Origin of the sequence: Streptomyces amakusaensis, from assembly GCF_039532665.1 — a bacterium.
GTDB lineage: Bacteria > Actinomycetota > Actinomycetes > Streptomycetales > Streptomycetaceae > Streptomyces > Streptomyces amakusaensis.
Genome location: NZ_BAAASB010000003.1, coordinates 57,672 through 111,713, shown reverse-complemented (window position 1 = coordinate 111,713; position 54,042 = coordinate 57,672). Strand labels below are relative to the sequence as shown.

At 71.2% G+C, this 54,042-nt stretch carries 63 protein-coding genes and 1 pseudogene (2 of these 64 running past the window's edge); 39 read left to right on the top strand and 25 right to left on the bottom strand.

The window, feature by feature from the left end; all coding sequences use genetic code 11:
• Nucleotides 1–604, bottom strand: partial view of a DUF3097 domain-containing protein gene (locus tag ABD371_RS05680; RefSeq protein WP_344473415.1) — the 5' portion only. 200 nt of this gene lie to the left of the window's left edge; only the first 604 of its 804 coding nucleotides appear in the window; it begins with the start codon at nt 602–604; its stop codon lies off the left edge, out of view.
• A 9-nt stretch (nt 605–613) separates the two neighbouring features.
• The gene (locus ABD371_RS05675) at nt 614–1,393 is read right to left on the bottom strand and encodes an MBL fold metallo-hydrolase (protein WP_344473414.1); all 780 of its coding nucleotides are present in this window, start codon (nt 1,391–1,393) and stop codon (nt 614–616) included.
• 174 nt (nt 1,394–1,567) lie between these two features.
• Between ABD371_RS05675 and hrcA the strand changes: the two genes are divergently transcribed.
• The 4 genes from hrcA to ABD371_RS05655 all read left to right on the top strand — a co-directional run bounded on the left by hrcA (nt 1,568) and on the right by ABD371_RS05655 (nt 5,803).
• Nucleotides 1,568–2,593 (top strand): heat-inducible transcriptional repressor HrcA, encoded by a 1,026-nt coding sequence (hrcA, locus tag ABD371_RS05670; protein WP_190122861.1) that lies wholly within the window; start codon nt 1,568–1,570, stop codon nt 2,591–2,593.
• Entirely contained in the window at nt 2,594–3,730 is a 1,137-nt protein-coding gene (gene dnaJ, locus ABD371_RS05665; RefSeq protein WP_344473413.1) for a molecular chaperone DnaJ, read from the top strand.
• A 256-nt stretch (nt 3,731–3,986) separates the two neighbouring features.
• Nucleotides 3,987–5,060, top strand: a complete 1,074-nt coding sequence (locus ABD371_RS05660) for a nitronate monooxygenase (RefSeq protein WP_344473411.1) — start codon at nt 3,987–3,989, stop codon at nt 5,058–5,060.
• Entirely contained in the window at nt 5,060–5,803 is a 744-nt protein-coding gene (locus ABD371_RS05655) for a 16S rRNA (uracil(1498)-N(3))-methyltransferase (RefSeq protein WP_344473409.1), read from the top strand. Before ABD371_RS05660 ends, ABD371_RS05655 begins: the two co-directional genes overlap by 1 nt.
• 29 nt (nt 5,804–5,832) lie before the next feature.
• Here ABD371_RS05655 and ABD371_RS05650 read toward each other — a convergent pair whose 3' ends face one another.
• Entirely contained in the window at nt 5,833–6,222 is a 390-nt protein-coding gene (locus ABD371_RS05650; protein WP_344473407.1) for a hypothetical protein, read from the bottom strand.
• A 75-nt stretch (nt 6,223–6,297) separates the two neighbouring features.
• Between ABD371_RS05650 and ABD371_RS05645 the strand changes: the two genes are divergently transcribed.
• The 5 genes from ABD371_RS05645 to ABD371_RS05625 all read left to right on the top strand — a co-directional run bounded on the left by ABD371_RS05645 (nt 6,298) and on the right by ABD371_RS05625 (nt 12,707).
• Nucleotides 6,298–6,951 (top strand): hypothetical protein, encoded by a 654-nt coding sequence (locus ABD371_RS05645; protein WP_344473405.1) that lies wholly within the window; start codon nt 6,298–6,300, stop codon nt 6,949–6,951.
• 48 nt (nt 6,952–6,999) lie between these two features.
• Nucleotides 7,000–10,257: a S41 family peptidase gene (locus ABD371_RS05640; RefSeq protein ID WP_344473403.1), complete on the top strand. Its 3,258-nt coding sequence runs from the start codon at nt 7,000–7,002 to the stop codon at nt 10,255–10,257.
• A gap of 110 nt (nt 10,258–10,367) precedes the next feature.
• On the top strand, nt 10,368–10,727 hold the full coding sequence (locus ABD371_RS05635) for a histidine triad nucleotide-binding protein (protein WP_190122721.1): 360 nt from the start codon (nt 10,368–10,370) through the stop codon (nt 10,725–10,727).
• A gap of 40 nt (nt 10,728–10,767) precedes the next feature.
• On the top strand, nt 10,768–11,685 hold the full coding sequence (locus ABD371_RS05630) for a ribonuclease Z (RefSeq protein WP_344473400.1): 918 nt from the start codon (nt 10,768–10,770) through the stop codon (nt 11,683–11,685).
• A 14-nt stretch (nt 11,686–11,699) separates the two neighbouring features.
• On the top strand, nt 11,700–12,707 hold the full coding sequence (locus ABD371_RS05625) for an adenosine deaminase (RefSeq protein ID WP_344473398.1): 1,008 nt from the start codon (nt 11,700–11,702) through the stop codon (nt 12,705–12,707).
• Between the two features lie 45 nt (nt 12,708–12,752).
• Here ABD371_RS05625 and ABD371_RS05620 read toward each other — a convergent pair whose 3' ends face one another.
• On the bottom strand, nt 12,753–13,253 hold the full coding sequence (locus ABD371_RS05620) for a hypothetical protein (protein WP_344473396.1): 501 nt from the start codon (nt 13,251–13,253) through the stop codon (nt 12,753–12,755).
• Between the two features lie 82 nt (nt 13,254–13,335).
• On the opposite strand from ABD371_RS05620, the gene ABD371_RS05615 reads away from it, so the two are divergent.
• The 13 genes from ABD371_RS05615 to era all read left to right on the top strand — a co-directional run bounded on the left by ABD371_RS05615 (nt 13,336) and on the right by era (nt 24,696).
• Nucleotides 13,336–13,686 (top strand): PadR family transcriptional regulator, encoded by a 351-nt coding sequence (locus ABD371_RS05615; protein WP_344473393.1) that lies wholly within the window; start codon nt 13,336–13,338, stop codon nt 13,684–13,686.
• Nucleotides 13,683–14,354, top strand: coding sequence for a permease prefix domain 1-containing protein (locus tag ABD371_RS05610; RefSeq protein WP_344473391.1), 672 nt, complete (start codon nt 13,683–13,685; stop codon nt 14,352–14,354). Before ABD371_RS05615 ends, ABD371_RS05610 begins: the two co-directional genes overlap by 4 nt.
• 163 nt (nt 14,355–14,517) lie before the next feature.
• On the top strand, nt 14,518–15,645 hold the full coding sequence (locus ABD371_RS05605) for a PfkB family carbohydrate kinase (RefSeq protein ID WP_344473390.1): 1,128 nt from the start codon (nt 14,518–14,520) through the stop codon (nt 15,643–15,645).
• Nucleotides 15,646–15,804: 159 nt separating this feature from the next.
• The gene (locus ABD371_RS05600) at nt 15,805–16,923 is read left to right on the top strand and encodes a PhoH family protein (RefSeq protein ID WP_190122726.1); all 1,119 of its coding nucleotides are present in this window, start codon (nt 15,805–15,807) and stop codon (nt 16,921–16,923) included.
• Nucleotides 16,924–16,936: 13 nt separating this feature from the next.
• Nucleotides 16,937–17,434, top strand: a complete 498-nt coding sequence (ybeY, locus tag ABD371_RS05595; RefSeq protein ID WP_190122727.1) for an rRNA maturation RNase YbeY — start codon at nt 16,937–16,939, stop codon at nt 17,432–17,434.
• A complete protein-coding gene (locus tag ABD371_RS05590) occupies nt 17,431–18,729 on the top strand; it encodes a hemolysin family protein (RefSeq protein WP_344473388.1) in 1,299 nt (432 codons plus the stop codon). Before ybeY ends, ABD371_RS05590 begins: the two co-directional genes overlap by 4 nt.
• The gene (locus tag ABD371_RS05585) at nt 18,726–19,079 is read left to right on the top strand and encodes an MmcQ/YjbR family DNA-binding protein (protein ID WP_344473386.1); all 354 of its coding nucleotides are present in this window, start codon (nt 18,726–18,728) and stop codon (nt 19,077–19,079) included. The genes ABD371_RS05590 and ABD371_RS05585 overlap by 4 nt, the downstream gene beginning before the upstream one ends.
• 167 nt (nt 19,080–19,246) lie before the next feature.
• Nucleotides 19,247–19,951 (top strand): hypothetical protein, encoded by a 705-nt coding sequence (locus ABD371_RS05580; protein ID WP_344473384.1) that lies wholly within the window; start codon nt 19,247–19,249, stop codon nt 19,949–19,951.
• Between the two features lie 56 nt (nt 19,952–20,007).
• A complete protein-coding gene (locus ABD371_RS05575) occupies nt 20,008–20,370 on the top strand; it encodes a cytidine deaminase (RefSeq protein WP_344473382.1) in 363 nt (120 codons plus the stop codon).
• Nucleotides 20,371–20,592: 222 nt separating this feature from the next.
• A complete protein-coding gene (locus ABD371_RS05570) occupies nt 20,593–21,072 on the top strand; it encodes a hypothetical protein (RefSeq protein ID WP_344473380.1) in 480 nt (159 codons plus the stop codon).
• A 182-nt stretch (nt 21,073–21,254) separates the two neighbouring features.
• Nucleotides 21,255–22,622 carry a beta-xylosidase gene (locus ABD371_RS05565; RefSeq protein ID WP_381733187.1) on the top strand — a complete coding sequence of 456 codons (1,368 nt, stop codon included), beginning with the start codon at nt 21,255–21,257 and terminating at the stop codon, nt 22,620–22,622.
• A 59-nt stretch (nt 22,623–22,681) separates the two neighbouring features.
• Nucleotides 22,682–23,713, top strand: coding sequence for a WxL protein peptidoglycan domain-containing protein (locus ABD371_RS05560; RefSeq protein WP_344473377.1), 1,032 nt, complete (start codon nt 22,682–22,684; stop codon nt 23,711–23,713).
• A 29-nt stretch (nt 23,714–23,742) separates the two neighbouring features.
• Complete coding sequence (era, locus tag ABD371_RS05555) at nt 23,743–24,696, top strand: GTPase Era (protein WP_381733184.1); 954 nt, start codon at nt 23,743–23,745, stop codon at nt 24,694–24,696.
• 33 nt (nt 24,697–24,729) lie between these two features.
• Here era and ABD371_RS05550 read toward each other — a convergent pair whose 3' ends face one another.
• Nucleotides 24,730–24,996 carry a protealysin inhibitor emfourin gene (locus ABD371_RS05550; protein WP_344473373.1) on the bottom strand — a complete coding sequence of 89 codons (267 nt, stop codon included), beginning with the start codon at nt 24,994–24,996 and terminating at the stop codon, nt 24,730–24,732.
• Between the two features lie 76 nt (nt 24,997–25,072).
• Nucleotides 25,073–26,152, bottom strand: coding sequence for a M4 family metallopeptidase (locus ABD371_RS05545; protein WP_344473371.1), 1,080 nt, complete (start codon nt 26,150–26,152; stop codon nt 25,073–25,075).
• A 295-nt stretch (nt 26,153–26,447) separates the two neighbouring features.
• On the opposite strand from ABD371_RS05545, the gene leuA reads away from it, so the two are divergent.
• Both leuA and ABD371_RS05535 read left to right on the top strand, forming a co-directional pair.
• The gene (leuA, locus tag ABD371_RS05540; RefSeq protein WP_344473369.1) at nt 26,448–28,217 is read left to right on the top strand and encodes a 2-isopropylmalate synthase; all 1,770 of its coding nucleotides are present in this window, start codon (nt 26,448–26,450) and stop codon (nt 28,215–28,217) included.
• 256 nt (nt 28,218–28,473) lie between these two features.
• Complete coding sequence (locus ABD371_RS05535) at nt 28,474–29,169, top strand: TerB family tellurite resistance protein (protein ID WP_344473367.1); 696 nt, start codon at nt 28,474–28,476, stop codon at nt 29,167–29,169.
• 18 nt (nt 29,170–29,187) lie between these two features.
• On the opposite strand, the gene ABD371_RS05530 is transcribed toward ABD371_RS05535, so the two are convergent.
• Together ABD371_RS05530 and ABD371_RS05525 are read right to left on the bottom strand one after the other, a co-directional pair.
• Nucleotides 29,188–29,811 carry a TetR/AcrR family transcriptional regulator gene (locus ABD371_RS05530; protein WP_344473365.1) on the bottom strand — a complete coding sequence of 208 codons (624 nt, stop codon included), beginning with the start codon at nt 29,809–29,811 and terminating at the stop codon, nt 29,188–29,190.
• A gap of 61 nt (nt 29,812–29,872) precedes the next feature.
• Nucleotides 29,873–31,339, bottom strand: a complete 1,467-nt coding sequence (locus ABD371_RS05525) for a M14 family zinc carboxypeptidase (RefSeq protein ID WP_344473363.1) — start codon at nt 31,337–31,339, stop codon at nt 29,873–29,875.
• Between the two features lie 161 nt (nt 31,340–31,500).
• On the opposite strand from ABD371_RS05525, the gene ABD371_RS05520 reads away from it, so the two are divergent.
• Nucleotides 31,501–33,714, top strand: coding sequence for a hypothetical protein (locus ABD371_RS05520; protein ID WP_344473361.1), 2,214 nt, complete (start codon nt 31,501–31,503; stop codon nt 33,712–33,714).
• A gap of 19 nt (nt 33,715–33,733) precedes the next feature.
• On the opposite strand, the gene ABD371_RS05515 is transcribed toward ABD371_RS05520, so the two are convergent.
• Nucleotides 33,734–34,126, bottom strand: a complete 393-nt coding sequence (locus ABD371_RS05515; protein WP_344473359.1) for a RidA family protein — start codon at nt 34,124–34,126, stop codon at nt 33,734–33,736.
• 96 nt (nt 34,127–34,222) lie between these two features.
• Here ABD371_RS05515 and ABD371_RS05510 point away from each other — a divergent pair, with 96 nt between their 5' ends.
• Nucleotides 34,223–34,762 carry a DUF6584 family protein gene (locus ABD371_RS05510; protein WP_344473357.1) on the top strand — a complete coding sequence of 180 codons (540 nt, stop codon included), beginning with the start codon at nt 34,223–34,225 and terminating at the stop codon, nt 34,760–34,762.
• A gap of 15 nt (nt 34,763–34,777) precedes the next feature.
• On the opposite strand, the gene ABD371_RS05505 is transcribed toward ABD371_RS05510, so the two are convergent.
• Together ABD371_RS05505 and ABD371_RS05500 are read right to left on the bottom strand one after the other, a co-directional pair.
• Nucleotides 34,778–35,041 (bottom strand): hypothetical protein, encoded by a 264-nt coding sequence (locus tag ABD371_RS05505; protein WP_344473355.1) that lies wholly within the window; start codon nt 35,039–35,041, stop codon nt 34,778–34,780.
• A 182-nt stretch (nt 35,042–35,223) separates the two neighbouring features.
• On the bottom strand, nt 35,224–35,382 hold the full coding sequence (locus tag ABD371_RS05500) for a hypothetical protein (protein WP_344473353.1): 159 nt from the start codon (nt 35,380–35,382) through the stop codon (nt 35,224–35,226).
• Here ABD371_RS05500 and ABD371_RS05495 point away from each other — a divergent pair.
• On the top strand, nt 35,381–36,409 hold the full coding sequence (locus ABD371_RS05495) for a hypothetical protein (RefSeq protein WP_344473351.1): 1,029 nt from the start codon (nt 35,381–35,383) through the stop codon (nt 36,407–36,409). The genes ABD371_RS05500 and ABD371_RS05495 overlap by 2 nt on opposite strands.
• Here ABD371_RS05495 and ABD371_RS05490 read toward each other — a convergent pair.
• The 5 genes from ABD371_RS05490 to ABD371_RS05470 all read right to left on the bottom strand — a co-directional run bounded on the left by ABD371_RS05490 (nt 36,391) and on the right by ABD371_RS05470 (nt 40,739).
• Complete coding sequence (locus ABD371_RS05490; RefSeq protein ID WP_344473349.1) at nt 36,391–37,815, bottom strand: S28 family serine protease; 1,425 nt, start codon at nt 37,813–37,815, stop codon at nt 36,391–36,393. The two genes, ABD371_RS05495 and ABD371_RS05490, sit on opposite strands and share 19 nt — an antisense overlap.
• 170 nt (nt 37,816–37,985) lie before the next feature.
• The gene (locus ABD371_RS05485) at nt 37,986–39,437 is read right to left on the bottom strand and encodes a S28 family serine protease (RefSeq protein WP_344473347.1); all 1,452 of its coding nucleotides are present in this window, start codon (nt 39,435–39,437) and stop codon (nt 37,986–37,988) included.
• An 88-nt stretch (nt 39,438–39,525) separates the two neighbouring features.
• Nucleotides 39,526–39,939 carry a hypothetical protein gene (locus tag ABD371_RS05480; protein ID WP_344473345.1) on the bottom strand — a complete coding sequence of 138 codons (414 nt, stop codon included), beginning with the start codon at nt 39,937–39,939 and terminating at the stop codon, nt 39,526–39,528.
• Nucleotides 39,921–40,058 (bottom strand): hypothetical protein, encoded by a 138-nt coding sequence (locus ABD371_RS05475; protein ID WP_344473343.1) that lies wholly within the window; start codon nt 40,056–40,058, stop codon nt 39,921–39,923. The genes ABD371_RS05480 and ABD371_RS05475 overlap by 19 nt, the downstream gene beginning before the upstream one ends.
• 39 nt (nt 40,059–40,097) lie before the next feature.
• The gene (locus tag ABD371_RS05470; RefSeq protein ID WP_344473341.1) at nt 40,098–40,739 is read right to left on the bottom strand and encodes a DUF1326 domain-containing protein; all 642 of its coding nucleotides are present in this window, start codon (nt 40,737–40,739) and stop codon (nt 40,098–40,100) included.
• Nucleotides 40,740–41,191: 452 nt separating this feature from the next.
• Between ABD371_RS05470 and ABD371_RS05465 the strand changes: the two genes are divergently transcribed.
• Nucleotides 41,192–42,160: a hypothetical protein gene (locus ABD371_RS05465; RefSeq protein WP_344473339.1), complete on the top strand. Its 969-nt coding sequence runs from the start codon at nt 41,192–41,194 to the stop codon at nt 42,158–42,160.
• Nucleotides 42,161–42,162: 2 nt separating this feature from the next.
• Here ABD371_RS05465 and ABD371_RS05460 read toward each other — a convergent pair whose 3' ends face one another.
• Nucleotides 42,163–42,504: a hypothetical protein gene (locus ABD371_RS05460; protein WP_344473337.1), complete on the bottom strand. Its 342-nt coding sequence runs from the start codon at nt 42,502–42,504 to the stop codon at nt 42,163–42,165.
• A gap of 243 nt (nt 42,505–42,747) precedes the next feature.
• Between ABD371_RS05460 and ABD371_RS05455 the strand changes: the two genes are divergently transcribed.
• Nucleotides 42,748–43,143 (top strand): SgcJ/EcaC family oxidoreductase, encoded by a 396-nt coding sequence (locus ABD371_RS05455; RefSeq protein ID WP_344473335.1) that lies wholly within the window; start codon nt 42,748–42,750, stop codon nt 43,141–43,143.
• 38 nt (nt 43,144–43,181) lie between these two features.
• Here ABD371_RS05455 and ABD371_RS05450 read toward each other — a convergent pair.
• From ABD371_RS05450 to ABD371_RS05440, 3 genes and pseudogenes are all read right to left on the bottom strand, one after another.
• Nucleotides 43,182–43,583 (bottom strand): annotated as a pseudogene (locus ABD371_RS05450) (ADP-ribosylglycohydrolase family protein); the annotation flags it as partial.
• A 58-nt stretch (nt 43,584–43,641) separates the two neighbouring features.
• On the bottom strand, nt 43,642–43,911 hold the full coding sequence (locus ABD371_RS05445) for a DUF397 domain-containing protein (protein WP_344473333.1): 270 nt from the start codon (nt 43,909–43,911) through the stop codon (nt 43,642–43,644).
• Nucleotides 43,893–44,726: a helix-turn-helix domain-containing protein gene (locus ABD371_RS05440; protein ID WP_344473331.1), complete on the bottom strand. Its 834-nt coding sequence runs from the start codon at nt 44,724–44,726 to the stop codon at nt 43,893–43,895. Before ABD371_RS05440 ends, ABD371_RS05445 begins: the two co-directional genes overlap by 19 nt.
• 120 nt (nt 44,727–44,846) lie before the next feature.
• Between ABD371_RS05440 and ABD371_RS05435 the strand changes: the two genes are divergently transcribed.
• From ABD371_RS05435 to pip, 6 genes are all read left to right on the top strand, one after another.
• Complete coding sequence (locus ABD371_RS05435; protein WP_344473329.1) at nt 44,847–45,086, top strand: hypothetical protein; 240 nt, start codon at nt 44,847–44,849, stop codon at nt 45,084–45,086.
• Complete coding sequence (locus ABD371_RS05430; RefSeq protein WP_344474135.1) at nt 45,083–45,301, top strand: hypothetical protein; 219 nt, start codon at nt 45,083–45,085, stop codon at nt 45,299–45,301. Before ABD371_RS05435 ends, ABD371_RS05430 begins: the two co-directional genes overlap by 4 nt.
• Before the next feature lie 144 nt (nt 45,302–45,445).
• Nucleotides 45,446–45,877: a VOC family protein gene (locus ABD371_RS05425; protein WP_344473327.1), complete on the top strand. Its 432-nt coding sequence runs from the start codon at nt 45,446–45,448 to the stop codon at nt 45,875–45,877.
• Between the two features lie 36 nt (nt 45,878–45,913).
• A complete protein-coding gene (locus ABD371_RS05420) occupies nt 45,914–46,348 on the top strand; it encodes a VOC family protein (protein ID WP_344473325.1) in 435 nt (144 codons plus the stop codon).
• A 359-nt stretch (nt 46,349–46,707) separates the two neighbouring features.
• Nucleotides 46,708–47,091, top strand: coding sequence for a hypothetical protein (locus ABD371_RS05415; RefSeq protein WP_344473323.1), 384 nt, complete (start codon nt 46,708–46,710; stop codon nt 47,089–47,091).
• 78 nt (nt 47,092–47,169) lie between these two features.
• Nucleotides 47,170–48,147, top strand: coding sequence for a prolyl aminopeptidase (gene pip, locus ABD371_RS05410; protein WP_344473321.1), 978 nt, complete (start codon nt 47,170–47,172; stop codon nt 48,145–48,147).
• 18 nt (nt 48,148–48,165) lie between these two features.
• On the opposite strand, the gene ABD371_RS05405 is transcribed toward pip, so the two are convergent.
• Nucleotides 48,166–48,801 carry an NADPH-dependent F420 reductase gene (locus ABD371_RS05405; RefSeq protein WP_344473319.1) on the bottom strand — a complete coding sequence of 212 codons (636 nt, stop codon included), beginning with the start codon at nt 48,799–48,801 and terminating at the stop codon, nt 48,166–48,168.
• A gap of 78 nt (nt 48,802–48,879) precedes the next feature.
• On the opposite strand from ABD371_RS05405, the gene ABD371_RS05400 reads away from it, so the two are divergent.
• The 4 genes from ABD371_RS05400 (at nt 48,880) to ABD371_RS05385 (ending at nt 51,530) form a co-directional block, all read left to right on the top strand.
• Nucleotides 48,880–49,320: a winged helix-turn-helix transcriptional regulator gene (locus tag ABD371_RS05400; RefSeq protein WP_344473317.1), complete on the top strand. Its 441-nt coding sequence runs from the start codon at nt 48,880–48,882 to the stop codon at nt 49,318–49,320.
• Between the two features lie 4 nt (nt 49,321–49,324).
• Nucleotides 49,325–50,071 carry a DNA repair protein RecO gene (gene recO, locus ABD371_RS05395; RefSeq protein WP_190122757.1) on the top strand — a complete coding sequence of 249 codons (747 nt, stop codon included), beginning with the start codon at nt 49,325–49,327 and terminating at the stop codon, nt 50,069–50,071.
• Between the two features lie 66 nt (nt 50,072–50,137).
• Nucleotides 50,138–50,962 carry an isoprenyl transferase gene (locus ABD371_RS05390; RefSeq protein WP_344473314.1) on the top strand — a complete coding sequence of 275 codons (825 nt, stop codon included), beginning with the start codon at nt 50,138–50,140 and terminating at the stop codon, nt 50,960–50,962.
• 25 nt (nt 50,963–50,987) lie between these two features.
• The gene (locus tag ABD371_RS05385; RefSeq protein WP_344473312.1) at nt 50,988–51,530 is read left to right on the top strand and encodes a YcxB family protein; all 543 of its coding nucleotides are present in this window, start codon (nt 50,988–50,990) and stop codon (nt 51,528–51,530) included.
• 37 nt (nt 51,531–51,567) lie between these two features.
• Here the strand turns inward: ABD371_RS05385 and ABD371_RS05380 are convergent, their stop codons facing one another.
• The 4 genes from ABD371_RS05380 to ABD371_RS05365 form a co-directional block, all read right to left on the bottom strand.
• Entirely contained in the window at nt 51,568–52,008 is a 441-nt protein-coding gene (locus tag ABD371_RS05380; protein ID WP_190122759.1) for a Fur family transcriptional regulator, read from the bottom strand.
• A gap of 58 nt (nt 52,009–52,066) precedes the next feature.
• On the bottom strand, nt 52,067–53,008 hold the full coding sequence (locus ABD371_RS05375) for a metal ABC transporter permease (RefSeq protein ID WP_425575803.1): 942 nt from the start codon (nt 53,006–53,008) through the stop codon (nt 52,067–52,069).
• Complete coding sequence (locus tag ABD371_RS05370) at nt 53,005–53,745, bottom strand: metal ABC transporter ATP-binding protein (protein WP_344474071.1); 741 nt, start codon at nt 53,743–53,745, stop codon at nt 53,005–53,007. The genes ABD371_RS05375 and ABD371_RS05370 overlap by 4 nt, the downstream gene beginning before the upstream one ends.
• An 80-nt stretch (nt 53,746–53,825) precedes the next feature.
• Nucleotides 53,826–54,042 carry the final stretch of a metal ABC transporter substrate-binding protein gene (locus tag ABD371_RS05365; protein ID WP_344473307.1) on the bottom strand. Its footprint extends 797 nt past the window's final position, so only the last 217 of its 1,014 coding nucleotides appear in the window; its start codon lies off the right edge, out of view — the gene reads right to left on this strand; the stop codon is at nt 53,826–53,828.

Below are 54,042 nucleotides of genomic sequence, written 5' to 3'. Positions count from 1 at the left end.
ACGGCTTCACGGCCTCCCAGACGTCGATGTACGGATGGCCCACCACCAGCACATCGGATCCAGTGACCCGCGCGGCGATCCGGGACTCCTTGGAGCCGGGGACCAGATGATCCACCAGCACCCCCAGCCGGGCGTCCGGGCCGGGGCCGAACTCCGCGACGACGGCCGGGAGATCGTCGATGCCCTCCAGATACTCGACCACCACCCCCTCGATCCGCAGATCGTCGCCCCAGACCCGCTCCACCAGCTCCGCGTCGTGCCGCCCCTCGACATAGATCCGCCCCGCCCGCGCCACCCGGGCCCGCGCGCCCGGCACCGCGACCGACCCCGAAGCCGTACGGGCCGCGGGGGAGGCCGCCCGCGCCGCCGGGCGGACCAGTGTCACCACCGCGCCCTCCAGCAGAAAGCCCCGGGCGGCCAGCGGGAAGACCCGGCGCTTGCCGAAGCGGTCCTCCAGCGTCACCGTCCCGGCCTCGCAGCCGGTCACCGCGCCGCAGAAGCCCGTGGTCACCTCCTCCACCACCAGATCGGGGTCGGCGGGCACCTCGGGGGCCGGGGCCGACTTCTTCCAGGGCGGGGTCAGATCGGGGTGGTAGCTGCGCATTCGGCGACGCTACGACACGGCGAACCGCTCCGCCAGCGCGTCCCGCTGGGCGCGCACGAAGGCCGCGCCGACCACCGCGCCGTGCCCCGGCACATAGAGCGCGTCCTCGCCGCCGAGCGCCAGCAGCCGGTCCAGCGCGGCGGGCCAGCGCGCACCCGTCGCGTCCGGGCCCGCCTGCGGTTCGCCGGACTCCTCCACCAGATCGCCGCAGAACACGATGCCGGGAACACCGGGAACACCGGGAACACCGGGAGCGCCGGGGCTCCCGGCGGCCTCCGGCCGGCCCGGCACGAAGGCCGCCAGATCGTGCCCGGTGTGCCCCGGGCCCACGTTCGCCAGCAGCACCCGGCAGCCGCCCCCCAGGTCCAGGGTCAGCTCCCCGGAGACCAGGTGCTCCGGCGCGACCAGCACATCGGCCGCCTCCGCCGCCTCGTCCGGCGCGACCCCGTGGCGTACCGCGTCGAGGCGGAGCGTGTCCCGCTCCCGCCGCAGCAGCGCGTCCACGCCCGCCGCGCCGTACACCCGGGCCCCCGCGAAGGCCGCGGTCCCCATCACATGGTCGAAATGGGGATGGCCCAGTGCGATATGCGTCACCCGCCGGCCCCGCAGCAGCGCCTCGGCCTGGGCGCGCAGCTCCGCGCCCTCCCGCAGGGTGGAGCCCGTGTCGTACAGCAGCGCGCCCCCGGAACCCACGATCAGTCCGCAGGTCGCGTCCCAGCCGGGGAGTCTGCGCCGGCCCACCGTGTCGGCCAGCCGTTCCCAGCCGTGGTCTTCCCAACTCACGTTCATACCGCGACGCTACTGGCAGTGCCCGAAGCGGGCGCGCGGTACCGTGACCGGTCGCCCTTGCCCAGGGCGTACCCCACGGCCGTACACTGGCACGGAGAAATTTTGGCACTCGAACCGGGTGAGTGCCAGGCAGTGACCGAAGAACCACCGAGGGACAAGCTGGAGGTGTGCGCGATGCTCAGCGAACGCAGACTCGAAGTGCTGCGCGCCATCGTCCAGGACTATGTGGGCACCGAGGAGCCCGTCGGCTCGAAGGCGCTCACCGAGCGGCACCGGCTCGGCGTCTCCCCGGCGACGGTCCGCAATGACATGGCGGTGCTGGAGGAGGAGGGCTTCATCGCCCAGCCCCACACCAGCGCCGGCCGCATCCCCACGGACAAGGGGTACCGACTCTTCGTGGACCGGCTGGCCGGGGTCAAGCCCCTGTCGTCCGCCGAGCGCCGCGCGATCCAGAGTTTCCTGGACGGCGCGGTCGACCTCGACGACGTCGTCAGCCGTACGGTGCGGCTGCTCGCGCAGCTGACCCGTCAGGTGGCCGTGGTCCAGTACCCCTCGCTCACCCGCTCCACCGTCCGTCATGTGGAGCTGCTCTCGCTCGCGCCCGCGCGGCTGATGCTCGTACTGATCACCGACACCGGCCGGGTCGAGCAGCGCATGATCGACTGTCCCGCGCCCTTCGGGGAGGTCCCGCTCGCGGATCTGCGGGCCCGGCTCAACAGCCGGGTCGTCGGCCGCCGCTTCGCGGATGTGCCGCAGCTGGTCCAGGACCTTCCGGAATCCTTCGATCCGGAGGACCGGGGCGGTGTCTCCACCGTGCTCTCCACGCTGCTGGAGACCCTGGTGGAGGAGACCGAGGAGCGACTGGTGATCGGCGGGACCGCCAATCTCACCCGCTTCGGGCACGACTTCCCGCTCACCATCCGGCCCGTGCTGGAGGCGCTTGAGGAGCATGTGGTGCTTCTCAAGCTGCTGGGTGAGGCGAAGGAGTCGGGCGGTATGGGGATGACCGTCCGCATTGGTCACGAGAACGCCCATGAAGGACTCAACTCTACGTCCGTGGTCGCCGTCGGCTACGGTTCGGGCGACGAGGCAGTCGCCAAACTCGGCGTGGTCGGACCGACCCGCATGGACTACCCCGGAACGATGGGAGCGGTACGCGCAGTGGCACGTTACGTCGGACAGATCCTGGCGGAGTCGTAAGTGGCCACGGACTACTACGCCGTACTCGGCGTGCGCCGCGACGCATCTCAGGACGAGATCAAGAAGGCTTTCCGGCGGCTCGCACGCGAGCTGCATCCGGACGTCAACCCGGATCCGAAGACCCAGGAGCGGTTCAAGGAGATCAACGCCGCTTACGAGGTGCTCTCCGATCCGCAGAAGAAGCAGGTCTACGACCTCGGCGGCGATCCGCTGTCGCAGGCCGGCGGCGCGGGCGCGGGCGGCTTCGGAGCCGGTGGCTTCGGGAACTTCTCGGACATCATGGACGCCTTCTTCGGGACGGCGTCCCAGCGCGGGCCGAGGTCGCGGACGCGGCGCGGCCAGGACGCGATGATCCGGCTGGAGATCGAGCTGGGTGAGGCCGCCTTCGGCACCACCAAGGAGATCCAGGTCGACACCGCCGTGGTCTGCACCACTTGCAGCGGTGAGGGCGCGGCTCCGGGCACCTCGGCCCAGACCTGTGACATGTGCCGCGGCCGTGGTGAGGTCTCGCAGGTCACGCGGTCCTTCCTGGGTCAGGTCATGACCTCGCGGCCGTGCCCCCAGTGCCAGGGCTTCGGGACCGTCGTCCCGACCCCCTGCCCGGAGTGCGCGGGCGACGGCCGGGTGCGCTCCCGGCGGACCCTGACCGTGAAGATCCCCGCCGGTGTCGACAACGGCACCCGCATCCAGCTCGCGGGCGAGGGCGAGGTCGGCCCCGGCGGCGGCCCCGCCGGCGATCTGTACGTCGAGATCCACGAGCTGCCCCACCCGGTCTTCCAGCGGCGCGGCGACGATCTCCATGTCACCGTGACCGTCCCGATGACGGCGGGCGCGCTCGGCACCAAGGTGCCGCTGGAGACGCTCGACGGGGTGGAGGAGGTCGACATCCGGCCCGGCACCCAGTCGGGGCAGTCGATTCCGCTGCACGGGCGCGGTGTCACGCATCTGCGCGGCGGCGGGCGCGGCGACCTCATCGTGCACGTCGAGGTGACGACCCCGCAGAAGCTCGACGCCGAGCAGGAGAGGCTGCTGCGCGAGCTGGCGAAGCTGCGCGGCGAGGAGCGCCCGCTGGGGCAGTTCCAGCCCGGCCAGCAGGGCCTGTTCTCCCGGCTGAAGGACGCCTTCAACGGTCGTTAGCCGTCGGCGCGGACAGTCGAAGGGGGTACAGGTCCGTCCCGTGCCCCCTTCTCCGTGCCCGCCCGCGCCGCCGCCTCCCCGCCTGCCTCCCCGCCCCTTCGCGCGGGCTCCCGGTAAGGGGCGCGGCATGGGAGCGGGCCCAACTCGCCGCTGCCGTGAGGATCTTGGCGAACGGCCCGTCCGGCCCCCGAAACCCCTCTGCGGACTGGGCAGCGCTCGATTCGGCGGCCCGGGAGCGGCATGGCACGATGCAAGCATGTCCTCCGCACTGACCGATCTCTGCCGGTATCCCATCGTGCAGGCCCCCATGGCGGGCGGCGCGTCGTGTCCGCAGTTGGCCGCTGCCGTGTCCGAGGCCGGCGGGCTCGGCTTCCTGGCCGCCGGATACAAGACCGCGGGCGGCATGTACCAGGAGATCAAACAGATCCGGGGACTCACCGCGCGGCCCTTCGGGGTCAACCTCTTCATGCCGCAGCGGGCCGCGGCCGACCCCGCCGCCATCGAGGTCTACCGCCATCAGCTCGCGGGCGAGGCCGCCTGGTACGAGACCCCTCTCGGCGACCCCGAGTCCGGCGGGGACGACGGCTACGAGGCCAAGCTCGCCATCCTCCGCGACGACCCGGTGCCCGTCGTCTCCTTCACCTTCGGCTGTCCGGGCTCCGACGTACTGGAGTCCTTCGCCAAGGCCGGCACCCTCACCGTCGTCACCGTCACCACCCCCGAAGAGGCCAGGGCCGCCCAGCTCGCGGGCGCGGACGCGCTCTGCGTCCAGGGCGTGGAGGCCGGCGGACACCAGGGGGCCCACCGGGACGACCCCGCCGCCGACGGCGCCGGGATCGGGCTGCTCACCCTGGTCGCGCTGATCCGCGAGGAGGGCGTCGAACTGCCGGTCATCGCCACCGGCGGCCTGATGCGCGGCACCCAGATCGCCGCCGTGCTCGCCGCCGGGGCGAACGCCGCGCAGCTCGGCACCGCCTTCCTGGTCTGTCCCGAGTCCGGCGCGCACACCCTGCACAAACAGGCGATGACCAACCCCCTCTTCACCCGCACCGAACTCACCCGCGCCTTCTCCGGCCGCCCCGCGCGAGGGCTCGTCAACCGCTTCATGCGCGAGCACGGGCCCTACGCCCCCGCCGCCTACCCCCAGGTGCACCATCTGACGAGCGGTCTGCGCAAGGCCGCCGCCAAGGCGGGCGACGCCCAGGGGATGTCACTGTGGGCGGGGCAGGGCCACCGGATGGCCCGTGCCGTCCCCGCCGGTGAGCTGGTCGAGATGCTCGCCGCCGAAACATGTCATGCCCGCGCCGCACTCGCCCCGGAGAGCCCCTGATGACCGCGCCCGTCTTCCTCGTCGACTCCCTGGAGGGGGCCGTGCCCGGCTCCCCGCTCACCCTCGAAGGGTCCGAGGGCCGCCACGCCGTCTCCGTACGCCGCCTTGAGCCCGGCGAGGAGATCGTGCTGACGGACGGCCTGGGCCGGGGCGCGGCCGGGGTCGTGCTGCGGACCGAGGGCAGGGACCGGCTGATCGTCGAGGCCCGGGAGTTCCCGGTGGAGCCCGAGCCCCGGCCGCGGATCACCGTCGTCCAGGCGCTCCCCAAGGGCGACCGGGGCGAACTCGCCGTCGAGACCATGACCGAGACCGGTGTGGACGCGGTCGTGCCGTGGTCGGCGGCCCGCTGCATCACCCAGTGGAAGGGCGAGCGCGGGGCCAAGTCCCTCGCCAAGTGGCGTGCCACCGCGCGCGAGGCCGGCAAGCAGTCCCGCCGTCTGCGCTTCCCCGAGGTGGCCGAAGCCGCCACCTCCAAGCAGGTCGCCGCCCTGCTCGCGGCGGCCGACTTCGCCGCGGTCCTCCACGAGGAGGGATCGGAGCCGCTCGCCACCGCGGAGCTTCCGGCACAGGGCTCGATCGTGCTGGTCGTCGGCCCCGAGGGCGGTGTCTCGCCGCAGGAACTGGCCCTCTTCGCCGAGGCCGGGGCCAGGCCCTACCGGCTCGGCCGCACCGTGCTGCGCACCTCGACGGCGGGCACGGCGGGCGTCGCCCTGCTGCTCGGCCGCACCGGCCGCTGGTCGTAGCTCCTCGCCTCGGCCTCTCGCCCGGAGTCTCAGCCTCCGCCCACCCGTGAGCCGGTGATCGCGACGAAGAGCGGCCAGCCGTCGATCTCGACCGTCCCCGGCCGCGAGGGCATCAGCCCGCGCGCCGTCACCTGGTCGACGAAACGCCGAATGACTCCCGGTTCATGCAGATTCAGCCAATTCCGTTCGCTGTCACCCACACTGCCGGATTCGTCATACCCGTCCGCGATGATCCAGCCGTCCCCGGGCCGGAAAACGATGTTCAGCCGGGGTGTGGTGCCCTCGCGGCGTAAAGAGAGGACCGTACGACAGTCACGCCAACGGCCCTGTTCCCCCTCGTGTTTGTGGCGAACCGTCCACATATGGACCGTATCGGGGTCGGTGATGAGTCTGCGGGGCCGGAGCGGCTTCCTGGTCATCCCCGTGACCGTACGGGGGATGTGTGTCCGCAACCACTCTTTTGCTGACCGCCGCTCGGTGCCACGCTGCCGTCCATGAACGGCACCACCGGTAACGGCATGACCACGAACGGCGCGCGACGCGACCGCCGTTCACTCCCGGCCGCGAGCGGCACCGCGCTCGCCGCCCTCGTCGTCCTCGTGACGGTCCTCGCGCTGGCCGGCTGCGAACCGGCCCCCGGCGGCGGGCTCAACGCCGGTTCCGTGGCCCACACCACGGACCGCACGGCCACCAGCACCTTCGAACGCCTCGGCGTCGGAGTGCGCTGGCTCAGCTGCCGGGCGGCGCTCGGCGAGGGCGGCGAGGGCGGGGGAGGAGGAGGGACCGCGACCCCGGCCGCCCGGACCGGCCCCGCCACCGTCGACTGCGAGGGCGAGACCGCCTCCCGCAAGGAGATCACGCTCAAGGGCACCGTCACCGACGAGCGTTCCGGCACCTGTGTACGCGGCGACCTCAGGGCCAGGATCGACGGCAGGACCGCCTTCGACGCGACCTTCCTCGGCTCCTGCGACGACCCCGCCCCCACCGCCACCCGCCCCACCACGCCGGACCAGCGCTCCAGGCCCGTACCCGCCGTGACGGTGACACGGACCGTCACCGCGACGGTGACACAGACGGCGACGCGGACGGCGACGCGGACCGTGACGCGGACCGTGACCGGGGCGGCGGCCGTCACAGCCGAACCCTGATCCGTCAAACCCCTGCCCTCCCGGCCCCGGGCTGCCTAGGGTGACAGGGTGACGCAGCCTGCCTACCTTCGGTATCCGCACACCCACGGCGAGTTGATCGCCTTCACCGCTGAGGACGACGTCTGGGTCGCTCCTCTCGACGGCGGCCGCGCCTGGCGCGTCAGCGCCGACGACGTACCGGTCGACCATCCCCGGATCTCGCCCGACGGCTCGCACATCGCCTGGACATCGCGCCGGGACGGCGCGCCCGAGGTGCATCTCGCGCCCGTCGACGGCGGTCCGACCCGCCGGCTCACCCACTGGGGCAGCCACAAGACCGCCGTCCGGGGCTGGACCCCGGACGGCGAGATCCTCGCCCTCACCACCCACGGCCGGCACTCCCTGCGCCGCACCTGGGCCCGCGCCCTCCCGCTGGACGGGGGGCCCGGCACCGAGCTGCCCCACGGCCCGGTCGGCGGCCTCGCCCACGGTGGACCCGGGGTGCTGCTGCTCTCCGCCACCATGGGCCGTGAGGCCGCCGCCTGGAAGCGCTACCGGGGCGGCACGGCCGGAAAGCTCTGGATCGACCGCGACGGCACGGGCGACTTCACCCGGCTGCACACCGGGCTCGACGGCAAGGGCAATATCGAGTATCCGCTGTGGGTCGGCGGCAGAATCGCCTTCCTCTCCGACCACGAGGGCGTCGGCGCGCTCTACTCCTCCCTGCCCGACGGCTCCGAACTGCGGCGGCACACCCCCGTCGACGGTTTCTACGCCCGGCAGGCCGCCACCGACGGCACCCGTGTCGTCTACTCCTCCGCCGGCGAGCTGTGGATCCTCGACGACCTCGAAGGGGCCGGGCCCCGCAGGCTCGACATCCGCCTCGGCGGTCAGCGCACCGATCTGCGCCCCCGCCACATCCACGCCGACCACCACGTCGGCGCCGCCTCGCCCGACCACACCGGACGCGGCAGCGCCGTGGAGATCCGCGGCGGCATCCACTGGATCACCCACCGCGACGGCCCCGCGCGGGCGCTCGCCGTGGAGCCGGGCGTACGGTCCCGACTGCCCCGCACCTTCCGCGCCGGGGGCGAACAGCAGGTCGTGTGGGTGACGGACGCCGAGGGCGAGGACGCCCTGGAGTTCGCGCCGGCGGCCGGCGCCGTGCTCGGCGCGGCCCCGATCAGGGTCGGTGCCGGACTCCTCGGCCGGGTGCACGGCCTCGCCGTCTCGCCCGACGGGAGCAAGGTCGCCATCGCCTCCCACGACGGCCGGGTCCTGCTGGTGGAGCGCGAGTCCGGCGCGGTGCGCGAGGTCGACCGCAATGAGGACGGCGACGCCACCGGGCTCACCTTCTCCCCGGACTCCCGCTGGCTCGCCTGGTCGCACGCGGGCCCGCTCCCGCTCCGGCAGCTGAAGCTCGCCGACACCGCCGACCCCGCGAACCCGGTGGTCTCCGAGGCGACCCCGCTGCGCTTCCGCGACTACGGGCCGGCCTTCACCCTCGACGGCAGGCATCTGGCGTTCCTCTCCGAGCGCTCCTTCGACCCGGTGTACGACACCCATGTCTTCGACCTCGCCTTCGTCGGCGGCTGCCGCCCGCATCTGATCACCCTGGCCGCGACGACCCCCTCGCCGTTCGGCCCGCAGCGCCACGGCCGGGCCTTCGAACCCGAGAAGCCCGAGAAGCCCGAGAAATCCGAGAAGGACAAGACCGACAAGGAGAACGGGCACCCGGACGGCGAGAACGGCGGTGCCCCCGTCACCCGTGTCGACCTCGAAGGACTCGCCGACCGGATAGTCCCCTTCCCCGTCGAGGCCGCCAGCTACTCCACCCTGCGCGCCGCCAAGGACGGAGTGCTGTGGCTGCGCCACCCGGTGCGCGGAGTCCTGGGCGCGACCCGGGCCACCTCCGACGACCTCGGCCCCCGCACCACCCTGGAGCGGTACGACCTGGTCCAGCTGCACAGCGAGGAGCTGGCCTCCGAGGCCCGGGGCTACTCCGTCAGCGGGGACGGCAAGCGGGTGCTGCTCGCCGTCGACGGAGGGCTGAAGGTGGTGCCGAGCGACCGCCGCGCCTCCCGTGACGAGGACAGCGACAGCAACATCACCGTGGACCTCTCACGGATCCGCCGGCTGCTGGACCCGGCCGCCGAGTGGCGTCAGATGTACGCCGAGGCCGGCCGGCTGATGCGGGACAACTTCTGGCGGGCCGACCTCGGCGGCACCGACTGGGACGCGGTGCTGGAGCGCTACCGCCCGGTCCTCGACCGGGTCGCCACCCATGACGACCTGGTGGACCTGCTCTGGGAGGTGCAGGGGGAGCTGGGCACCTCGCACGCCTATGTCACCCCCCGGGGCGGATACGGCAGCCGCGCCACCCGGCAGGGGCTGCTCGGGGCCGACATCTCCCGCGCGGCGGACGGTACCTGGCGGATCGACCGCGTACTCCCCTCGGAGACCTCCGACCCCGAGGCGCACTCCCCGCTGGCCGCCCCCGGCGTCGCGGTCCGCGCGGGCGACGCGATCCTCGCCGTCGACGGCCGCCCGGTCGACCCGGTCGCGGGCCCCGGCCCGCTGCTGGTGGGCACGGCGGGCAAACCGGTCGAGCTGACCGTCGCCCCCGCGGCCGGCGGCGAGCCGCGCCACCCGGTGGTGGTGCCCCTCTCCGACGAGGAGCCCCTGCGCTACCACGCCTGGGTCGCCGACCGCCGGGCCCATGTCCACGAGAAGTCCGGCGGCCGGCTCGGCTATCTCCATGTGCCCGACATGCAGGGGGCGGGCTGGGCCCAGATCCACCGCGATCTGCGCGTCGAGGTGGCCCGCGAGGGCCTGGTCGTGGACGTCCGGGAGAACCGGGGCGGCCACACCTCCGAGCTGATCATCGAGAAGCTCGCCCGCCGGATCGTGGGCTGGGACCTGCCGCGCGGCATGCGCCCCTCCAGCTATCCCCAGGACGCCCCGCGTGGCCCGGTGGTCGCGGTGGCCAACGAGTTCTCCGGCTCGGACGGCGACATCGTCAACGCGGCGATCAAGGCCCTGGGCATCGGACCCGTGGTCGGCACCCGCACCTGGGGCGGGGTGATCGGCATCGACAGCAGATACTCCCTGGTGGACGGGACCCTGGTGACCCAGCCCAAGTACGCCTTCTGGCTGGAGGGGTACGAGTGGGGGGTGGAGAACCACGGCGTCGACCCGGACGTGGAGGTGGTGATGACCCCTCAGGACCACGCCGCCGGCCGTGACCCCCAGCTCGACGAGGCCGTACGGATGGCTCTCGCGGCCCTGGCCGAGACCCCGGCCAAGACGCCTCCCGCGCTGCCCTGACCCCTGCCGCACCGGCCGGTACCCGCTCACGGGTCCCGGCCGGCGCGTCGGCGGCCCGCTCCGGTCGATAGCATGCTCGGGACATCGGCCCACCCGAGGAGGAAACCGGTATGGCGGGAGAACCCCAGGCTGACTGCCTGTTCTGCAAGATCGTCGCGGGCGATGTGCCGGCCACCGTGGTGCGCGAGACCGACTCCGTCGTCGCCTTCCGGGACATCAACCCCCAGGCCCCCAGCCATGTCCTGGTCATCCCCAAGGCCCACTACCCCGACGCCGCCTCCCTCGCCGCCGCCGAGCCCGCGCTCGCCGCCGAGGTGCTGCGCGAGGCCGGCGAGGTCGCCGCCCTGGAGCGGACCGTCGACCCCGGCTACCGGATCGTCTTCAACACCGGCTCCGGAGCCGGACAGACCGTCTTCCACGCCCACGCCCACATCCTCGGCGGACGCGGCCTCGCGTGGCCCCCCGGATAACCCGGACCACCCGAACAACCCGGAGAACGAGGCCTTCCGCATGTCCGTACGAGAGCTCGTGGTCCTCGGCACCGCCAGCCAGGTGCCCACCCGGCACCGGAACCACAACGGCTATCTGCTGCGCTGGGACGCCGAGGGCCTGCTCTTCGACCCGGGCGAGGGCACCCAGCGCCAGATGCTGCGCGCCGGGGTCGCCGCGCACGACCTCAACCGGATCTGCGTCACGCATTTCCATGGTGACCACTCCCTGGGGCTGGCCGGCGTCATCCAGCGGATCAATCTCGACCAGGTCCCGCACGAGATCACGGCCCACTACCCGGCGAGCGGGCAGCACTTCTTCGAACGGCTGCGGTACGCCACCGCCTACCGCGAGAGCGTGGCGCTGACCGAGGCCCCGGTCAGCGGCGGCACCGGTCCGATCACCCTCGCCAGGACCGGCGCGTACACCCTTGAGGCGCATCTCCTCTCGCACCCCGTCGAGTCCTACGGCTACCGGCTCACCGAGCACGACGGCCGCCGGATGATCCCCGAGCGGCTCGCCGCCCACGGCATCGCCGGGCCGGACGTCGGCCGCCTCCAGCGCGAGGGCGAACTCCGCGGGGTCACCCTGGACGAGGTCAGCGAGGAGCGCCGGGGGCAGCGCTTCGCCTTCGTCATGGACACCCGGCTCTGCGAAGGCGTCCACGCCCTCGCCGAGGGCTGCGACATGCTCGTCATCGAGTCCACCTTCCTGGACGAGGACGAGCGGCTCGCGCGGGACCACGGCCATCTGACCGCCGGCCAGGCCGCCCGCGCCGCCCGTGACGCGGGCGTGCGCCACCTCGTCCTCACCCACTTCTCCCAGCGCTACCCGGACCCCGGGGAGTTCGAGCGCCAGGCCCGCGCCGCCGGGTTCGACGCCGAACTGACCGTCGCCTCCGACCTTCTGCGCGTCCCCGTCCCCAAACGTCGACCATGAGCGAAGCTGGACCCGTGCCCCTCCCCAAAGCCGAACTGCACCTGCACATCGAAGGCACCCTGGAGCCCGAACTCGCGTTCGCGCTCGCCGCGCGCAACGCGGTGGAACTGCCCTTCGAGAACACCGAAGCGCTCCGCCGCGCCTATGACTTCGAGGATCTCCAGTCGTTCCTGGACCTCTACTACAGCCTGATGGCCGTGCTGCGCACCGAGGACGACTTCGCGGACCTCACCGACGCCTATCTGGCCCGCGCGGCGGCCCAGGGCGTACGCCACGCGGAGATCTTCTTCGACCCGCAGGCGCACATCTCCCGGGGCGTCCCCATGGGCACCGTCGTCGACGGACTGGCCCGCGCCCTGGACGCGAGCGAGCAGCGCCACGGCATCTCCACCCGTCTGATCATGTGCTTTCTGCGGGACCGGTCCGCCGAGTCCGCCATGGAGACGCTGGAGGCCGCCAAGCCGTATCTGCACCGGATCACCGCCGTGGGCCTGGACTCCGCGGAGGCCGACAATCCGCCGTCCAAGTTCCGCGAGGTGTACGAGGCAGCCGCCGCGCTCGGTCTGCGCAAGGTCGCGCACGCGGGCGAGGAGGGCCCGGCCTCGTACGTCAGGGAGGCCCTGGACGTCCTCGGGGTGGAGCGCGTCGACCACGGGCTGCGCTGCCTGGAGGACGCCGAGCTGGTCGCCCGGCTGGCCAGGGAGCGGATCCCGCTGACGCTCTGCCCGCTCTCCAACGTACGGCTGCGGGTCATCGACACACTGGAGGACCATCCGCTCGACCGGATGATGGACGCGGGCCTGATGTGCACCGTCAACTCCGACGACCCCGCCTACTTCGGCGGCTATGTCGGCGACACCTTCCACGCCGTGCGCGAGGCGCTCTCGCTCGACGAGGAGCGCCTGCGCGAGCTGGCGCGCAACTCCTTCCTCGCCTCCTTCCTGGAGGACGACGAGGAGCGGCGGGCCCGGCTGATCGCCGAGGTCGACGCGTACGACTTCACCGTGGAACTGGCCGAGTAGCCCCGCCCTCCCGGCAGACGGATCCTTCGCCCCGGCCGGCCCCGGTCATCCTCCGGTGGTCGCGCCGGGGCGGAAGATCATCAGCACGACGACGACCGTCCAGAGCAGATTGAAGATCCCGGTGAGCCCGCTGAGCCGGGCCGCCGCCGGGCGGGTGCGCTTCTCGTCCGCCCCCGCCCCCGCCGCCGTCAGTTCGAGCAGGGTCGCCTGGAGGGGCAGCAGCATCAGGACGAGCACCCCGGCGGCGATCGCGGTGAGCACCGTCGAGACCAGCAGCCAGGCGTCCGTCAGAATCCCCATCCTCGCCCCGGTGGCGACCCCGAAGACCGGCACGGCGAGCCCCGCGATGGCATAGCCCCGGCATATCCGGTGCAGCAGCCCGGCGATCGAGGCCGCCCGCTCGCCCCTCTCCTCGCCGTCGTCCGCGATCTCCCCGACGGCCCCCGCCGCGCGGGCGTAGCGGGGAAAGATCGAGGCGGCCACGGTGATCGGCCCGATCGTCAGGATCGCCGCGAGGACATGGATGGACAGCAGCATTTTTGACACGGGTGGTGGCCCCCAGACGCACTGATGTGTTGGCTGCCAATAGATAGCATGCCAAGACAGCCCTTGTGTAGGCTGCCTACTCATGAGGACAGACGCGGTGCGAGGGCACCTGGACGGACTGCTGCTGGCGGTGCTCGAACCGGGCCCGCTGCACGGGTACGCGATCATCTCGGCGGTGCAGCGGCGCAGCGGCGGTGTGCTGGAGCTGAAGACCGGCACCATCTACCCGGCGCTTCAGCGGCTGGAGCGCCTCGGACTGCTCGACAGCGGCTGGGAGTCGACCGGCGAGCGCCGCCGCCGCCGCTACGAGCTGACGGAGGCGGGCCGGGGGGCCCTGACGGCCGAGCGGTCCGCCTGGAGCGAGTTCACCGCCGCGATCGGCTCCGTACTGAACCCCGCCGTGCACCCCGTCGCTCCCCGGCCCGCCGGATGAGCGCCACCCCGGCCCCGGCTCCGGCCCCCGCGGACGCGGATCCCGTGGAGGCGTACGTCGCGGCCCTCGCCGCCGCCGTGCACGGCCCGGCCCGGGTCAAGGCCCGGATGATCGAGGAGATCCGCGACGGCCTCGTCGAGACGGCCGCCGCCCACGAGGAGGACGGCGTGCCCCCTTCGCGGGCCGCCCGCCGGGCGGTCCGCGAGTTCGGGACCGTCGAGGAGCTGGTGCCCGGCTGGCAGCGGGAGCTGACCGTGGCCCAGGCGCGGCACACCGCCCGGGCCGCCGCCATGGCCTTCCCGTTCCTGCTGGTCTGCGGGCTGCTGGTGCACACCGTGGGCGAGGGCTGGGGGCTGCGGCTGCTCGCCGTCCTCCTCGCGGCGGTCGCGGGCGTCGCCGGACTGCTCGCCGCCGCGACACCGGCCGTCACCGGGATCCTCGCCCGCAGGGTGGCGCTCCCGCCGGGGCTGCCGCTGGCCGTCGCCTGGACCGGCACCGCGACCGCGGTGGCCACCGCGCTCGCCGCCCTCGGCCTGGTCGTCGCCTCGGCGCTGGCGCGGGAGTGGCCGGTGACGGCGCTCGCCGGGGTGCTCGCCGCCGTCGCGCACGCGCTGGTCGCGGGTCCGGCCAGGGCCTGCCGCCGATACGCCCGGCTGACGGCCGCCTGAGCCCGCGGCCTCCACGTCGTACGCCTCAGAAGCACCAGGAGAGCACAGCTTTCGCGAATGCCCCCAAGGCCCCAGCAGTCACCATGATTCGCCGTGTCCGACCGTCCCGCCGACCCGGTTTGGCAGACTGGCCGGAAGCACCACGCACAGAAGCGGCGGCACAGTGAGCACTCGGCACGCGAACCACCACGGCCCACCGGTGACGGGCCACCACGCCCCCTGCCTCGATCCCCTCGCCCGGCTGCGGACCCCCGAGGACCCCGGCTGCGACGTCTATCTCACCGGCACGGTCTTCCTCGACATCATCTTCACCGGCCTCGACTCCGCCCCCGTGCGCGGCACCGAGTCCTGGGCCCGGGGCATGGGCTCCAGCCCGGGCGGGGTCGCCAACATGGCGACCGCCCTCGCCCGGCTCGGTCTGCACACCTCGCTCGCCGCCGCGTTCGGGGACGACCACTACGGCGACTACTGCTGGGACGCCCTCGAACAGGGCGAGGGCATCGACCTCTCCCGGTCGCGCACGGTGCCCGGCTGGCACTCTCCCGTCACCGTCTCCATGGCGTACGAGGGCGAGCGGACGATGATCTCCCACGGTCACGAGGCCCCGCCGCCGGAGTCCGCCCGCGACACCCCGCCGCCCTCCAGGGCCGCCGTGGCATCCCTGACCCCCGGCCGGCGCGACGAGTGGATCGCCCGCGCCGCCGCCGGGGGGACCAGGGTCTTCGCCGACGTCGGCTGGGACGAGACGGGCCGCTGGGACCCGGCCGACCTCGCCGATCTGGAGCACTGCGAGGCATTCCTCCCCAACGCGCAGGAGGCGATGCGCTACACCCGCGCCGCCACCCCGGTCGCCGCCGCCCACGCGCTCGCCGAGCGGGTGCCGGTGGCCGTCGTCACCCTGGGGGCCGAGGGGGCGTACGCGGTGGACGGCCGCACCGGCGAGAGCGCCCAGGTGCCGGCCATCGCGGTGGAGGCGCTCGACCCGACCGGGGCCGGCGATGTCTTCGTGGCCGGATTCGTCACCGGGACCCTCGCGGAATGGCCGCTCGCCGACCGGCTCGCCTTCGCCGGGCTGACCGCGGCCCTCTCGGTGCAGGAGTTCGGCGGCTCGCTCTCCGCACCCGGCTGGCTGGAGATCGCCGTCTGGTGGCAGCGGGTGCGGGAGGTCGCCGGACAGGACGCCGCCCCGCTGCGCCGGTACGCCTTCCTGGACGCGCTGCTGCCCTCGCCCCCGCTGGACTGGCCGCGCCGGCGAGCCGTGCCGACCATCGGCTTCCGCAGCCCGGTCTGACCCGCGCCGCCCCGGCCCCGGCGGGCCCCCGCCCACGGCGGAGGCCCGCCGGAAAACCCCTCGGCCCCTGTCAGTGCGGCGTCGTACGCTTGAGGTCCAGAGGTTGTCGAGCGGCGAGAACCCTCAGCGGGAGGTATGCGCAGGCCACAGAGCCGGCCCATGACTCAGACACCCACAGCCCATACCGTCCCCCCGCGCCCCGAGGGCGCTGCGGGACCCCTGGCCACGGGACAGGCGCGCGCCGCGTTCACCGTCCCCGCCCACCACCCGATGGTGTCGCTCCTCGGTTCGGGCGACGCCCTGTTGCGAGTGATCGAGAAGGCCTTCCCGGCGGCCGACATCCATGTCCGGGGCAATCAGGTCAGCGCGGTCGGGCCGGCGGCGGAAGTCGCCCTCGTTCAGCGCCTGTTCGACGAGATGATGCTCGTGCTCCGCACCGGGCAGCCGATGACGGAGGACGCAGTGGAACGCTCGATCGCCATGCTTCGCGCGAGCGCGGAGGGCGCCGCCGACGGCGCCGAGACCCCCGCCGAGGTGCTCACCCAGAACATCCTCTCCAGCCGCGGCCGGACCATCCGCCCCAAGACGCTCAATCAGAAGCACTATGTCGACGCCATCGACAAGCACACGATCGTCTTCGGCATCGGCCCCGCGGGCACCGGAAAGACCTATCTGGCCATGGCCAAGGCGGTTCAGGCGCTCCAGTCCAAGCAGGTCAACCGGATCATCCTGACCCGCCCCGCCGTCGAGGCGGGAGAGCGCCTCGGCTTCCTCCCCGGCACCCTCTACGAGAAGATCGACCCCTATCTCCGCCCGCTCTACGACGCGCTGCACGACATGCTCGACCCCGACTCCATCCCCCGGCTGATGGCCGCGGGCACCATCGAGGTCGCCCCCCTGGCGTACATGCGGGGCCGCACCCTCAATGACGCGTTCATCATTCTCGACGAGGCGCAGAACACCAGTGCCGAGCAGATGAAGATGTTCCTCACCCGGCTGGGCTTCGACTCGAAGATCGTCATCACCGGCGATGTCACCCAGGTCGACCTGCCCAGCGGCACCAAGAGCGGTCTGCGCCAGGTCCAGGAGATCCTGGAGGGCGTGGAAGACGTCCACTTCTCGCGGCTGACGTCCCAGGACGTCGTCCGGCACAAGCTCGTCGGCCGTATTGTCGACGCGTACGAGAAGTACGACGGCCGGGACGGCGGTCAGCACGGCGGCCCGAGCGGCGGCCGGAGCGCCGGACGCCACGGCCATGGGACCGGAAACGGGAAGTAGCGGTAAAAGCACCATGTCGATCGACGTCAACAACGAATCCGGGACCGAGGTCGACGAGCGGTCGATCCTCGATGTCGCCCGTTACGCCCTCGCCCGGATGCGCATCCACCCGCTCTCCGAGCTGTCGGTGATCGTCGTGGACGCCGAGGCCATGGAGCAGTTGCACCTCCAGTGGATGGATCTGCCGGGACCGACCGATGTCATGTCCTTCCCGATGGACGAGCTGCGTCCGCCGGTCAAGGACGACGAGGAGCCTCCGCAGGGTCTCCTCGGCGACATCGTGCTCTGCCCCGAGGTGGCGAAGCAGCAGGGCGAGCAGGCTCCGACGGGGCACTCCATGGACGAGGAGCTTCAGCTGCTCACCGTCCACGGAGTGCTGCACCTCCTGGGTTACGACCACGAGGAGCCCGACGAGAAGGCCGAGATGTTCGGCCTCCAGGCGGCGATCGTGGACGGCTGGCGGGCCGAGAAGGGCTTCACCGGCCCCTCCCCGGCGCCGACCGTCTCATGAGCGCCCCCCTGGTTCTCGGCGCGGTCGCGCTGGTCATCGTCGCCTGGCTGGCCGCCTGCGCCGAGGCGGGTATCGCCCGCGTCTCCAGCTTCCGCGCCGCCGAGGCGGTCCGCGCGGGCCGGCGCGGCGCGAGCCGGCTGGAGCAGGTCGCCGCCGACCCCACCCGCTATCTCAATGTCGCCCTGCTGGTGCGGGTCGCCTGCGAGATGGCGGCCGGGGTGCTCGTCACCTACGCCTGCCTCCAGGAGTTCCCCGAGACCTGGGAGGCGCTCGCCGTCGCCATCGGCGTGATGGTCCTCGTCTCCTATGTCGCCGTCGGTGTCTCCCCGCGCACCATCGGCCGCCAGCACCCGCTGAACACCGCCACCGCCGCCGCCTATGTGCTGCTGCCGCTGGCCAGGATCATGGGCCCGATCCCCCAGCTGCTGATCCTCATCGGCAACGCGCTCACCCCCGGGAAGGGCTTCCGCAAGGGCCCCTTCGCCAGTGAGGCCGAGCTGCGGGCGCTGGTCGACCTCGCCGAGCAGGAGTCCCTGATCGAGGACGACGAGCGCCGCATGGTGCACTCCGTCTTCGAGCTGGGCGACACCCTCGTGCGCGAGCTGATGGTGCCTCGGACGGATCTGATCAGCATCGAGCGGTACAAGACGGTCCGTCAGGCGCTCACCCTCGCGCTGCGCTCCGGCTTCTCCCGCATCCCCGTCACCGGGGAGAGCGACGACGACATCGTCGGCATCGTCTATCTCAAGGACCTCGCCCGCAAGACGCATGTCAACCGCGACTCGGAGTCCGATCTGCTCTCCACCGCGATGCGCCCCGCGGTCTTCGTCCCCGACACCAAGAACGCCGGGGACCTGCTGCGCGAGATGCAGCAGAAGCGCAATCACGTCGCCGTCGTCATCGACGAGTACGGCGGCACCGCCGGCATCGTCACCATCGAGGACATCCTTGAGGAGATCGTCGGCGAGATCACCGACGAGTACGACCGGGAGCTGCCGCCCGTCGAGAATCTCGGCGACGGCCGCTACCGGGTCACCGCCCGGCTCGACATCGGAGACCTCGGCGAGCTGTACGGCCTGGACGAGCTGGACGACGAGGATGTGGAGACGGTCGGCGGACTGCTCGCGAAGTCCCTGGGCCGGGTCCCGATCTCGGGCGCGAGCGCCGTGGTCGACCTGCCGGACGGACGCGCGCTGCGGCTGACCGCCGAATCCTCGGCCGGCCGCCGGAACAAGATCGTCACAGTGCTGGCGGAGCCCGTCGAGGCCCGCGCGGAGGGGGAGCACGCGGCATGAGAGCGCGACAGCTGAGGGCGTTCTGTCTGGACTTCAACGACGCGGTCGAGGAGTTCCCGTTCGGCCCGGAGACCTCGGTCTTCAAGGTCGCGGGCAAGATGTTCGCCCTCAGCGCGCTCGACGGCGAGCCGCTGACGGTCAATCTCAAGTGCGAGCCGGAGATCGCCGAGCGGCTCCGCGCCGACCATCCGGAGATCGTCCCCGGCTGGCACATGAACAAGCGCCACTGGAACACGGTGACCGTCGGCGGGCTCCCGGCCAAGATGGTCCGGGAGCTGATCGAGGACTCGTACGACCTGGTGGTGGCCGGCCTCCCCCGGGCGGAACGCCTCCGCCTCGACCGCCCCTGAGGCCGTCCCCGGGACCGCCCCGAGTGCGAGCGGCCCCGGTGGTATCACCGGGTGCTGCCGCCCTCGATGGCGGTGAGATCCCGTTTTGTGTGTACTCTCCTCCAGTCCAGCAGGGTGGGCGCAAGAGGCTCCCCGGCAGCAACATCCATCAGGGAGTCACCACTTTCATGCGTGCCCGTATGCGTCGCGGCGTCGCCGCCGTCCTCACCGTCTCCGCCCTCTCGCTGACGGCCGCCGCCTGCGGCGGGTCCGACTCCGGCTCCGGCTCCGACGGCGACAAGAAGGCGAAGGAGACGGCCGCCAAGCCGCTGACCGCGGCCCAGATGAAGGCCGGTCTCGTCGGCGTCAAGGACCTCCCCGCCGGTTACAAGGTCGGCGAGGAGACCGCCGACGACGAGAAGTACACGGCGGACAAGAAGGAGTGCCAGCCGCTGGCCGACTTCCTCAGCCAGAAGATCGCCGGGGGCACGGACGGCGGCTCCGCCGACTTCGAGAGCGCCGACCAGAGCAGCATGCTCGCCCAGAGCATCGTCACCTTCCCCGGCGCGGGCGCGACCGACTACACCAAGAAGCTCTCCACCGCGCTGGACGCGTGCAAGGGCTTCGGCGTCGGCGAGGGCGACCAGAAGATGGCCATGACCATCGAGAAGCTCTCCGCCACCCCGAAGGCCGGCGAGGAGTCCCACTCCTTCCGCATGAAGACCGAGATCAAGTCGCTCTCCCTGAAGTTCGAGACGAACTTCCAGGTCGTGCGTCAGGGCACCGGCATCTCCCGGGTGCTCCACGTCCCGGCCGACGCCTCCGGTCACAAGGACTTCGACGACCTCGCCAAGCGCGTGGGCGAGAAGTTCGTGAAGGCCGTCCAGAGCTGATCCACCCGGGCCGGGGCCCCCGCGTACGCGCCGGGGCCCCCGCCTATGCTCGGGGCATGACGCAGAGCACCGATTCCGGCGACCTCGGCCCCGAGGACCGCAAGATCATCACGCTGGCGCGCAGCGCCCGGGCCCGCAACGGTGTGCCCGAGGGCGCGGCCGTGCGCGACGAGACCGGCCGCACCTATGTGGCGGGCACCGTCGCCCTGGAATCCCTCGCGCTCAGCGCGCTCCAGACCGCCGTCGCCATGGCCGTGGCCAGCGGCGCGCGCTCCCTGGAGGCGGCGGCCGTCGTCTCCGAGGCCGAGACCGCGTCCGACGCGGACCGCGCGGCGGTGCGTGACCTGGGCGGGCCGGACACCCCGGTGCTGCTCGCCGGTCCCGACGGAGAGCTGAAGTCTGCGGTCACCGCCGGCTGACCCCCGCACCCGCCCCTTTCCGATTCCGGTACGGCGCAAGAATCAAGCTGCCTTGTCTTGCAATCGCCGCCCGGGTGCGCCTCAATGACGCAGCCGCCTCCGTGAGCGGTCGCCCCCGTCCGCCCGTGCTGCCCGGGTGCCCCTGACCCGGTTCGGGCCGCCGTCGTGCGAGCCCCGGCGGCGGCTGCCCATCCATCCCTGAACGGGAAAGGGGACTTCCCCATGCGAGGCAGCAGTCCACTGATCGGCACGGCACTGACGGCGGGAGCGCTCGCCGCCGTCTCCCTCGTCTTCGCCCCGGCCGCCGCCGCGGTCACCCCCGGCACGGCACAGGCCTCCTACGACTGTGGATCCTGGGGCGGCGGTACGGCGACGCTCACCGCCACCCAGAACGGCACGTCGGCCACGATCACCATCAACTCGGCGGTGACCACCCCGGTCGCCGTCGCCAGGGACACCATCAGCTCGACGCTCACCCTCGCGAAGCGCGGCGGCGGGACCGTCAAGTTCACCGGCAAGAAGAACCCCGCGCTCGCCGCCAACTCGGCGGTGACGATGGGGCCCCTGAGCGGCACGGTGGCCGCCGGGAACAGCCTGGACTCGTACTTCGCCGGGACCGCCCTGTCGATGACGATCTTCGGCTTCCCGGTCAGCTGCGACGCGCTCACCTCGCAGACCCCGGGCCCGTTCGTCTTCAACTGAGCCGCCCCGGATCAGAGCCGGCCCGCCGGGCGGCGGTGTGCGCGACGCCCGCCGCCGTCCGTCCTGCCGGACGACCCCGCCATTATCTGATGGCCCATCAGTCGACGGGCCCCGGCTCCCTTGACTTCTCGCCCGGCCCGCCCGTCAATGGCCCCCCGCGACTCTCCGAAGGGGGCACCCCGATGGCCTCAGCCGACCGAGCGACCGCCGCGCGCAAACCAGCCTCCCGCCGTGGCGGCACCCCCCGCCGGGCCGTCGCACTCGGCGCGCTCGCGCTCGTCATGGGGACGACGGCCCTCGCCGCGCCCGCACAGGCGCGGAGCGCCGCCGACGGCGCGGTGACCTTCGCGACCCGCTGTGTGCCCCCGCCCGTCGCGGGCATCCCGCCCATCCAGGGCACCACCACCGCCGAGATCACCGTCGACCGGGCGACTCCCCGGGTCGGCGACACCGTCACCGTCACCTACAAGGTCGCCAAGCCCGCCGCGAGCAACCCGGTCGACCTGGCGCTCCCCGCCGACATCATGACGCCGAGCGGCGAGGTGACCCTCGGCGGGGCGCAGAGCGGCAAGCTCACCGTCACCGGCCCCAAGAAGAATCCGCCCGTCCCCGGCAAGGGTGAATTCCCGCCGTTCTCGATGACCGGAACCTTCAAGGTCACCGCGCCCGGCTCGATCACCCTCTCGCCGGGCGACTACAACATCCACACCAGCTACATCATGGAACTCGACACCCCCTGCGCGGTCAGCTCCCCGCCCGCGCCCGTCTCCCGGACCATCGTCGCGAGCGGGCAGCCCGGGGCCAATGAGCGCGCCATCGCGCTCGCCACCGCCTCCGGCAAGCCCGGCGACCGGGTCACCGTCACCGGAACGAAGTTCACCCCGCTCACCGGGATCACCCTCGCCGGCCGGGCCGGCCAGGCCCAGACCGCCGACAGGCTGACCTTCACCTCCGACGCCGAGGGCGGCTTCACCGGCCGCCTCAAGGTCAACGACAGGGCGACCACCGGAATCGTCGCGTACGAGGGCTCCTCCTGGTCGGCCGAGAAGGGCGCGGGCCCGGCCGCGTACACCGTCACCGACGACACCCCGCTGCCCAGGGACAGTCAGAGGCTCACCGCGTCCGTCACCGCCGGTGAGCTGTCCATGTCCCAGGAGGGCGACACGGTCCGGCTCTCCTCCGTCGACTTCGGCACCGGCGGGGGAGCCGACGGCGATCTGCGCACCATCACCGTCAAGGACTTCCGGGGCGGCCCGGCCGGCTGGTCCCTCACCGGCAGGGTCACCGACTTCACCGGACCGTCCGGCAGCGAGATCGACGCGGGCCGGCTCCACTGGGTCCCCGCCTGCACCACCAAGCAGGGCAGCCCCAGCACCTGCGAGGCCGGCTCCGGGGGAGTCGTCGGCAGCGCGGGCGCGACCCTCGCCTCCGCCCCGGACGCCACGCTCACCGGCGGCGAGTTCACCGTGGACGCCTGGGTGTCGCTGAAGGTCCCGGCCTACACCGCCCCCGGGAGCTACTCCGGCGTGCTCACCCTCACGCTCACCTGACCGCCCGGCGGGCCGGGCGCGCGCCCGGCCCGCCCGCCCGCTCCCCGGGAGCCGCACCCATGCCCGTACCGCGCCGCCCCGCGCTCCCGGCCCCGCCCGGCCGCACACCCACCCTCGCGCTCGGCCTCGCCCTCGTCGCGACCCTCGGCACCGCGCTCGGCCCGCTGCCCGCCACCGCCGCGCGGGCCGCCGACAACGGCGAGTGGTCCGTCTTCCCCGCCGCCGCCTCCCGGCCGGACGGCGGCCGTCCCTACTTCCATCTCTCCGCCGACCCCGGGCGCTCCGTCACCGACCGGGTCACCGTCGCCAACAAGACCGCCGCCCCGCTGACCTTCCGGCTGTACGCGGCCGACGCCTACAACACCGCCCGCGACGGCGGCTTCGCCGTGCGCTCCCCGGACGAGCGCCAACGCGGCGTCGGGGCCTGGGCGAAGCCCGCGCGCCAGCGGATCACCGTCCCCGCGCGCTCCTCGGTCACCGTGCCCTACACCCTCACCGTCCCCGAGTCCGCCGAACCGGGCGACCACTCCGGCGCGCTCGTCGCCCTGGACGAGCGGGTCGCGCCGCCGTCCGGCGCGGTCGCCGTCGGGGTCCGCCGGGCGGTGGGCGCGCGCGTCCATCTCAAGGTGACCGGGCCCGCCGTCCCCGCCCTCACCGTCGAGGACGTACGGATCAGCCAGGACCGGCCGCTGGTGCCCGGCACCGGCGAGAGCAGTGCTCTCATCTCGTACACCCTCCACAATCGGGGCAATGTGACCCTCGGCCCCGAGGTCGCCCTCAAGGCCGAGGGCCTCTTCGGCCGCGATCTGCTCAGCCGGCGGCTGACGAGGGTCCCCTCCGAGCTGCTGCCCCGCCAGCGGATCCGTCTCACCGAGCGCTGGGCCGGCTCGCCCCAGCTGGAATGGGGAGAGATACGGCTGACCGCGAGCGCCGGACAGCTGCGGGAATCCGCGGGCGTCTCCTTCCTCGCGCTGCCCTGGACGGTGGCCGCCGCGCTCGCCCTCGCCCTGGCCCCCATCGCCTTCCGGATACGGAGACGGGTACGGAAACGCGCACGGGCACGGCGCGCCGGGACCCCGGCGAGAGCCTGACGACACGAGGGCGTCCGGCATCAGCGACAATGGGCGGCATGAGTGTTCGTACCCCGTCCTCCGAGCCCGCCGCCCACCGGGCCGGCTTCGCCTGCTTCGTCGGCCGCCCCAACGCGGGCAAGTCCACCCTCACGAACGCTCTCGTCGGTCAGAAGGTGGCGATCACCTCCAACCGGCCGCAGACGACCCGCCACACCGTGCGCGGCATCGTCCACCGCCCCGAGGCGCAGCTGATCCTGGTGGACACCCCCGGTCTCCACAAGCCGCGCACCCTTCTCGGCGAGCGCCTCAACGACGTCGTGCGCGCCACCTGGGCCGAGGTCGACGTGATCGGCTTCTGCCTGCCCGCCGACCAGAAGCTCGGCCCCGGCGACCGCTACATCGCCAAGGAACTGGCGGAGGTCAAGAAGACCCCCAAGGTCGCGATCGTCACCAAGACCGACCTGGTCGATTCCAAGGCCCTCGCCGAGCAGCTCATCGCGATCGACCAGCTCGGCCGTGAGCTGGGCATCGAGTGGGCGCAGATCATCCCGGTCTCCGTCGTCGGCGAGAAGCAGGTCCAGCTCGTCTCCGATCTGCTGGTCCCGCTGCTCCCGGAGGGCCCCGCGCTCTACCCGGAGGGCGACCTCACGGACGAGCCCGAGCAGGTCATGGTGGCCGAGCTGATCCGCGAGGCCGCGCTGGAGGGCGTCCGCGACGAGCTGCCGCACTCGATCGCGGTGGTGGTCGAGGAGATGATCCCCCGCGAGGACCGCCCGGCGGACCGGCCGCTGCTGGACATCCACGCCTATCTGTACATCGAGCGCCCCAGCCAGAAGGGCATCATCATCGGCCCCAAGGGCAAGCGCCTGAAGGACGTCGGCACCAAGTCCCGCAAGCACATCGAGGCGCTGCTCGGCACCCCGGTCTTCCTGGACCTGCACGTCAAGGTGGCGAAGGACTGGCAGCGGGACCCCAAGCAGCTCCGCAAGCTCGGCTTCTGAGATTCGGCGGTGGCGCGTGACCGTCGCGGACGGTCACGCGCCCTCCTTCAGCACCCGGGAGAACAGCTCCCGCTGCTCGTCGGTGAGCCGGGGATCCGAGCAGTACACCGTCCGCCCGTCCACCGTCAGCTCATAGCCGAACCCGTCCGGAACGCCCGCCGGGGGAGCCCCGGCCGCGTCCGCGAGGGCCTGCTCGGCCAGGACGCGCCATGTCTCCGCGTCGGCCCGGTCCAAGGTCTCCACCTCGGCGTATCGCTCGATCCCGGCGAAGCCGCCGGTACGTCGTACCTGGATGCGCATGGCTTCCGTTCTAGTACGGATCGGCCCGGTGCGGAAGCCGGATCCACCCCGGGCCACCCGGCCGTGGAGCAAGCTCTCAGTTCGTCGGCACCTTCACCGTCGACCACGCCTTCAGCACCGCCTGAAGCTCCTCGCCGTCGCCGTAGCGCGCCCGCGCGGACTCCACCGTCAGCCGGGCGAACTCGCGGAACCGCGCGTTCGGCGACAGCTCGCCGCCGGTGAGGGTGTCGAACCAGATCTGCCCGGCCCGCTCCCACGCCTTTCCGCCCAGCTCGGTGGCGAGCAGATAGAAGGCGTGGTTGGGGATGCCGGAGTTGATGTGCACCCCGCCGTTGTCCCGGCCGGTGCGCACATAGCCGTCCATGGTGGCCGGCTGCGGGTCCTTGCCGAGGACGTCGTCGTCGTACGCGGTGCCCGGGGCCTTCATGCTCCGCAGCGCCACGCCCGTGACCTCCGGGCCCAGCAGCCCCGCCCCGATCAGCCAGTCGGCCTCGGCGGCGGTCTGGCCGAGGGTGTACTGCTTCACCAGCGAGCCGAACACGTCGGACACCGATTCGTTCAGCGCGCCCGACTGGGTGAAGTACTCCAGGTTCGCCGTGTACTGGGTGAGGCCGTGCGCCAGCTCGTGCGCGATGACGTCGACCGGGATGGAGAAGTCGAGGAAGAGCACCCCGTCCCCGTCGCCGAACACCATCTGCTCGCCGTCCCAGAAGGCGTTCGCGTACTGCCGGTCGTAGTGGACGCTGGCGATCAGCGGCAGCCCCTCGCCGTCGAGGGAGCTTCGGCCGTACGACTTCAGCAGCAGCTCGAAGGTGGCCCCGAGCCCGGCGTACACCCGGTTGACGGTCGCGTCCTGCCCGGGCTCCGAGCCCTCCTCGCGGACCTTCTTCCCGGGCAGCAGGGTGCGGTTCTCGCAGTCGTAGATCGTCCGGTCCGGCTCCTCGGGACCGACCGCGGCGGCCGACGGGGCGGCGGCGCTCAGACCCCGTACGGTGGTGATCCGCCGCCTGGTCCGGTTGGCGGCGTCGAGTTCCAGGGTCCGCTGGGCGAGCGTGGCGATCGCGGTGTCCGCGCCCCGGGCGAGGGTGTCGAGGACATGCGGCGGGATGATCGTGCAGAAGACGGGATGCCGGGAGCCTGCGTGGGTGTTTGCCATGAGCGGCAATGTGGCACCGGGTCACTCTCCTGTCACTGGTTGCCACGATGATTAGTGAAATGGAGTGAAGTATCCCGGTTGGCCGAATACAATCGGCATCCCGCATAGTGATACGACACGGTGGACCGGGGGATTCCTCGGTTAGGCTGCCGCGCATCATGCGTTTCGGGCTGCTTCTTCTTAGCTGCCGCGGCGAGGGCCTGTAGTCGTAGGCCGACTCCCTCCCCGCGGGATCTGGTGCTGCTTCGAAATCGTCGGCCGTCCACACCTTTGGACCCCGAGGAGCCCTGCGCATATGTCTGAATCATCTGTCGGTCGCCCCACGCCCGTCACCAACGCGACCCACACCCAGAAGCCGTCCGGCATGCCGATCCACAAGTACGGCCGGTACGAGGCCGTCGACATCGCCGACCGCACCTGGCCGGACAACCGGATCACTGTCGCCCCCCGCTGGCTCTCCACCGATCTGCGCGACGGCAACCAGGCCCTGATCGACCCCATGTCCCCCGCCCGCAAGCGGGAGATGTTCGACCTGCTGGTACGCATGGGGTACAAGGAGATCGAGGTCGGCTTCCCCTCCTCCGGCGAGACCGACTTCGCCTTCGTCCGCTCCATCATCGAGGACGGCGCGATCCCCGAGGACGTGACGATCTCCGTACTGACCCAGGCGCGCGAGGAGCTGATCGAGCGCACCGTGGAGTCCCTGCGCGGAGCCCACCGCGCCACCGTCCATCTGTACAACGCGACCGCGCCCACCTTCCGCCGGGTCGTCTTCCGGGGCTCGCGCGAGCAGGTCAAGCAGATCGCCGTGGACGGCACCCGGCTGGTCGTCGAGTACGCCGAGAAGCTGCTGGGCCCGGAGACGGTCTTCGGCTACCAGTACAGCCCCGAGATCTTCACCGACACCGAGCTGGACTTCGCCCTGGAGGTCTGCGAGGGCGTCATGGACGTCTGGCAGCCGGAGGCGGGCCGTGAGATCATCCTGAATCTGCCGGCCACCGTGGAGCGCTCCACGCCCTCCACCCACGCCGACCGGTTCGAGTGGATGAGCCGCAACCTGTCCCGCCGTGAGTACGTCTGCCTCTCCGTGCACCCCCACAACGACCGGGGCACCGCCGTCGCCGCCGCCGAGCTGGCGATCATGGCCGGCGCGGACCGGATCGAGGGCTGCCTCTTCGGCCAGGGCGAGCGCACCGGCAACGTCGACCTGGTCACCCTGGGCATGAACCTGTTCTCCCAGGGCGTCGACCCGCAGATCGACTTCTCGCAGATCGACGAGATCCGCCGCACCAGCGAGTACTGCAACCAGATGGAGGTCCACCCGCGCCACCCCTACGCGGGCGACCTGGTCTACACCGCCTTCTCCGGCTCCCACCAGGACGCCATCAAGAAGGGCTTCGACGCCATGGAGACCGAGGCGCGGGCCGCCGGCAAGACCGTGGACGACCTGGTGTGGAACGTCCCGTACCTGCCCATCGACCCCAAGGACGTCGGCCGCTCCTACGAGGCGGTCATCCGGGTCAACTCGCAGTCGGGCAAGGGCGGTATCGCGTACGTCCTGAAGAACGACCACAAGCTGGACCTGCCCCGCCGGATGCAGATCGAGTTCTCGAAGATCATCCAGGTCAAGACCGACACCGAGGGCGGCGAGGTCACCCCCGCCGCGATCTGGTCGGTCTTCCAGGACGAGTACCTGCCCAACCCGGACAACACTGCGGCTCGATGGGGCCGGGTCCAGCTGCGCTCGGGCCAGTCGACCACCGACACGGACGGTATCGACACCCTGACCGTCGAAGCGGTCGTGGACGGCGTCGAAACCGTGCTGTCGGGCTCCGGCAACGGTCCGATCTCCGCCTTCTTCGCCGCACTGGGCGCGGTGGGCGTCGACGCCCGGCTGCTGGACTACACCGAGCACACCATGAGCGAGGGCGCGTCGGCCCAGGCCGCCTCGTACATCGAGTGCGCCATCGACGGAAAGGTGCTGTGGGGGATCGGTATCGATGCCAACACCACCAGGGCATCTCTGAAGGCGGTCGTCTCCGCCGTCAACCGCGCCAGCCGCTGAACCGGGTTCTCTTCGACGCCGTGCCCCTGGCACATCCAGCCGTGGATGTTCCAGGGGCACGGCCCGTGGCGCCGGGGGTTTCCCCTGCCGACAGCCGGAATCCGGGTGTGGTTCGCGGGGATTTCGCCGGTGGACCGGATGGCGGGTAATCGGCCATGTGCCGATGTCCTGTCGCCCGAGTGCTGACGGCACCCTCGTCATGTGGCTAACATCACGTCAACGCGGGAATGTTGCCGGAGCGTTACGGAGGTGCGCGGTGCGCGCAGGCCGGGGTTTGTTTGGCCGAAAGCTGCTGGTCTGCGGCATTCACACATCCTGGAACACGGTGGGGGACGGCGAGTTCTTCTGCCCGGACTGCGGCGGCGACCGCAACTACCGCCGCCGGACCGGCCGTCGCCGCTTCACCCTCCTCGGTGTTCCGCTGCTGCCGCGCGGCGCCGCCGGCCCGGTGGTCGAATGCGCCTCCTGCCACGGCCACTTCGGCATGGACGCCCTCGACCACCCCACCACCGCCCGCTTCTCCGCGATGCTCCGGGACGCCGTGCACACCGTGACCCTCGCGGTGCTCGCCTCCGGCGGCACCGCCTCCCGCCAGGTCAGGGAGACCGCCGTCGCCACCGTCCGCGCGGCCGGCCTCCACGACTGCACCGAGGACCAGCTCACCGGCCTCATCGAGGCACTCGCCGCCGACACCGGCCGCTTCGTCACCGACGCGGGCCCCTACGGCGCGGCCCTCGCCATCGAGCTGCACGAGGCACTGGAGCCCCTCGCTCCGCACCTGGCCCCGGCGGGCCGGGAGTCCATCCTCCTCCAGGGCGCCCGTATCGCCCTCGCGGACGCCCCCTACACCCCCGCCGAACGCGAAGTCCTCGCCACGGTGGGCGCGGCCCTCCAATTCCTCCCGGCCGACACCGACCGCCTTCTCTCGACCGCCCGCACGCCCTCGCCCTGACCTGGGCTCTCGCACCGCTCAGTGGGCGGCGGTCCCGTCGTCGACGAGATGGGCGAGGGCCGCACAGGCGCGGGCCATGGTGTCCCGCCGCACCTGGTCGTCCAGGACCCCGCGCAGCAGGAAACCACTGGTGAGGGCCAGGAGCGAAGAGGCGATCAGAGCTGCCTCGCTACTGCTGACGCGCCGCGGCGAGGGACCGTCCGAGACGGCGCGGCCGGTGAAGAGACCGGCCAGGGCGTCCCGTTGCCTGTGCTGGAGGCGCAGGGACTGCTCACGGAAGAATTCATCGTCCAGGCAGAGCAGCACCAGCAGGACTTCGAACCGGGCCTCCTCACGGAAATCGCCGTCGAGCCCGGCGGCGACCCGGCGGGCGTACAGATCGAGGAGACCGGGAAGGGCTTCCTCGCTCTCCCGGAGCCGCTCGATGTCTTCGAGATACTCGTGGACGCCCTCCTCGATGACCGCGAGGATCAGATCGCGCTTGCTCCCGAAAATGGAGTAGACGGCGCCTGTGGTCAGACCGGCCGCCTCGGCGATGGCGTCGACGGAGACATTCGTCCCCTGGGTCGCGATGAGGTGCCGAGCCGATGCCAGGAGCGCGCGACGGTTGAACTCCCGCTGCTCGGCGCGATTGCGGCGCATGAGATTCCCTGCTGTCCGAACACCCTGTGGAGGTGTCACCGGTGTGGTGCCCGCGCCGAGATTACAGGGACCGGGCCGCGGTGAACGCCACGTCGAGTTGGAGCGCGGTCAGATCGCGCGGATCGAGATGACGGCCGGGGAAGTCTCGCCGCATGTGCGAACACCGGCGGACGAACCACTGCCTCAGCCGCTTCCGTGCGCGCCGGACGTCCGGAGCGTCGTCGCCGATTCCGTCTAGGTCGATTCCGTCCAACAGCTGGAGGAGCATGCCGGCGGGGCGAAGGGTGAGGGTGTGGCCCATCCAGAGGAGATCGAATCGCTCGGCCACCGTCGCCTCGCGGTCCTGGGCCGGATCGGTCGCCGACCGGCGGTAGGCCCGCGTGAATCGCCCGATCAATTCCCGGCCTTCGGTCACCGCGGCGAAGTGCGGGGAAAGCGCCGGGAAACGGTCACTCGTCCGCCGGACCGTGTCCGCCAGCATCTCCCCGTCGCGTTCGAGCCCGTCCGCCGCCCGGCCGAGCAGCTCGGGAAGGCGGTGGCCGCTGCCGCGTGTGTCCTCGAACGCGGGCGAGTGCCACATGGCCGTCTCCGGCAGGATGCCCAGCGCTCCGTGCCGCTCGGCGTACTGGATGCTGGACGCCCCCGGCGTCATCTGCTCGCCGGGGACCGGCTCCACACGCGGGAGCAGGAGATAGGCCCCCGGGCCGAGAGGTGTCGCCCCGCCGTCCGTCGGGGCGGCGTGGAAGGGGAGACCGCGCCGGGCGATGGCCCGTTCGACGCCTGACACCAGCTCCGGCACATCGCGGTTCATCATGAAATGAAAGCCCGTGAAGTCCGAGCTGTGCAGCGTGTAGACGAGCTTCGGTTTCAGCTCGTCGATGACCGCCATCAGATGTCGTGTCTCCGGGAGCGGGCTGTTGAATCCGCCCTCGACGGGGAAATTCCATTCCACCTGATTCCGGAAGGCGGGGCGGTAGAACTTTCCGTAGTAATTCTCGATCGTGTGCGGGCCGCCGTACCATCCTTCGCCCAGACGCATCGCGTCCGGGTCCATGCACGGCACGATGTGCCAGGTCACATCGAGCCCCTCGGCCAGCTCGGGGTGTTCGGCCGCCAGCCGTGCCAGATGAAGCACCGTCAGGAATCCGGTGGGCTCATTCGGGTGCGGACCGCCGAGCACCAGTGCGTTGTTCCGCCCCTCGCCGACGGAGAGCAGCAGAATCTCCCGCCCGCCCCTGGACCGTCCCACCGTGCGCAGCTTCGTCCTCCTCGGATGCTCCCGCCGGACGCCCTCGATCGAGCGGTGCAGCTCGCCCAGTGTGGGATAGCCGCGTATCTCCGGGATCTCCGCCTCCCAGTCGAGTCCGCCGATACGCGGCCCGGTGCGGATTCTTTCGCCGCCCGTTGATCCCGCACTGTCCGTGAATCCGGTGATGGAGGAGCCGACGGCCGCGACAGCGCCGATCGATCCCGTGGTGCGGAGAAAGGCGCGCCGACTCGCGTCTTTTGGCCTGGGCGTCTCATCCATTGGTGCGCACTCCCGTCAGGGGGCCAGCTTCGATAACGTCATTATTGACATAATGACGTTATCGAAGTCAAGGGTGGTCGATGCGGGCGCTCGCGGGGCGGGCCGGACAGGGGTTACATGGAAGGAGGCCCTGTTCGTCCGTTGATCGGAGGGCTGCCGCCATGACCGGCATGGTGTTCCAGGTCGCCCGCTCCGCGCTGAAGGAACTCTGCAGACTGATCCCGGTCGAGGCCGACGCGTCCGGCAAGGTGATCGACATCCTCGACCCGCCCTCCCCGCTCGAATTCAGCGGCGGGAGCCCCGTCGGCACCCTGCACGGGCAGATCATCGTGCGGTCGCTGGACCTGTGGCCGGAGGTCGGCACCGACCGCACCGTCCTGCACCTCGCCTTCGACGAGAGCTGGGTCGAGCTGCGGGGCACGGACCGGTCGGCCTCCCCGCTCGCCGGTGCCCTGAACGTCTCCTTCACGCTGATGTTCCGTCGGATCGACGCGGAGGGCGGCGGATCGCTCGCGCAGCTCTGCGCCGATCTCGGTTCCTGCGTGGTCAAGCTCGATCCGGATCCCGCCTCGGACGCCCGGATCGACACGGCGGCCCAGCCGCTGGCCGGCTGGGAGGTCGTGGCCGCCGCCGAGGCGGCTCTGACCGATCGCTTCCGCGAGCTCGGACAGCTGCCGGCCGGGTTCGCGCTGACGCTCGCCGAAGGGCGGCCGAGCGAGCGGCTCACCACCGTCTCCGCGCTGCCGACCGTCCACTTCGCCGACGTCGACACCTTGCGGGTGCTCGCCGACTACGGACCGGCGACCGAGGCCGCCGCCGCCCCCGACGAGCTGCCGCTGCGCCGCACGGTGCTGTGCGCGCTGACCCCGCCGGGCTTCCAGCAGACGGTGCGCAACCCCGCGGTGCGCGCGATGGTCCGCTCCATGGTCGCCGACCGCCACTACGCCGAGTACATCGGCAAGGCGGCCACCCCCGAGGACGAGAAGAAGGGCGCCCGCCTCCTCGGCGAGTATCTGGACAGCGAAGCGGGCCGGCAGGAGCTGGCGGCGAACACCCCGCCGCCGGTCGGCACCGGGGCCCTGGTGCGGCACGTCCCCAACGTGCCCGACCCGTTCTCGGACTTCGACGTACTGATCGACCGCATCGAACTCTCGCTGGGCGACGGCCGGATCAACGGCGAGCTGCACGCGCACGGCGAGGTGAACAATTTTGGACTGAGGGCCCGGGTCGGGATCTCGGCGGTGCCGGTCGTCTCGCAGAACCGGGTCGAACTGAGCGACTTCCAGGTCGGCGAGCCGGATGTGGACGTCTCGCTGCCGTTCGTGCTGGAGTGGGCGTCCGGCATTCTCACCGACATCCTGGCCGGTCCGATCGCCGGAGTGCTGGCCCCGATCCTGCTCTCCGCCGTGGCCAACGAGATCGCGGACTCCCTGCTGACCGCCGAGCACCTCTCCCTCGACCCCGAAGAACTCGCCGAGCAGGGCCCCAGCCTGGCCGGTCTGCCGCGCGGCATGTCCTTCAGCACCCTCACCGTCACTCCGGCCCTGATGCGGCTCGACGGCTACTGGACGGTGTACGTCGAGGACCCGCGCCCGTTCTTCCCGGACGTGCACATCACCGGCAGGCTGACCCAGGAGGAGGAGCCGGAGGCGCTCGCCACCGGCCAGGTGTGGCTGGAGTGCCGGCCGATCATCGGGGTGGTGATGGCCGTCGACAGACCGACGGCCGGCAGTGTCTCCTTCGAGTACGACCGTCACACCCTGCACGCCACCGTCGAGCTGGCGCTCTCACCGCGTTACGTGCCGGGGCCCTTCACCTACAGTCCGTGGACCCTGCGCGTCGGATACCGGGACACCTACGGGTACCGCGACGCCGTCGGCGGCGGCGAAACCTACCCGCTGGAGCCGGGCGTCCTGGAGGTCACCTCCCTGGTGTGGCTGCCCGAGCCGCCGCTGCACGGCACCGTCGAACAGCGGACCTTCCCCGTCACCGTCCGCGGCGACCATCAGCGGCTCGAACTCGACCTGCCCGCGGAAGCGGCCAATGTCGTGCTCTTCCTGGAGACCGAGGTGACCGACGGCCTGGGCCGGTCGTGGAAACCGACCGGCTCCCTCGATGTGCAGAACCTGACCGTCGACCTCGGCAGCGCATTCGCCGACTACCAGAAGGAGTGCGCCGGGACCCGCCGCACTCTCCGCGTGGGCCGGAAGGCGAGCCTCAAGGACATGGTCACCCGCGAGTCCTTGGCCGAGGCGGTCCAGCACGCGATCCGGGTCGGCGACCCGGCGCTGGTCGCCCAGGTGGAGTCCATCGGCGTACGGCACGGCTTCAGGGCGGTCGCCGAGTCGATGGCCGCCAGGCTGAGGCACGGTTAGGCGTCGGCGCTTTCGGGAGTCAGCCGAGGACGGCGTCGACCTCCACCTCGACGAGCCAGTCCGGATCGATGAAGCGTGAGACCTCGACGAAGGTGGTCACCGGGCGGACCGCCGCGAACCGTTCCCCGTGGGCCCGCGCGGCTTCTTCCCAGCGCGTCACGTCGGTGAGCATGACGCGGGTCCGTACGACGTCCTCCAGCGACGCGCCGGTCGCTTTGAGCACGGCCTCCGCGATGTCCAGACACCTCACGGTCTGGGCGTGGACGTCCCCTCGCCCCACGGTCGTCCCGTCGTCCCCGATGGGGGCGGTTCCGGCGACCGCGACATGGGCTCCTTTGCGGACCGCCCGGGAAAAACCGATGCGGGGTTCGAGCGGCGAACCGGAACTGACCGTCTGCCGAGTGTGATCCATCGCATCATGCTCTCAGACCGCCGCGCGTGAGAGCGGGTGGGCGCTGAGCGGAAAACCGGGTCGACGCGGATCGGTGCGGTACCCGATCATGCGTTCATGCCTCTGAGAGAGACCCTTGCCCGAGTCGATGCGGACCTGGCGGCCGGCCGGGTTCCCGTCGCGCGCCAGCGTTTGCGCGGTCTCGTCTCGTCCTTCCCGCACGACCTGACGCTCCGCCGGCGTCTGGCCGAGGTGTACCGGCTCTACGGCGATGCCGCCGAGGCAGGACGCTGGATGTACCTCGAAGAGGACCGCGACGACCGCGATGCCGACGAGACCGCCGCCTTCGAGGCGCGGTACGGGACTCCCCGGTCACGGATGAAGGCCCTCGCCTGGCGCGGCCCCGAGGCCGCGGCCGCCGACTCCTTCGCGGAGGAGCGGCTGATCGCGGTGCGGACCGCCTGCGCCGAGCAGTTGGGGCTTCGTGTCGCGTGGGACGACCCCGACTCCTACCGGGACGACCTGGAGGAGGAGCGCGAGGACCCGGCCCCCGCGCCGTGGACGGTCAGAGATGTACTGACGGGCGCCGGCTGCCTGGTGGGGAGCCTCGTGGTCCTCGCGATCTGGGTGAACGGACTCGTCGCCCTCTTCGGCTGACCGGATCGCGGCGCCCTAGAGAGGTGCCACGCCGAACGGCAGCAGAAGCAGCAGCGCCGTGGGGACGAGCCCGGCGAGCAGCCCGGCCGCCGACTTGGCCCGGTTGATCCTGCTGACCAGTCCGAGGATTCCGAAGGTGACGGCCAGCGGGCCCAGGACGAAGGCGAGCGGGGCCACGCCGAAGGTGTAGAGGGCCAGGCAGACGAGGCCGACGACGCCCAGTCCGAGGGAGACGCCTCCGTAGAGACTGGCGGGACCGTCTGCCGCTTTGTTGGTCATGGCGAAACCCCTGTATTAATCCATGTTCACCCTGCATGTAAAGCCCTGTGTGCGAGGTGAAAATTACAGTTGGGTGACATGATCGCCACTCCGGCGATCATGTTAGCATCCCCGTCTGTTCCGGCCGCTGGGCCCCCTTCCGCTTACTGCGGGGCCATGCTGACGGGACTGAACGACAGTAATCATGGGGGGAAACAAATGAAGAGTTTTTCAGCGGCGAAGATATCGGCCCTGGTGATCGCTCCGGCGGTAATGATGACGTCGGGAATCGCTCCGGCGGCCTCGGCGGCCGATGTCGAAAAGAACGCCGATTCGGTGGCGTTCTCCCTTTCGGCGATCATGAACGGGGAGACCCGGAAGCTGGATTCGTCCGCCGCGCGCGGCGCGGGCGCCGGTGCGCCGAAGGGGACCGACTTCGCTGTGGAGCAGGCGAAGTCGGGCGAGCGGGCCGTGGTCGACCGCTCCAGTCTGGGACAGGGAATCGCGGTTTCGTACGGCGGTTCGTTCGTCGATCTGTCGTGGCGCGCGTACGCGCCGGACGCACGGTACGCGGTGACGCGGGACGGGCGTGAGGTGGCCGTTCTCTCCGCCGGTGTGTCCGCGTTCCGCGACACGAACGTCGTGAAGGGCGCCGAGTACGACTATCAGGTGGCCCCCGTACTGCCGAAGGGGGGTCACCCCGAGGCCCGCCTCTGGGGAGTCAAGGCGACTGTCCCCGAGTCGAGTTCCCGTGACGGGCTCCGCCGGGCGGCCACCGAGCGGGTGGCGCTGGCGGCGGCGGCGAAGACGACCACGCTCTCCTGGATCACCTTCATTCCGCAGAAGAAGATCGACGCGCCGCCGGCCGGCTGCTCGTACAAGAAGGGCTACCAGTTCGGCGGCGACGGACGCGGATACGACTGGAAGTCGAGCAAGTACCGGTCCGCTCTCCACGCGACCGTCACCTGGAGCAACAAGAAGGTCGTCGGCAATAAGTCGATGGGTGCGACGACCGTCTACAAGAAGAGCAATGGAAAGAAGGTGGCGACCAAGACCGCCACCGACAAGAAAATGGAAGCGAAGAAGCTCGGCAGCACCGGCAGCAGCGTCGACATCCGTATGAAGATGCTTGCCCAGAACCCCTTCTGCAGCGGAATTCTGGGCGTCAAGGGCGGAATCGACGGTGCCTTCACCATCAATATGACGAAGGGCGGGAACTGGACCATCCGCTCCGGGAAGCACCGTCTGATGCCCAACCACCACATCTACCTCTACAACGGCGGCAAGGTCACCAACGTCTACCAGCGCGGGTACGCCTCCGTCACGTGCCTGATCGGCAAGGCGACCTGCTCGGAGGCCGACCTCACCGGCTACCGCGGCAAGTTCTGACCCGCCCCGGGGGCGTCCGGTGCGACCCGCTTCGCACCGGGCGCGACCCCGGCCCACCGCAGGAGCTTCGCGGTGGCCAGCGCCTTGTCCCGCTCGTTGAGATCCCTGATGTGGGCGTAGTGGTCCGCGCCGGGGGCCGTCAGCACCGCGCTGTCCCTCGCGCCCCTGCCGAGGCGGTACGGCTCCGCGCTCCAGGGGTCGTACGCGCCGTTCACGAAGAGCATCCGCCGGGCGCTGTCGCGCACCCAGCGGTCGACGTCCGCCATGGCCTTCGGCTTGAACGTCATCGGGATCTCGCGCGGCACGAAGGTGCGCGGCTGCTGGTGCGGATACCGGGTCAGCCCCTTGAGATGCGCGGGCGTCCGCCGCGTGGGGGAGCCCAGCTCGGTCCCGGCCTGGTACTCGTACGCGAAGTCGGCGAAGTTCTGGTCGGCGAACACGCTGAGCTTCACGATGCCGTTGAGCGTGTCGTACAGCTGCTGGTCCGTGAGGGCCGCCGGGTCGGGGAGCGCGGGACGGCCGCCCGCCGGGGGAGCGGCCCAGTAGTTCCAGGACATCTCCCGCACCACGGCCTCGTACGCCTTGCCCAGGGAACCCACGGCGGTGAAGGTCAGCCCCTCGGCCGTCGCGTCGGCCGCCAGCCGCCGTTCCATCGCCTCCCGTCTGATCAGCCCCTCCCGCTCCAGGGCCCGCAGCCCCGCGCGCTGCTCGGCGGTGCCGACCCGCTCGAAGAACCGGTCGTACGCGGAGTCCTCGTCGTTGTCGACGTCGTTGGGGGCGACATAGGCGACCACACCGTCCATGTCGTCGGGGTGGAAGCGCTCGTAGAAGGTCGCCGTCATCCCTCCCTTGGAGTTGCCGGTGGCGATCCACTTCTTGGTGTAGATCTTCTTCAGCGCGGTGAACAGCCGGTGCTGGTCGTCGGCGGCCTGCCGGATGGTGAGTTTCGACCAGTCGGCGGGCTGTGGCATGGACGGCGGGGAGAAGCGGTGCTCCAGCGAGATCTGATTGCCGTCGACGATCTCCGTCGGCTCGGCCGTTACGGGACCCTCCATCAGCTCGTAGCCGGAGGTGTGGAAGACGGTGGGGCGGCCGGTGTCCTTGTGGAGCAGGGAGAACCGCTGCTCGAAGACGCCCGCGTCCGGGTTCCGGTGGTCGACGGGCTGGGTGAAGCCGAGGATGAGGAACCGGTGGTGGGGCGCGGGCTGTTCCTCGATCAGCCGCATCCCCGGAATCGCCAGCACCCGGGCCAGGATGTCGCCGCTCGCGGAGGTGCTCGCGGAGGCGCTCGCGGAGGCGCCCGTCGGGGCGGCGGGATCTTCGATGCCGGCCGTGTGGGCCCCGGCCGCTGTCACGGTGCCCGCCAGCACGGCCAGGGACACGAGTCCGGTCAGCGTCTTGCGCATGTGTCTCCTCGTGGTGGATGTACGCACCTACGGACGTCGGCGTACGCGCCCGAGTTGAGAAGACCTGCGGCCGGGAAGGTCAACCGGCCTGAAAAGAAGGGCGGGTCGGCTCGAAGCGGCCCCTTCCGGGACCCCTTCCCACCGACCCGCCCACCCGCTCGGGGTGATGCCTACGGAAGCCGCAGCACCCGGTCCCGCTGACCGTCCCTGCGGTCCAGCTCAGGGCTGAACGCGCCCAGCGGCTTCGCCTTCGACGGGTCCTTCAGCACGGACCCGGGCGCGACCCCGGCCCACTTCTGGATCTTCGCGATGGAGAGCGTCCGCTCCTTCTGGGGCAGCCCGGCCACATCCGCGCCGTGGTTGGCCTTGGGCACGGTGAAGACGTAACTGTCCTTCGCGCCCTTGCCGAGGCGGAACGGCTCCGCGCTCCACGGGTCGTACGAGCCGTTGACGAAGAGCATCTGCCGGGCGTTGTCCCGCACCCAGCCGCCGATGTCCGCCATCGCCTTCGGCTTGAACGTCATCGGGATGTCGCGCGGAACGTACGAGCGCGGCGGCAGGTCCTTGTAACGCGCTAGGTCCTTCAGGTGCTTGGGCACCGTGAGCATCGGCGCGCCCAGCTCGGTGCCGGCCTGGTAGTAGTACGGCGTGAACGGTTCGAGGTTCGCGTCGCTGGACCCGTCGACCCCGCCCAGCTCCAGCAGCTCGGCGTAGAGCCGGTCGTCGCTCAGCTTCTTCGGCGAGGCGGGGATCGCGTCGCACGCCTCGACACCCGAGTACTGCCAGAAGCCCCAGGGCATGCCGAGGATCGCACCCTCGTACGCCTTGGCCAGCGAGCCCACCGTCTTGAAGGTCGCGCCGGTCTCGGCCGCCGTGGCGGCGAGGCGCTTCTCCATCGGACCCCGGCGGACCAGCGCCTCGCGCTGGATGCCCTTCAGCCGGTCCCGGCACTTCTTGGTGCCGACCGTGTCGAAGAACTTGTCGTACGCCGAGTCCTCCTTGTCGTTCACGTCGTTGGGCGCGACGTACGCGACCACACCGTCCATGTCCTTGGGGTGGAAGCGCTCGTAGTACGAAGCGGTCATGCCGCCCTTCGAGGCCCCCGTGGAGATCCACTTCTTGGTGTAGATCTTCTTCAGCGCGGTGAACAGCCGGTGCTGGTCGTCGGCCGCCTGCCGGATGGTGAGCTTCGACCAGTCGGCGGGCTTCGGCCGCGACGGCGGGAAGAAGCGGTGCTCCAGCGAGACCTCATTGCCGTCGATGATCTGCGCCGGCTCCGAGCGCTCCGGGTTGGGCCACAGGAAGTAGCCGGAGGTGTGGAAGACCGTGGGGCGGCTGGTGTCCTTGTGCAGCAGGGTGAACTGCTGCCGGAAGGTGCCCTTGCGCGGGTTCTTGTGGTCGATCGGCTGTGCGTAGCTGAGCGTGAAGAAGCGGTGCTTGCCGACCTTCTCCTCGCTGATGAACTTGATCCCCGGTATCGCCAGCAGCCGGCTCTTGATGTCCGCCGCCTTCGCCTGGTTCCCGACGGGCCGCTCCGGCACCTCGGCCGCGTGGGCCCCGGCCGCTGTCACCGTGCCCGTCAGCAGGGCCAGGGACACCATTCCCGTGAGCGTTCTGCGCATGCGCTGTCCTCCCCATGGATGCATCTACGACCGGGGGGACGGCGGAACGCGCCGGATGGTTGAGAGCCGGGTGTGTGACATGGGCAACTCAACAAACCTCTGGACAGGGCGGGATGGCGCGCTGCTTCAGCCGGTGGCCGCTTCCCTCTGCCGCCGCTGCCACTCCCTGAGCGCGTTGACCCGGTGGCGCGGCTGGCGCCGCCGCGACCGCGCCCCGCAGTTCGACGTCCGGCCCCTTCGCCGGCGGGAGCAGCGCCCGGGTGACCTTCGCGAGGCGGGGGTCACCGCCGGTCACCGCGCGGGTCCACAGGTAGTCCGCCACGAAGCGGCGGTGTGCCGGGGAGGGGTGGTGGCGATGAGCCACCACGGACGACCAGGTCTCGAAGCCGCGACGTCCGGTGAGGGTCCAGCGGGTCGCCGACCAGTCCACATGGTCCTCGTCCTGCCGCCGCACGGCGCGGGCGGTCAGTTCGTCGACGGGCGTCAGGATGCGAAGGCCCACTCCAGCGAGGTCAGGACGGCACCGTGCCCGGCCCGTACCGTCCTTCCGCCGAGGGCGACCTCGTCGACCCAGTCGTACTCGCCGTCCTGGACCCGGACCGTCGTGGCGGCCCTCGGCACCCCCGTCTCGTACCAGCCCCTCGCCAGGGCGAGAAGCCGTTACGCCTCCGGCCGCCAGTCGAACGGGAAGTGCTTGCTCGACCCGCCCCGGTATGCGCGCGAGAAGTCAAAGCCCTCGGCGCGGTCCTCGCTCACCACACCCCAGGTCGCCACCTGCCCCGGCCCCACCTCCGCCCCCGGCGCGTTGATCAGCTGCACCCGGCGCGTGGGGTCCGCCGTCGGCCCGGTCAGCGCCTTCGCGCCCACGCTCACCTTGTCGGAGACGGTCGCCCGCCAGTACGCGAGATCCGACGCGGCGTCGAAACGGATCGGCGCGTACGCCACCTCCCGCACCTCAGTGATCAGCGAGCCGAACTTCCCCGGCCACCCGCCGACGTTCCCCCGGAAGATCTCCTCCAGCGCGTCCCGCTGCTCCTGGGTCCCCTTCTCGTCTATGTAGAACATCGCCTTCATCGTGGCGTCGGGGTCCCCCACCCACATGTTCCCGGCGAACTCCCCGAGCGCCACGATGCCCAGGCCGTCCAGGCGCACATCCCCGAAGTGCCCCTCATGGATCTGCCACACGAGCGTGAACAGGCAGCCGCCGTCCGTCGGAGCCTGCGCGAAGGTACAAGGACAGGGCATCGAGCAGCTGCACACGTCGAACCACTCGCCCTTGAGGTGCCAGTTGGTCTCGCTCATCACCGTTCCCCTTTCTTCATACCCCGGAGGGGTATGCGTCTGCCGGAACGGTAGCCCGGCGTCCGTCATTGCGTCAAATACCCATGGGGGGTATCTGGTTGGGTGATGCGCGCGGTCGGACGGGTAGGGGTGGGCACGGCCCGGGAGCAGGTCGGCCGGCCGGTCCGTCAGGGACGGAATCCCGTCCACGGTTCCGGACCCAAGGTGGTGCCAGTGCCAGTGCCGGTGTACGCCTCGTGCGCGATCTCGCCGCCACGGGTCACCAGTACGGCTCCGGTCGTCGACGTCATGGGACGCGGCCGGCCGCGCGGGAGCCCTCGCCGCCGTACGAGGGACGGTTGCGCCGACTGCCGAGCCCGCGCGGGCGACGCCACGGCATTGCGGTCGCTCGAACGCGCGGCCCGGCTCCCACCATGCGGGGAGGTCGTCCGAGCCGTGGAAGGGAGCCGGCCGTGTCGGAGGCGTACGCCCCCCGCGCGCTGCCGCGGCGCGCCTGGGCGGCCAATCCGCCGCTGGCCGGGGCCGCGATCGTCCTGCTCCTGATCACCCTGGCGACCCTGGTGGGGCTGATCGTGGACCCGGGGGAACTCACCGGGCAGCCCACCTGGGCGAAACCGGCCCGGTTCGGATTCTCCTTCGCCCTCTATGCCGTCACGCTGCTGTGGCTGCTGACCTTTGTACGGGGTCACTCCCGGCTGGTACGGGTGATCTCCTGGGCCACCGCGACCGGCGTGGTCGCCGAAGTCCTTTGGGTCGCCGGATCGGCGATGGCCGGAAGGACGAGCCACTTCAACCACAGCAGCTCCGCCTCCACCGCGCTGCTGGTGACCATGCTGACGATCATCGTCGTGGTCGGTCTGATGGCCGTGCTCACCCTCGGCCTGCTCCTGCGGCAGCGCGTCGAACCGCCCGCGCTGGCCTGGGCGCTGCGCCTGGGTCTCGTCCTCGCGGTCATGGGCATGGCGACCGGGGCCCTGATGGTCACCCCCAACGCGGCCCAGGAGGCCGCCGCCGACCTCGGCCAGGGCATGCCGATCATCGGCGCGCACACCGTCGGACTGCCCGACGGCGGCCCCGGCCTGCCCGTCACCAACTTCAGCACCGCCGCCGGTGATCTGCGCGTCCCCCACTTCGTCGGCACCCACTCCCTCCAGGCCCTCTGCCTCCTCGGGCTGCTCCTCACCCTCGGCCCCCGCGTGCTCGGCCAACGCCACCGCACCGCCCTGGTCTGGATCGCCGCCGCGTTCTTCCTCGGCCTGATCGCCCTCCTCACCTGGCAGGCCCGCCGCGCCCAGCCCTTCACCGCCCCCGACGCGCGAACCGCCACCGCGTACCTCGTCCTGACCGTCGCCGCGGCGGCGGCCGTCACCGCCGTGTTCCGGCACGCCCGCAGGGCGACGGCTGCCCGGGAAACCCTCTGAGGTCACAGCACCTTGTACGTCAGCTCGTACAGGGACAGCGACAGCGCGCCGATCGCCTGCGTCCGTTCCCCGAGACCCACCTCGGAGGGGATGATCTTCGCCCCGCCGATGAAATTGACCTGGCCGGTCGCCTCGTTCACTTCATGCAGAACGATGTCGATCGGCGCCTGATTGACGAACGGAACGAACCGCTCGTCGAATTCGAAGAACTCCCCCTCGCTCAACCGGATCTTCTCGAAGACGCCCCCGTCACCCCTGCCGACGAGGATCTCGTCCGCGCCATCCGGGTCCTGAACCCTTTTCGCCTCCAGAAACAAAAGCTTGGCGAAGGCCGCATTCGTCATGTTGGTCCTCTCGCGCGCTCCCGCGCTCCCGTGTCGCACAACATATGGCTAAGTCGTAGTGCACATGTCCGGGCAGCGCATGCGGTGAGATTCCCCCGCCCGCCGCGCCGAAGTGACCGACCGGCTGGTCAGGGCGGGTGGACATGGTCCCGGGTTCACCGGTTCGGCCGTTGCCCGGCCGACGTAGCGTTCTCACGGCCGACCCTTGACCTCAAGCTCGCTTGAGGTCGCAGAGTGGTCCGCATGGACACCAAAACCACGGACATCAAGGCCATCGAGCAGGTCGTCGCCACGGTCGAGCGCACCCAGCGCGCCAAAGACACCGAGGGCTTCCTCGCCCTCTTCCACCCCGACGCCCTCTGGACCACCGGCCACGGCAAAGTCCTGATCGGCTTCGACACGATCGCCGAATTCACCCGCTCCGTGCTGCCGACGGCCAGTTGGGACGGCGAGATCACCTACAAGGTCGTGCACACGCAATTCCTCCGGCCCGATGTGGCGGCCGTCAAGGTCCGACAGCTCTACCGCTCGCCGGAGGGCGAAACGGAAGGCGCTCCGCTGTACATCATGACGAAGCAGGAGGATGGGAGATGGCTGCTGCACGCCTGCCAGAACACCGGAGTGGTGCAGGCTGAATAGAACCGGGTGATCACGCGCGCGGAGATTCCAGCCGCCCCGCGAATCGCCTCCTCGAAACCGGTCGTACTGCGCAGGGCCCAGACCGCCGACCCCAGGCAGGGCCAGACGGCACCGTTGAACTCGGTCGCCCTGTCCGGATGCCAGTCGGCGGCGAGGACCGTGGCGTACCGCCGACGGTGCTCGGGATGTACGAGATCCAGCACCTCGGGGACGGCGAGGCGCGGGTCGCTGACCGGCAGGGCGCGGCGTACGAGTTCGTGGAAGACGGCCGTGCCCTCCCCGGCGGCGGGATCGCCGTGGGTGAGGGCGGAGATACGCCGGGCGGCGTCCATCGTGGCCGACTGCCCGGCCCGCGCGAAGTGCACGGCGGAGGTCGACGCCCGCATCAAGGACCCGTTGCCGGCCGCCCGCCGGTTGATCCGGAAGTGGGTCGCGGCGGCCCGCTCCGTGCGGAGGGCCCGACTCGTCGCGGTTGCGGGGGAGTCGGGCCCGGGCGGATCAGCCTCGGAGGTGGGAGACAAATGTCTGCCAGGCGGGGGCGGGGAGGACGAGGACGGGGCCGGAGGGGGTTTTGCTGTCGCGGACGGGGACGACGCCGGGGATGTTGTCGAGGACCTCGACGCACTCCCCGCCGTTGCCGTCGCTGTGGGTGCTCTTGCGCCAGGCGGCACCCTCGAAGTCGTAGCCGATCTCGACGCATTGGCCGCCGTTGCCGTCGCTGTAGCTGCTCTTGCGCCACCGAGCAGTGCTCAGGTCGTACTCGCGCATCGTCTGTGGTCCTCTGCTGCTGACTCGATCAGGGCGAGGGACGCCTCCGGGGACAGCGCGGCGGCCCTGAGCAGATCGTATGCCCGCTGTGCGCGCTTCACCACCGGCGGATCGTCCAGCAGATTCCCCGAATACACCGCCTCTGTATAGACGGTGGGAGGGGTGTCCTCGAACTCCATGAGCGTGAACGTCTTGCCCATGAGGGTGTGGGCACCGGCCTCGAACGGGATGATCTGAACCAGCGCCCTCCGGCTGCGGGCGAGATCCGCGATGTGGTCGAGCTGCCCCGCCATCACTTCGGTTCCACCCACCCGGACTCGCAGCACCTGCTCGTGCAGGATCGCCCAGTACGTGGGCTTGTCGGGGTCCTCCAGCAGGCGGCCCCGATCCATACGGCCGCTGACCATGTCCTTGATCTGCTCGTCGGGCGCGAAGGGGTTGTCCGCGAGGACTATGGCCCGGGTGTACTCGGCGGTCTGCATCACCCCAGGCACCAGAGCGGGCTCGAAGTCGTAGATATGGGTGGCCAGTGCCTCCAGCTCCGCAGCGGCCACGAAGTAACTGGCGTACGGCGAACTGTCGATCAGTTTGTGCCACAGCCGCTCGAAAAAACCTCCGGTTTGTAGGAGGACATCGAGCCGCGTCGCCACATCCAACTGCGGCTTTCTAATCGCCTGTTCGAATTGGCCGATGTATCCGCCGGAGACGAACACCGCCATCCCCACTTCGGACTGCGTCAGTTCCGCGTCCTCCCGTCGCCGTTTCAGCTCCGCGCCGAAGAACTCCCAAGCGGCCTGCTGCTGACCTTTGGCCATGGCTCAACTCCTTTTCCCTGCCGGTGCGTTGTAGAGCGCCAACCCCTGGCGAAGGTAGCCCCATCGCTGTCACCGTCGCAATACGAAGCGTGAAATCCACCCAGGGAAGAAAGGCCCGTCATGACGGACCAGGAAAAGCGCCACCCGGCCGACTGTCTGAGCGATGCGGAGGACGCCGTACAAGAATTGCGCAAGGCGCTCCACCGTTCAGGAATCGTCCTCCCCTCGCTCCGCGTGGAAACCGACTCCTACGCCCGCGCCGTCCCCTGCCCCCTCATCGAGCTGGGCCGTTCCACAGTCGACGTCGTCCGCCGCCTCACCGCCGCCCTCCGGAAGGACGAGAGCGCGGGGACCCCGTGACCGAGACCCCCGTCGGCTCCTACGCCGTGGAGGCCGGCACCGGCCGGGTGGGGGTCGTCATGGGGTACGAGGGGCCGTATGTCCAGCTCAGACCGTTGGGCGGCGGACGCGAATGGGACTGCGTCCCCGAGGACGTCAGGGCCGCCACCCCCATGGAGCGGATCAGCGCGATGAACGCGTACGCGAACGCGCGCAGTCGGGGCGAGGTGGTCTGAGGCCGGAATGATTCACGGGACGGCCGTCATACGGACCCGTCCCGTGACATCACGTTCAGACTGTTAAATCATCCGCGAGAACACCGTGCGCCGGATCTCGAAAACCAGATGCCAATCGACAGCAACCGCCACTACGGTGAGCCAATGGCATTGATCAGGAAGTTCCAGGTCACCTTCGACTGCGCGGAGCCCGAGCGTCTCGCCCGCTTCTGGTGCGAGGTTCTCGGATACGTCGTCCCGCCGCCCCCGGAGCCCTTCACCACCTGGGACGACTACAAGCGCTCCCTGCCGCCCGAGAAGCAGGATTCCTGGTCCGCCTGCGTCGACCCCTCCGGCACCGGCCCGCGCCTGTTCTTCCAGCGTGTCCCCGAGGGCAAGGTCGTCAAGAACCGCGTCCATCTCGACGTCCGCGTCGGCACCGGTCTCGTCGGCAAGGAGCGCCTGGCCACCCTTGAGGCCGAGTGCACCCGTCTGCTCCCGCTCGGCGCGGTACGCCAGCGGCTGCTGTACGACGGCGGCGACGACTCCTGCATCGTGATGCAGGACATCGAGGGCAACGAGTTCTGCATCGACTGAAAGGCCGTATACGCGCCCTTCGCTTACGGTGGGCCGATGGCACCGATCAGACAGTTCCAGGTCACCTTTGACTGCGCCCAACCCGAGCGCCTCGCCCGCTTCTGGTGCGAGGTCCTCGGATACGTCGTCCCGCCGCCCCCGGCACCCTTCGCCACCTGGTCCGATTTCGACCTCACCCTCCCGCCCGAGAAGCGCGACGCGGAGGCCATCTCCGTCGACCCCTCCGGTACCGGCCCGCGCCTGTTCTTCCAGCGTGTCCCCGAGGGCAAGGTCGTCAAGAACCGGCTCCACCTCGACGTCCGCGTCGCCACCGGCCTCGTCGGCAAGGAGCGCCTGGCCACCCTTGAGGCGGAGTGCACCCGCCTGGTCGCTCTCGGCGCGACGCGGGTGCGGCTGCTGCCGGCTGACGACGAGAACGAGTCGTGCATCGTGATGCGGGACATCGAGGGCAACGAGTTCTGCCTCGACTGAGGACCCGCGAACCTGGGGGCCATGGCCCCGTCTCCTCCTCCTCTGCAGCGGTTTCCCCTTTCGGTATTGCCCGGGACGGTCGATGTGATCGACGGGCAGGCGGACCCGCACCTTGGTCGAGCGGCGATCCGGGAGCGGCAGGCCGCCGGCGCTGGAAGTTGAAAGCTGCGGCCGTGGACGGGGGAGCCGCCGCTGCGGGGCGGTGATCGGACGCCGGGCAACGGGCAGCCGTCAGAGGCTACTTGACTCGGCGGGGAGCCCGAACGGTCCGGTGGCCGTCCACGTAAGATGATCTGTGGGGAAGTGGCAGGCGTAGGCCCGCGCCGTATTCTCCCGATCTTCCGGAAGGTCTCGCTCTCGTGCTCACGACCGTTGCCATGCACTGGATCTGGCTGATGGCCGCTGCGGCCACGGTGATTCACTGTTTCGCCATGGCGAAGTGGATTCCCCTGCCGGTCGTCCGTACGAAGTACCCCCTGATCATCGTCGGGTGCGGCGTGCTCGTCATCGCGCTCGGCGACGGGAGGGAACTCAGTTCGGTCGAGAAGCTGGTGCTGTACTCGTCCACGCTCATCGGACTGACGGTCGGCCTGTTCCCCAACCGCAAGCTGTTCACGGCGTGGGCCCTGGAGGTGAAGCAGGGGGTGCGGCACGCGAGGTTCGAATACCCACGCGGGCGCGTTTCGTTCGCGGTCGCCACCACGGCCGCCTTCATCGTTCTCGGGGTCGCGCTGACGCGCTGAGCGTTCCGGCCCCCTCGATGCGCCGATCCCGCACAAAACCGCCTGTCCCCGCCCCGGCCGCTCGCCGATGATGTGGCCATGACCTACAACGCCGAGATGTATCCGCCGATCGAACCCCGGCTGCGCGGCATGCTCGATGTCGGGGACGGCAATCGCGTGTACTGGGAGGAGTGTGGGAACCCGGAGGGGAAGCCGGTGCTCGTGGTGCACGGGGGGCCGGGGTCGGGGTGTGGGCCGGGGCTGCGGAGGATGGTCGATCCGGGGAGGTGCCGGATCATTCTGTTCGATCAGCGGGGGTGCGGGCGGAGCACGCCGCACGCGAGTGATCCGGCGACCGACATGCGGCACAACACCACCGCGCATCTGATCGCGGACATGGAGCTGCTGAGGGAGCGGCTGAGGGTCGCCAGGTGGCTGCTGTACGGGGGATCCTGGGGATCGACGCTGGCGCTGGCGTACGCGCAGACGCATCCGGAGCGGGTGTCGGAGATCGTCCTTCAGGCCGTCACCACCTCCCGGCGCTCCGAGACCGACTGGCTCTACCGGGGCGCGAGCCGCTTCTTCCCGGAGGCGTGGGACCGCTTCCGGGCGGGAGCGCCGGGCGTCCCGGCCGACGGCGAGGGCATCGTCGCGGCGTACGCGCGGCTCACCGGGCACCCGGACCCGGCCGTACGGGCGAAGGCGACCGCGGACTGGTGCGCCTGGGAGGACTCCGTGCTGCTGATCGAGACGGCGGGGGCGAGCACCCCGTACACCGATCGCGCGGACCCCGCCAAGCTGGCGTTCGCGCGGATCTGCGCGCACTACTTCGCGCACGGCGCGTGGCTGGAGGAGGGCGCGCTGCTGCGGGACGCGGGACGGCTCGCGGGGATCCCGGGGGCGCTGATCCACGGCAGGCTGGACATGGTGTGCCCGGTCGGCACCGTGTGGGAGCTGGCCAGGGCGTGGCCGGACGCGGAGCTGACCGTGGTCGAGGACGCGGGGCACATGGGGTCGGAGGCGATGCTCGACCGCGTACTGCGGACCCTGGACCGGTTCGCGGGCGCACCGCGCTGACGTCGGCCACGGCGGCGCTCAGCGGGCGACCGACAGACCGAAGGGCACCGGACCCAGCGCCCGGACCAGGCCGCCGACCATCAGGACGAAGGACTCGGGGCCCCGGGCGCTCGCCACGCCGCCGAGATCGAGGATCCACGCGGGCGGCCAGCCCAGCGAGGTGAGCAGCGCGGTGGCGGCGCGCTTGGCGTCGCCGTCGTCCCCCGACAGGAAGGCGGACGGCGGGACGCCGAGCGAGGCGGGATCGGCCATGACCGAGACATGCACGGTGTTGAGGGTCTTCACCACCCGGACACCGGGCAGGGCCCGCTGAAGCTCCTCGGCGAGGCTGCTCCCCGGATACCGCAGGGCCGAGGCGAAGCCGTGCGCGTCCGGCACCACCGCGTTGGCCACATCGATGAGCACCTTCCCCGCGAGCCGGGGCGCGAGCGGGCCGAGCACCTCGGCCGACACCGCCCCGGGCAGCGCGTTGATCACCAGATCCGCCGCCTCGGCGGCCTCTTCGGGCCGGGTGACCCGTACCCCCGGGCCCCAGTCCCCGGCGGCGTCCGGGCGGCGGGCGCCCACGATCACCCGGTGGCCCGCCGCGCTCAGCGGGCGGGCGAGGGCGCGGGCCACGTGGCCCGCGCCGGCAATTCCGACGGTCTTCGTCATGCCCCCGACGCTAGGGCGGCGCTACGGTCGGGCGGGAGTAGGCACTTCACCGTGCCCAGCGCACCCGGAGGGACGTCCATGACCACCCGCACCGCCGCCGAGCGCCGCGCCGAGGCCCGTACCGCGCACCGGGCCCGGTTCGCCGAGTGCCCCACCAACCGGCTCCTCGACCGCCTCGGGGACAAATGGGTCGCGCTCGTCCTCAAGGAACTCGCCGACGGGCCGCGCCGCCACGGCGAGCTGAGCCGGGCGATCGCGGGCGCGAGCCAGAAGATGCTCACCGAGACCCTGCGCCGCCTGGAGCGCGACGGCCTCCTGACCCGGACCGTCACCGCCGCCGTCCCGGTCCGGGTGACCTACCGGCTCACCCCCCTCGGCCGCGGCCTGCTGCCCGTCCTGGCCGCCGTGACACGCTGGGCCGAGGAGAACTCCGGCCGGATCGACGCGGCGCGCCGGGAGTACGACGAGTCCGGGGCCCGCGACGCGGTACGGGCGGGGTCCGGCGGTACGGGACAATGAGGCCATGAGCCTGTTCCGCGACGACGGCATCGTGCTGCGCACCCAGAAGCTGGGCGAGGCCGACCGTATCGTCACGCTGCTCACCCGCGGCCACGGGCGGGTGCGGGCCGTGGCGCGCGGGGTCCGGCGGACGAAGTCGAAGTTCGGGGCCCGGCTGGAACCCTTCTCCCATGTCGATGTGCAGTTCTTCGCGCGGGGGAGCGAGCTGATCGGCCGGGGGCTGCCGCTCTGCACCCAGAGCGAGACCATCGCCCCCTACGGCGGCCGGATCGTCACCGACTACCCGCGCTACACGGCGGGCACCGCGATGCTGGAGACCGCCGAGCGCTTCACCGACCACGAGGGCGAGCCCGCCGTACAGCAGTACCTCCTGCTCGTCGGCGCGCTGCGCTCCCTCTCGCGCGGCGAGCACGCGCCGCACCTCATCCTGGACGCGTTCCTGCTGCGCTCCCTCGCGGTCAACGGATACGCGCCGAGCTTTGACGACTGCGCCAAGTGCGGACTGCTGGGGCCGAACCGATTCTTCTCCGTCGCCGCCGGCGGCGTCATATGCGGGGACTGCCGGGTGCCCGGGAGCGTCGTACCCTCGGCGGAGGCCATCGGACTGCTCAGCGCGCTGCTGACCGGCGACTGGCCCACGGCGGACGCCTGTGAGGCGCGTCATGTCAGGGAGGGCAGCGGGCTGGTCTCCGCGTATCTGCACTGGCATCTGGAGCGCGGCCTGCGCTCGCTCCGCTATGTGGAGAAGTAGCGGCCCGGCCTTCAGCACCGGGCGAACACCGAAACAGAAGACAAGAAGCTAGGAGATGTGAGCCGCATGGCACGACGCGGAATCCTGGGCCGGTCCCGCCGCGAGTACAAGATCCCCGAGCCGCACCCCTCCGGGGAACGGCCGCCGAAGATCCCCGGTGAGCTCGTCCCCAACCACGTCGCCTGCGTCATGGACGGCAACGGCCGCTGGGCCAAGGAGCGCGGCCTGCCGCGCACCGAGGGGCACAAGGTCGGCGAGGCCGTCGTCCTCGATGTGCTCAAGGGCTGCCTGGAGATGGGCGTCAAGAACCTCTCCCTGTACGCCTTCTCCACCGAGAACTGGAAGCGCACGCCCGACGAGGTGCGCTTCCTGATGAACTTCAACCGGGACGTCATCCGCCGCCGCCGCGACGAGATGAACGAGCTGGGCATCCGCATCCGCTGGGTCGGCCGTATGCCCAAGATGTGGAAGTCGGTCGTCCAGGAGCTTCAGGTCGCCCAGGAGCAGACCGTCGACAACGACGCCATGACGCTGTACTTCTGCGTCAACTACGGCGGTCGCGCCGAGATCGCCGACGCCGCGCAGAAGATCGCGCGCGATGTGGCGGCGGGCCTGCTCGACCCGGCGAAGGTCAATGAGAAGACCTTCCAGAAGTACATGTACTACCCGGACATGCCGGACGTGGACCTCTTTCTGCGCCCGAGCGGCGAACAGCGCACCTCCAACTATCTGCTCTGGCAGAGCGCGTACGCGGAGATGGTCTTCCAGGACGTGCTGTGGCCCGACTTCGACCGCCGCGACCTGTGGCGGGCCTGCCTGGAGTACGCCCGGCGCGACCGCCGCTTCGGCGGCGCGGTGCCCAACGAGATCCCCGGGCAGACCGGTGCCTGAGGACATCAGTGACATAACGGGAGGCGTGGCGGGAGGGGCGGCCGGTACCCGGACCCCGGTCGCGCTGACCTACCGCACGACGGCCGGGGACTTCACGGCCGCCCTCAGGGTGCGGAGCCGCAAGACCCCCGCCGGGCGGCGGCAGCGGATCCTCTGGCCGCTGCTGGCGCTCCTCACCTTCGCCGTCGGCGCGCTGCGGCTGAGCGAAGCGGGCCGGCCGACGGACCCCTTCGGCCTCGTCATGCTGGCCCTGGGCGTGCTCCTGGCCGTCCTGCACTTCGCCACCCCGCCGCTGACCGCGCGCCAGCTCCAGCAGGTCTTCGGGACGTACGGCGAACTCCGCACCGTGGTGGACCACAGCGGGATGCGGACCGGCTCCGAGGACTTCGAGCAGGCCCTCGGCTGGTCCGCCATGAGCCGGTACGCCGAGACGCCCGAGCTGTTCGTGCTGCTGATGGCCGGGAAGAACGCCGCCGCGCTCGGCGTGCTGCCCAAGCGCGGCCTGGCCGACCCCGCCGACGCCGACCGGCTGCGGGCGCTGCTCGACGAGCATCTCCAGCGGGTCTGACGGCTCCCCCGAGCCCGAGCCCGAGCCCGGTCAGGCCCTAGCGGCCTCCGGGCTTGGCGCTCGCGCACTCCGCGCAGGTGCCGAAGATCTCCACGGTGTGGGCGACGTTCACGAAGCCGTGCTGCGCCGCCACCGTCTCGGCCCACTGCTCCACCGCCGGGCCCTCGACCTCGACCGCCTTGCCGCACACGCGGCAGACCAGATGGTGGTGGTGGTCGTCGGTCGAGCAGCGGCGGTAGACGGACTCGCCGTCATTGGTGCGCAGGACATCGACCTCGCCCGCGTCGGCGAGGGACTGGAGCGTCCGGTAGACCGTGGTCAGCCCGACCGAATCACCCCGGTGCTTGAGCATGTCGTGCAGCTCCTGGGCGCTGCGGAACTCGTCCACCTCGTCCAGTGCCGCCGCCACCGCGGCGCGCTGCCGGGTGGATCGGCCTCGCACTGGTGCGGTGTTCCCGCCGCTTGGCGCCGTCGCCACAGGTGCCTCCTCGCCTAGCCCGACCTGCTTGTCAGGGCCAATTCTGCCAGGCCCGGCGTCAGACCTTGACGTCGTCGCCCGGGAGCCGGGTGCGCGGGACCTGCGAGAGGGCCTCCGAGGTGCACTCCGGCGCGCCGGGGGCCCCGCCGTCCGCCCCGGCCCTCGCGGCCTCCGTGCGGCGCGCCCGGAGCCTGGCGAGCGGGGTGGCGAGCGCGGTGAGGGCGATGAAGACGGCGATGGCGAGCAGGACGATGGTCGCGCCCGGGGGCACGTCCTGGTAGTACGAGGTGGTGGTGCCGGCCAGGGTCACGGCCACACCGATGCCGACCGCCAGGGCGAAGGTCGCCCTGAAGGAGCGGGAGATCTGCTGGGCCGCCGCGACGGGGACCACCATCAGGGCGCTGACCAGCAGCAGCCCCACCACGCGCATCGCGACCGAGACGGTGACGGCGGCGGTGACCGCGATCAGCAGATTCAGGAAGCGCACCGGCAGCCCGGTGACCCGGGCGAACTCCTCGTCCTGGCTGACGGCGAACAGCTGCCGGCGCAGTCCGACCGAGACCAGGACGACGAAGGCGGCGAGCGCCCCGATGGCGATCAGGTCGGAGTCGGAGACGGAGGAGAGCGAGCCGAAGAGGAAGGAGCTGAGATCGCCGGTGGAGCCGGTGTCGGAGACGTTGATCAGCAGCACGCCGCCCGCCATGCCCCCGTAGAAGAGCATCGCGAGCGCGATGTCGCCCCGGGTCCGCCCGTACGCCCTGATCAGCTCCATGGTGACCGCGCCGACGACGGAGACGAGGGTCGCCATCCAGATCGGGTTGGTGGAGAGCAGGAAGCCGAGGCCGACGCCGGTCATCGCGACATGGCCGATGCCGTCGCCCATCAGCGCCTGGCGGCGCTGCACCAGGTAGATGCCGATGGCGGGCGCGGTGATGCCGACCAGCAGGGCCGCGATCAGCGCCCGCTGCATGAAGGCCGTCTCAAGGATTTCCATGGTCAGGTCAGCAGTCCTGTGCGGAGCGGCTCGTCGGCCGCGTGCGGATGTACGTGGTCGTGGCCGGGCAGCGCGTGCTGGCCCACGGCCTTCGGCGGCGGCCCGTCGTGCACCACGCAGCCGTCGCGCAGCACCACGGCCCGGTCGATCAGCGGCTCGATCGCGCCCAGCTCGTGCAGGACGAGGAGCACGGTCGTACCGGCGGCGACCTGGTCGCGCAGGGTCGCGGCGAGGATCTCCTGGCTGGCCAGGTCGACCCCGGCCATCGGCTCGTCCATGATCAGCAGCTCGGGCTCGGAGGCGAGCGCGCGGGCGATCAGCACCCGCTGGTGCTGGCCGCCGGAGAGCGCGCCGACGGAGTCCTTGGCCCGGTCGGCGAGGCCGACCAGCGCGATCGCCCGGTCCACGGCCGCCCGGTCGGCGCGGGAGAGCAGTCCGAGCCGGGTGCGGGAGAGCCGCCCGGAGGAGACGACCTCGCGCACGGTCGCGGGGACCCCGCTCGCGGCGGTGGTGCGCTGGGGCACGTATCCGACGCGGGACCACTGGCGGAAGCGGCGCAGTCCGGTGCCGAAGAGTTCGATCTCGCCCTCGGTGAGCGGTATCTGCCCGATCACGGAGCGTACGGCGGTGGACTTGCCGGAGCCGTTCGCGCCGAGGAGGGCGACGACCTCGCCGCGGCGCACGGTCAGATCGACGCCGCGCAGCACCGGGCGGGAGCCGAGGGTGGCGCGCGCTCCGCGCATGCTGATGACGGCGTCGCCGATGACGGTTTCGCCGCCGGCGGCTATGGCGGGCTCGCTCACAGGGGACTCCGATCGGGTGGTCACGACGCGCCCAGCGCCTTCTTCAGCGCCGTCAGATTGGACTCCATCACCTCGAGGTAGTCGGAGCCCCTGGACTTGTCGGTGATGCCTTCGAGCGAGTCGAGGACGTCCGTCGTGAGCCCGGTGTCGTCGGCGAGGGTCTTGGCGGTCCGGTCGCTGGCGAGGGTGTCGAAGAAGACGGTGGTGACCCTGTCCTTCTCCGCGATGGTCTGGAGT

Coding starts and splice junctions, on each gene's coding strand:
- ABD371_RS05675 (WP_344473414.1), bottom strand. CDS start 1,393: ATGAACGTGAGTTGGGAAGACCACGGCTGGGAACGGCTGGCCGACACG.
- hrcA (WP_190122861.1), top strand. CDS start 1,568: ATGCTCAGCGAACGCAGACTCGAAGTGCTGCGCGCCATCGTCCAGGAC.
- ABD371_RS05660 (WP_344473411.1), top strand. CDS start 3,987: ATGTCCTCCGCACTGACCGATCTCTGCCGGTATCCCATCGTGCAGGCC.
- ABD371_RS05655 (WP_344473409.1), top strand. CDS start 5,060: ATGACCGCGCCCGTCTTCCTCGTCGACTCCCTGGAGGGGGCCGTGCCC.
- ABD371_RS05650 (WP_344473407.1), bottom strand. CDS start 6,222: ATGACCAGGAAGCCGCTCCGGCCCCGCAGACTCATCACCGACCCCGAT.
- ABD371_RS05645 (WP_344473405.1), top strand. CDS start 6,298: ATGAACGGCACCACCGGTAACGGCATGACCACGAACGGCGCGCGACGC.
- ABD371_RS05635 (WP_190122721.1), top strand. CDS start 10,368: ATGGCGGGAGAACCCCAGGCTGACTGCCTGTTCTGCAAGATCGTCGCG.
- ABD371_RS05630 (WP_344473400.1), top strand. CDS start 10,768: ATGTCCGTACGAGAGCTCGTGGTCCTCGGCACCGCCAGCCAGGTGCCC.
- ABD371_RS05615 (WP_344473393.1), top strand. CDS start 13,336: ATGAGGACAGACGCGGTGCGAGGGCACCTGGACGGACTGCTGCTGGCG.
- ABD371_RS05610 (WP_344473391.1), top strand. CDS start 13,683: ATGAGCGCCACCCCGGCCCCGGCTCCGGCCCCCGCGGACGCGGATCCC.
- ABD371_RS05600 (WP_190122726.1), top strand. CDS start 15,805: ATGACTCAGACACCCACAGCCCATACCGTCCCCCCGCGCCCCGAGGGC.
- ybeY (WP_190122727.1), top strand. CDS start 16,937: ATGTCGATCGACGTCAACAACGAATCCGGGACCGAGGTCGACGAGCGG.
- ABD371_RS05590 (WP_344473388.1), top strand. CDS start 17,431: ATGAGCGCCCCCCTGGTTCTCGGCGCGGTCGCGCTGGTCATCGTCGCC.
- ABD371_RS05585 (WP_344473386.1), top strand. CDS start 18,726: ATGAGAGCGCGACAGCTGAGGGCGTTCTGTCTGGACTTCAACGACGCG.
- ABD371_RS05580 (WP_344473384.1), top strand. CDS start 19,247: ATGCGTGCCCGTATGCGTCGCGGCGTCGCCGCCGTCCTCACCGTCTCC.
- ABD371_RS05575 (WP_344473382.1), top strand. CDS start 20,008: ATGACGCAGAGCACCGATTCCGGCGACCTCGGCCCCGAGGACCGCAAG.
- ABD371_RS05570 (WP_344473380.1), top strand. CDS start 20,593: ATGCGAGGCAGCAGTCCACTGATCGGCACGGCACTGACGGCGGGAGCG.
- ABD371_RS05565 (WP_381733187.1), top strand. CDS start 21,255: ATGGCCTCAGCCGACCGAGCGACCGCCGCGCGCAAACCAGCCTCCCGC.
- ABD371_RS05560 (WP_344473377.1), top strand. CDS start 22,682: ATGCCCGTACCGCGCCGCCCCGCGCTCCCGGCCCCGCCCGGCCGCACA.
- era (WP_381733184.1), top strand. CDS start 23,743: ATGGGCGGCATGAGTGTTCGTACCCCGTCCTCCGAGCCCGCCGCCCAC.
- ABD371_RS05550 (WP_344473373.1), bottom strand. CDS start 24,996: ATGCGCATCCAGGTACGACGTACCGGCGGCTTCGCCGGGATCGAGCGA.
- ABD371_RS05545 (WP_344473371.1), bottom strand. CDS start 26,152: ATGGCAAACACCCACGCAGGCTCCCGGCATCCCGTCTTCTGCACGATC.
- leuA (WP_344473369.1), top strand. CDS start 26,448: ATGTCTGAATCATCTGTCGGTCGCCCCACGCCCGTCACCAACGCGACC.
- ABD371_RS05530 (WP_344473365.1), bottom strand. CDS start 29,811: ATGCGCCGCAATCGCGCCGAGCAGCGGGAGTTCAACCGTCGCGCGCTC.
- ABD371_RS05525 (WP_344473363.1), bottom strand. CDS start 31,339: ATGGATGAGACGCCCAGGCCAAAAGACGCGAGTCGGCGCGCCTTTCTC.
- ABD371_RS05520 (WP_344473361.1), top strand. CDS start 31,501: ATGACCGGCATGGTGTTCCAGGTCGCCCGCTCCGCGCTGAAGGAACTC.
- ABD371_RS05515 (WP_344473359.1), bottom strand. CDS start 34,126: ATGGATCACACTCGGCAGACGGTCAGTTCCGGTTCGCCGCTCGAACCC.
- ABD371_RS05510 (WP_344473357.1), top strand. CDS start 34,223: ATGCCTCTGAGAGAGACCCTTGCCCGAGTCGATGCGGACCTGGCGGCC.
- ABD371_RS05505 (WP_344473355.1), bottom strand. CDS start 35,041: ATGACCAACAAAGCGGCAGACGGTCCCGCCAGTCTCTACGGAGGCGTC.
- ABD371_RS05495 (WP_344473351.1), top strand. CDS start 35,381: ATGAACGGGGAGACCCGGAAGCTGGATTCGTCCGCCGCGCGCGGCGCG.
- ABD371_RS05500 (WP_344473353.1), bottom strand. CDS start 35,382: ATGATCGCCGAAAGGGAGAACGCCACCGAATCGGCGTTCTTTTCGACA.
- ABD371_RS05490 (WP_344473349.1), bottom strand. CDS start 37,815: ATGCGCAAGACGCTGACCGGACTCGTGTCCCTGGCCGTGCTGGCGGGC.
- ABD371_RS05485 (WP_344473347.1), bottom strand. CDS start 39,437: ATGCGCAGAACGCTCACGGGAATGGTGTCCCTGGCCCTGCTGACGGGC.
- ABD371_RS05470 (WP_344473341.1), bottom strand. CDS start 40,739: ATGAGCGAGACCAACTGGCACCTCAAGGGCGAGTGGTTCGACGTGTGC.
- ABD371_RS05460 (WP_344473337.1), bottom strand. CDS start 42,504: ATGACGAATGCGGCCTTCGCCAAGCTTTTGTTTCTGGAGGCGAAAAGG.
- ABD371_RS05455 (WP_344473335.1), top strand. CDS start 42,748: ATGGACACCAAAACCACGGACATCAAGGCCATCGAGCAGGTCGTCGCC.
- ABD371_RS05445 (WP_344473333.1), bottom strand. CDS start 43,911: ATGCGCGAGTACGACCTGAGCACTGCTCGGTGGCGCAAGAGCAGCTAC.
- ABD371_RS05440 (WP_344473331.1), bottom strand. CDS start 44,726: ATGGCCAAAGGTCAGCAGCAGGCCGCTTGGGAGTTCTTCGGCGCGGAG.
- ABD371_RS05435 (WP_344473329.1), top strand. CDS start 44,847: ATGACGGACCAGGAAAAGCGCCACCCGGCCGACTGTCTGAGCGATGCG.
- ABD371_RS05425 (WP_344473327.1), top strand. CDS start 45,446: ATGGCATTGATCAGGAAGTTCCAGGTCACCTTCGACTGCGCGGAGCCC.
- ABD371_RS05420 (WP_344473325.1), top strand. CDS start 45,914: ATGGCACCGATCAGACAGTTCCAGGTCACCTTTGACTGCGCCCAACCC.
- pip (WP_344473321.1), top strand. CDS start 47,170: ATGACCTACAACGCCGAGATGTATCCGCCGATCGAACCCCGGCTGCGC.
- ABD371_RS05405 (WP_344473319.1), bottom strand. CDS start 48,801: ATGACGAAGACCGTCGGAATTGCCGGCGCGGGCCACGTGGCCCGCGCC.
- ABD371_RS05400 (WP_344473317.1), top strand. CDS start 48,880: ATGACCACCCGCACCGCCGCCGAGCGCCGCGCCGAGGCCCGTACCGCG.
- recO (WP_190122757.1), top strand. CDS start 49,325: ATGAGCCTGTTCCGCGACGACGGCATCGTGCTGCGCACCCAGAAGCTG.
- ABD371_RS05390 (WP_344473314.1), top strand. CDS start 50,138: ATGGCACGACGCGGAATCCTGGGCCGGTCCCGCCGCGAGTACAAGATC.
- ABD371_RS05370 (WP_344474071.1), bottom strand. CDS start 53,745: ATGCGCGGAGCGCGCGCCACCCTCGGCTCCCGCCCGGTGCTGCGCGGC.